At 72.1% G+C, this 57142-nt stretch carries 48 protein-coding genes and 1 pseudogene (1 of these 49 only partly in view); 28 read left to right on the forward strand and 21 right to left on the reverse strand.

Annotation, left to right across the window (positions count from 1 at the left end; translation table 11 throughout):
* The 3 genes in view from ACFVHO_RS16110 to ACFVHO_RS16120 are tightly spaced (at most 53 nt apart) and all read left to right on the forward strand, a layout consistent with a single transcriptional unit that may run on beyond the window.
* Window positions 1–598: the 3' portion of a decaprenyl-phosphate phosphoribosyltransferase gene (locus ACFVHO_RS16110; RefSeq protein ID WP_385714021.1), read on the forward strand. 389 nt of this gene lie to the left of the window's left edge; the window shows 598 of its 987 coding nt (coding positions 390–987); the start codon falls outside the window, past its left edge; it ends in the stop codon at window positions 596–598.
* A 53-nt stretch (window positions 599–651) separates the two neighbouring features.
* Window positions 652–1137: a GtrA family protein gene (locus tag ACFVHO_RS16115; protein ID WP_385714277.1), complete on the forward strand. Its 486-nt coding sequence runs from the start codon at window positions 652–654 to the stop codon at window positions 1135–1137.
* Window positions 1138–1152: 15 nt separating this feature from the next.
* Complete coding sequence (locus ACFVHO_RS16120; protein ID WP_385714024.1) at window positions 1153–2085, forward strand: YihY/virulence factor BrkB family protein; 933 nt, start codon at window positions 1153–1155, stop codon at window positions 2083–2085.
* On the opposite strand, the gene ACFVHO_RS16125 is transcribed toward ACFVHO_RS16120, so the two are convergent.
* Window positions 2036–3298 (reverse strand): D-alanyl-D-alanine carboxypeptidase family protein, encoded by a 1263-nt coding sequence (locus ACFVHO_RS16125; protein WP_385714026.1) that lies wholly within the window; start codon window positions 3296–3298, stop codon window positions 2036–2038. The genes ACFVHO_RS16120 and ACFVHO_RS16125 overlap by 50 nt on opposite strands.
* Before the next feature lie 130 nt (window positions 3299–3428).
* Here ACFVHO_RS16125 and ACFVHO_RS16130 point away from each other — a divergent pair, with 130 nt between their 5' ends.
* Window positions 3429–3671, forward strand: a complete 243-nt coding sequence (locus ACFVHO_RS16130) for an SCO4848 family membrane protein (RefSeq protein WP_385714028.1) — start codon at window positions 3429–3431, stop codon at window positions 3669–3671.
* Between the two features lie 2 nt (window positions 3672–3673).
* On the forward strand, window positions 3674–5050 hold the full coding sequence (locus ACFVHO_RS16135; RefSeq protein WP_385714031.1) for a metallophosphoesterase: 1377 nt from the start codon (window positions 3674–3676) through the stop codon (window positions 5048–5050).
* On the opposite strand, the gene ACFVHO_RS16140 is transcribed toward ACFVHO_RS16135, so the two are convergent.
* Complete coding sequence (locus tag ACFVHO_RS16140; RefSeq protein ID WP_385714279.1) at window positions 5016–6518, reverse strand: sensor histidine kinase; 1503 nt, start codon at window positions 6516–6518, stop codon at window positions 5016–5018. The two genes, ACFVHO_RS16135 and ACFVHO_RS16140, sit on opposite strands and share 35 nt — an antisense overlap.
* 137 nt (window positions 6519–6655) lie before the next feature.
* Window positions 6656–7405 (reverse strand): response regulator transcription factor, encoded by a 750-nt coding sequence (locus ACFVHO_RS16145; protein WP_385714034.1) that lies wholly within the window; start codon window positions 7403–7405, stop codon window positions 6656–6658.
* Window positions 7406–7606: 201 nt separating this feature from the next.
* Here ACFVHO_RS16145 and ACFVHO_RS16150 point away from each other — a divergent pair, with 201 nt between their 5' ends.
* Window positions 7607–10462, forward strand: coding sequence for an MMPL family transporter (locus tag ACFVHO_RS16150; protein ID WP_385714036.1), 2856 nt, complete (start codon window positions 7607–7609; stop codon window positions 10460–10462).
* A gap of 436 nt (window positions 10463–10898) precedes the next feature.
* Here ACFVHO_RS16150 and ACFVHO_RS16155 read toward each other — a convergent pair.
* Both ACFVHO_RS16155 and ACFVHO_RS16160 read right to left on the reverse strand, forming a co-directional pair.
* Window positions 10899–11438, reverse strand: a pseudogene (locus ACFVHO_RS16155) (RNA polymerase sigma factor); the annotation flags it as partial.
* Between the two features lie 90 nt (window positions 11439–11528).
* The gene (locus tag ACFVHO_RS16160) at window positions 11529–11945 is read right to left on the reverse strand and encodes a hypothetical protein (RefSeq protein WP_385714039.1); all 417 of its coding nucleotides are present in this window, start codon (window positions 11943–11945) and stop codon (window positions 11529–11531) included.
* Window positions 11946–12270: 325 nt separating this feature from the next.
* Here ACFVHO_RS16160 and ACFVHO_RS16165 point away from each other — a divergent pair, with 325 nt between their 5' ends.
* Window positions 12271–12450 (forward strand): hypothetical protein, encoded by a 180-nt coding sequence (locus ACFVHO_RS16165; RefSeq protein WP_385714042.1) that lies wholly within the window; start codon window positions 12271–12273, stop codon window positions 12448–12450.
* Here ACFVHO_RS16165 and ACFVHO_RS16170 read toward each other — a convergent pair.
* Together ACFVHO_RS16170 and ACFVHO_RS16175 are read right to left on the reverse strand one after the other, a co-directional pair.
* Window positions 12447–12866 (reverse strand): VOC family protein, encoded by a 420-nt coding sequence (locus ACFVHO_RS16170; protein WP_385714045.1) that lies wholly within the window; start codon window positions 12864–12866, stop codon window positions 12447–12449. The genes ACFVHO_RS16165 and ACFVHO_RS16170 overlap by 4 nt on opposite strands.
* Window positions 12867–13002: 136 nt before the next feature.
* Window positions 13003–14010, reverse strand: a complete 1008-nt coding sequence (locus ACFVHO_RS16175; RefSeq protein ID WP_385714048.1) for a tellurite resistance/C4-dicarboxylate transporter family protein — start codon at window positions 14008–14010, stop codon at window positions 13003–13005.
* Between the two features lie 88 nt (window positions 14011–14098).
* On the opposite strand from ACFVHO_RS16175, the gene ACFVHO_RS16180 reads away from it, so the two are divergent.
* Genes ACFVHO_RS16180 through narI form a run of 4 tightly spaced genes read left to right on the forward strand, consistent with a single transcriptional unit; the run spans window position 14099 to window position 20680 of the window.
* The gene (locus tag ACFVHO_RS16180; protein ID WP_385714051.1) at window positions 14099–17776 is read left to right on the forward strand and encodes a nitrate reductase subunit alpha; all 3678 of its coding nucleotides are present in this window, start codon (window positions 14099–14101) and stop codon (window positions 17774–17776) included.
* Window positions 17777–17778: 2 nt separating this feature from the next.
* The gene (gene narH, locus ACFVHO_RS16185; RefSeq protein ID WP_385714053.1) at window positions 17779–19410 is read left to right on the forward strand and encodes a nitrate reductase subunit beta; all 1632 of its coding nucleotides are present in this window, start codon (window positions 17779–17781) and stop codon (window positions 19408–19410) included.
* Window positions 19407–19955 carry a nitrate reductase molybdenum cofactor assembly chaperone gene (gene narJ / locus ACFVHO_RS16190; RefSeq protein WP_385714056.1) on the forward strand — a complete coding sequence of 183 codons (549 nt, stop codon included), beginning with the start codon at window positions 19407–19409 and terminating at the stop codon, window positions 19953–19955. Before narH ends, narJ begins: the two co-directional genes overlap by 4 nt.
* On the forward strand, window positions 19955–20680 hold the full coding sequence (gene narI, locus ACFVHO_RS16195; protein ID WP_385714059.1) for a respiratory nitrate reductase subunit gamma: 726 nt from the start codon (window positions 19955–19957) through the stop codon (window positions 20678–20680). The genes narJ and narI overlap by 1 nt, the downstream gene beginning before the upstream one ends.
* A 72-nt stretch (window positions 20681–20752) precedes the next feature.
* Here narI and ACFVHO_RS16200 read toward each other — a convergent pair whose 3' ends face one another.
* The 5 genes from ACFVHO_RS16200 to ACFVHO_RS16220 all read right to left on the reverse strand — a co-directional run bounded on the left by ACFVHO_RS16200 (window position 20753) and on the right by ACFVHO_RS16220 (window position 24914).
* Window positions 20753–21514, reverse strand: coding sequence for a succinate dehydrogenase iron-sulfur subunit (locus ACFVHO_RS16200; RefSeq protein WP_380844563.1), 762 nt, complete (start codon window positions 21512–21514; stop codon window positions 20753–20755).
* Window positions 21514–23277 carry a succinate dehydrogenase flavoprotein subunit gene (gene sdhA, locus ACFVHO_RS16205; protein WP_385714062.1) on the reverse strand — a complete coding sequence of 588 codons (1764 nt, stop codon included), beginning with the start codon at window positions 23275–23277 and terminating at the stop codon, window positions 21514–21516. Before sdhA ends, ACFVHO_RS16200 begins: the two co-directional genes overlap by 1 nt.
* Before the next feature lie 23 nt (window positions 23278–23300).
* Window positions 23301–23795 (reverse strand): succinate dehydrogenase hydrophobic membrane anchor subunit, encoded by a 495-nt coding sequence (locus ACFVHO_RS16210; RefSeq protein ID WP_087885611.1) that lies wholly within the window; start codon window positions 23793–23795, stop codon window positions 23301–23303.
* 8 nt (window positions 23796–23803) lie between these two features.
* Complete coding sequence (sdhC, locus tag ACFVHO_RS16215; protein ID WP_078619514.1) at window positions 23804–24184, reverse strand: succinate dehydrogenase, cytochrome b556 subunit; 381 nt, start codon at window positions 24182–24184, stop codon at window positions 23804–23806.
* A 148-nt stretch (window positions 24185–24332) separates the two neighbouring features.
* A complete protein-coding gene (locus tag ACFVHO_RS16220; RefSeq protein ID WP_385714282.1) occupies window positions 24333–24914 on the reverse strand; it encodes a 2-oxo-4-hydroxy-4-carboxy-5-ureidoimidazoline decarboxylase in 582 nt (193 codons plus the stop codon).
* 274 nt (window positions 24915–25188) lie between these two features.
* Between ACFVHO_RS16220 and ACFVHO_RS16225 the strand changes: the two genes are divergently transcribed.
* The 4 genes from ACFVHO_RS16225 (at window position 25189) to ACFVHO_RS16240 (ending at window position 29219) form a co-directional block, all read left to right on the forward strand.
* Entirely contained in the window at window positions 25189–26811 is a 1623-nt protein-coding gene (locus tag ACFVHO_RS16225; protein ID WP_385714065.1) for a glycoside hydrolase family 20 protein, read from the forward strand.
* 231 nt (window positions 26812–27042) lie between these two features.
* On the forward strand, window positions 27043–27759 hold the full coding sequence (locus ACFVHO_RS16230; RefSeq protein ID WP_385714067.1) for a DUF4328 domain-containing protein: 717 nt from the start codon (window positions 27043–27045) through the stop codon (window positions 27757–27759).
* Window positions 27760–27918: 159 nt separating this feature from the next.
* Complete coding sequence (locus tag ACFVHO_RS16235; protein WP_385714069.1) at window positions 27919–28422, forward strand: hypothetical protein; 504 nt, start codon at window positions 27919–27921, stop codon at window positions 28420–28422.
* A 116-nt stretch (window positions 28423–28538) separates the two neighbouring features.
* Entirely contained in the window at window positions 28539–29219 is a 681-nt protein-coding gene (locus tag ACFVHO_RS16240; protein ID WP_385714072.1) for a hypothetical protein, read from the forward strand.
* Between the two features lie 15 nt (window positions 29220–29234).
* Here the strand turns inward: ACFVHO_RS16240 and ACFVHO_RS16245 are convergent, their stop codons facing one another.
* Window positions 29235–30869, reverse strand: coding sequence for an FAD-dependent oxidoreductase (locus tag ACFVHO_RS16245; protein WP_385714075.1), 1635 nt, complete (start codon window positions 30867–30869; stop codon window positions 29235–29237).
* A 48-nt stretch (window positions 30870–30917) separates the two neighbouring features.
* Between ACFVHO_RS16245 and ACFVHO_RS16250 the strand changes: the two genes are divergently transcribed.
* Window positions 30918–31619 (forward strand): TetR/AcrR family transcriptional regulator, encoded by a 702-nt coding sequence (locus tag ACFVHO_RS16250; protein WP_385714078.1) that lies wholly within the window; start codon window positions 30918–30920, stop codon window positions 31617–31619.
* A 31-nt stretch (window positions 31620–31650) separates the two neighbouring features.
* Here the strand turns inward: ACFVHO_RS16250 and ACFVHO_RS16255 are convergent, their stop codons facing one another.
* Window positions 31651–33090, reverse strand: a complete 1440-nt coding sequence (locus tag ACFVHO_RS16255; RefSeq protein WP_385714081.1) for an FG-GAP-like repeat-containing protein — start codon at window positions 33088–33090, stop codon at window positions 31651–31653.
* 316 nt (window positions 33091–33406) lie between these two features.
* Between ACFVHO_RS16255 and ACFVHO_RS16260 the strand changes: the two genes are divergently transcribed.
* The 3 genes from ACFVHO_RS16260 to ACFVHO_RS16270 all read left to right on the forward strand — a co-directional run bounded on the left by ACFVHO_RS16260 (window position 33407) and on the right by ACFVHO_RS16270 (window position 36441).
* On the forward strand, window positions 33407–34225 hold the full coding sequence (locus ACFVHO_RS16260; RefSeq protein WP_385714084.1) for a hypothetical protein: 819 nt from the start codon (window positions 33407–33409) through the stop codon (window positions 34223–34225).
* Between the two features lie 327 nt (window positions 34226–34552).
* Window positions 34553–35224 (forward strand): RNA polymerase sigma factor, encoded by a 672-nt coding sequence (locus ACFVHO_RS16265; protein ID WP_385714087.1) that lies wholly within the window; start codon window positions 34553–34555, stop codon window positions 35222–35224.
* The gene (locus ACFVHO_RS16270) at window positions 35224–36441 is read left to right on the forward strand and encodes a hypothetical protein (RefSeq protein ID WP_385714090.1); all 1218 of its coding nucleotides are present in this window, start codon (window positions 35224–35226) and stop codon (window positions 36439–36441) included. Before ACFVHO_RS16265 ends, ACFVHO_RS16270 begins: the two co-directional genes overlap by 1 nt.
* Before the next feature lie 318 nt (window positions 36442–36759).
* Here the strand turns inward: ACFVHO_RS16270 and ACFVHO_RS16275 are convergent, their stop codons facing one another.
* From ACFVHO_RS16275 to ACFVHO_RS16285, 3 genes are all read right to left on the reverse strand, one after another.
* Window positions 36760–37704: a L,D-transpeptidase family protein gene (locus tag ACFVHO_RS16275; protein WP_385714092.1), complete on the reverse strand. Its 945-nt coding sequence runs from the start codon at window positions 37702–37704 to the stop codon at window positions 36760–36762.
* A gap of 75 nt (window positions 37705–37779) precedes the next feature.
* Complete coding sequence (locus ACFVHO_RS16280; RefSeq protein WP_385714095.1) at window positions 37780–38325, reverse strand: MarR family winged helix-turn-helix transcriptional regulator; 546 nt, start codon at window positions 38323–38325, stop codon at window positions 37780–37782.
* A complete protein-coding gene (locus tag ACFVHO_RS16285; protein WP_385714098.1) occupies window positions 38322–39791 on the reverse strand; it encodes an FAD-dependent monooxygenase in 1470 nt (489 codons plus the stop codon). Before ACFVHO_RS16285 ends, ACFVHO_RS16280 begins: the two co-directional genes overlap by 4 nt.
* Before the next feature lie 134 nt (window positions 39792–39925).
* Here ACFVHO_RS16285 and ACFVHO_RS16290 point away from each other — a divergent pair, with 134 nt between their 5' ends.
* Entirely contained in the window at window positions 39926–40594 is a 669-nt protein-coding gene (locus ACFVHO_RS16290) for a TetR/AcrR family transcriptional regulator C-terminal domain-containing protein (protein ID WP_385714100.1), read from the forward strand.
* Here the strand turns inward: ACFVHO_RS16290 and ACFVHO_RS16295 are convergent.
* The 3 genes from ACFVHO_RS16295 to ACFVHO_RS16305 form a co-directional block, all read right to left on the reverse strand.
* Window positions 40560–41474: a class I SAM-dependent methyltransferase gene (locus ACFVHO_RS16295; RefSeq protein ID WP_385714103.1), complete on the reverse strand. Its 915-nt coding sequence runs from the start codon at window positions 41472–41474 to the stop codon at window positions 40560–40562. The genes ACFVHO_RS16290 and ACFVHO_RS16295 overlap by 35 nt on opposite strands.
* A 254-nt stretch (window positions 41475–41728) precedes the next feature.
* Window positions 41729–43135 carry a polysialyltransferase family glycosyltransferase gene (locus tag ACFVHO_RS16300; RefSeq protein WP_385714285.1) on the reverse strand — a complete coding sequence of 469 codons (1407 nt, stop codon included), beginning with the start codon at window positions 43133–43135 and terminating at the stop codon, window positions 41729–41731.
* Between the two features lie 17 nt (window positions 43136–43152).
* A complete protein-coding gene (locus tag ACFVHO_RS16305; protein ID WP_385714106.1) occupies window positions 43153–44133 on the reverse strand; it encodes a glycosyltransferase family 2 protein in 981 nt (326 codons plus the stop codon).
* A 198-nt stretch (window positions 44134–44331) separates the two neighbouring features.
* On the opposite strand from ACFVHO_RS16305, the gene ACFVHO_RS16310 reads away from it, so the two are divergent.
* From ACFVHO_RS16310 to ACFVHO_RS16330, 5 genes are all read left to right on the forward strand, one after another.
* The gene (locus ACFVHO_RS16310; protein WP_385714109.1) at window positions 44332–45693 is read left to right on the forward strand and encodes a DUF6716 putative glycosyltransferase; all 1362 of its coding nucleotides are present in this window, start codon (window positions 44332–44334) and stop codon (window positions 45691–45693) included.
* A gap of 251 nt (window positions 45694–45944) precedes the next feature.
* On the forward strand, window positions 45945–47249 hold the full coding sequence (locus ACFVHO_RS16315; RefSeq protein ID WP_385714288.1) for a cytidylyltransferase domain-containing protein: 1305 nt from the start codon (window positions 45945–45947) through the stop codon (window positions 47247–47249).
* A 14-nt stretch (window positions 47250–47263) separates the two neighbouring features.
* Window positions 47264–48199 carry an N-acetylneuraminate synthase family protein gene (locus ACFVHO_RS16320; protein WP_385714112.1) on the forward strand — a complete coding sequence of 312 codons (936 nt, stop codon included), beginning with the start codon at window positions 47264–47266 and terminating at the stop codon, window positions 48197–48199.
* Between the two features lie 130 nt (window positions 48200–48329).
* Complete coding sequence (locus tag ACFVHO_RS16325) at window positions 48330–49685, forward strand: hypothetical protein (protein WP_385714115.1); 1356 nt, start codon at window positions 48330–48332, stop codon at window positions 49683–49685.
* Between the two features lie 481 nt (window positions 49686–50166).
* Window positions 50167–50670, forward strand: a complete 504-nt coding sequence (locus ACFVHO_RS16330) for an SUKH-3 domain-containing protein (protein ID WP_385714118.1) — start codon at window positions 50167–50169, stop codon at window positions 50668–50670.
* A 16-nt stretch (window positions 50671–50686) separates the two neighbouring features.
* On the opposite strand, the gene ACFVHO_RS16335 is transcribed toward ACFVHO_RS16330, so the two are convergent.
* On the reverse strand, window positions 50687–52873 hold the full coding sequence (locus ACFVHO_RS16335; protein ID WP_385714291.1) for a glycosyltransferase: 2187 nt from the start codon (window positions 52871–52873) through the stop codon (window positions 50687–50689).
* 525 nt (window positions 52874–53398) lie between these two features.
* Here ACFVHO_RS16335 and ACFVHO_RS16340 point away from each other — a divergent pair.
* The 3 genes from ACFVHO_RS16340 (at window position 53399) to ACFVHO_RS16350 (ending at window position 56995) form a co-directional block, all read left to right on the forward strand.
* Window positions 53399–54025 carry a hypothetical protein gene (locus tag ACFVHO_RS16340; RefSeq protein WP_385714121.1) on the forward strand — a complete coding sequence of 209 codons (627 nt, stop codon included), beginning with the start codon at window positions 53399–53401 and terminating at the stop codon, window positions 54023–54025.
* A gap of 395 nt (window positions 54026–54420) precedes the next feature.
* Window positions 54421–55665, forward strand: a complete 1245-nt coding sequence (locus ACFVHO_RS16345) for an amidohydrolase (RefSeq protein WP_385714294.1) — start codon at window positions 54421–54423, stop codon at window positions 55663–55665.
* Between the two features lie 247 nt (window positions 55666–55912).
* Window positions 55913–56995, forward strand: a complete 1083-nt coding sequence (locus ACFVHO_RS16350; protein ID WP_385714124.1) for a BMP family protein — start codon at window positions 55913–55915, stop codon at window positions 56993–56995.
* The last annotated feature ends 147 nt before the right edge of the window (window positions 56996–57142 follow it).

Raw genomic sequence — 57142 nt, forward strand, 5'->3', positions numbered from 1 at the left:
CACCCCGCTCACGGCGGCGCTCCTGGCCGCGTACGTCGTGATGCAGCTCGCGTACTGCGTCAGCCTCAAGCACGTCCTCGTCGTCGACCTGGCCGTCGTCACCACCGGATTCCTGATGCGGGCGATGATCGGCGGGGTCGCGCTCGACATCCCGCTGTCGCGCTGGTTCCTGATCACCACGGGCTTCGGGGCGCTGTTCATGGTGTCCGCCAAGCGCTACTCCGAGGCCGTGCAGATGGAGCGGGCCGCGGAGGCCGCCGCGGCCGCCGGGCGTACCCAACGGCTCGGCGCGACACGCGCGTTGCTCACCTCGTACACGACCGGCTATCTGCGGTTCGTGTGGCAGCTCGCGGCCGGGGTCGCAGTCCTCGCGTACTGCCTGTGGGCCATGGAGAGCGGCGGCACCGAGGGCACCGGGCTGCTGCCGTGGCGGCAGCTCTCGATGGTCGCGTTCATCCTCGCGATCCTGCGGTACGCCGTCTTCGCCGACCGGGGCACGGCCGGTGAGCCCGAGGACGTCGTCCTGCGCGACCGCGCCCTCGCCCTGATCGGCCTGGTGTGGCTCGCCATGTACGGGTTCGCGGTCGCGGACTGGTGAGCGCGGTGGGTGCGAGGGGCCGGGGCGGGCGGCCGCGTTCCGTGGTCCGGCGGCTGCGTGCCGCCGGGCCCGAACTGGCCGCGTTCGCCGCCGTCGGCCTGTGCGCGTACGCCGCCGACCTCGGGCTCTTCCTCTGGCTGCGCGGACCCGTCGGCCTGGACCCGCTGACCGCCAAGGCCCTCTCGTTCGTGGCCGGGTGCACGGTCGCGTACACCGGCAACGCCCTCGGCACCTACCGCCGGGACGCGGCCACCGGCAGCGGAGGGGACGGGGTCTCACGGCTGCGTCAGTACGGGATCTTCTTCGCCGTCAACGTCGCGGGCGCCCTCGTCCAGCTCCTCTGTCTGGCGGTGTCGCACTACGGCCTCGGCCTCACCTCGCGGCGCGCGGACACGGTCTCCGGAGCGGGAATCGGCATGGCACTGGCCACTGTCCTGCGATTCTGGGGTACCCGGACCCTGGTATTCCGTTCTCCGAGTGCCCCCGACGGGCAGGCCGGACAGATGGGACGGCCGGGACGGATGACGTGGACGGGGTGACATGAACGGGGTGACATGGACTGGCTGAAGAAGCTTCCGGGCATCGGGCCGCTCGTCGAGCGGCTCATGCGCACACACGCGTGGCACTCCTACGAACGCCTCGACCGCGTCCACTGGAGCAGGCTCGCGGCAGCGATGACGTTCATCAGCTTCATCGCGCTCTTCCCGCTGATCACCGTGGCCGCCGCGATCGCCGCCGCCACGCTCAGCGAGAGCCAGGTGAAGCGCATCGAGGACAAGATCTCCGAGCAGGTCCCCGGCATCTCCGACCAGCTCGACCTGGACGCCCTGATCGCCAACGCGGGCACCGTCGGCGTCGTCGCGGGCGCCCTGCTCCTCGTCACCGGCGTGGGCTGGATCGGCTCGATGCGGGAGTGCCTGCGCGCGGTCTGGGAGCTGGAGGACATCGAGGAGAACCCGGTCCTGCGCAAGCTCAAGGACCTCGGCGTGCTCGCCGGGCTCGGCGGCGCGGGCCTCGCCTCACTGCTCGCCTCCACCGTCGCCTCGACGGCGGTCGGCCGGACGGCCGACCTGTTCGGCGTCGACCGGGACGGAGCCGGTGGCGTACTGCTCCAGGTCCTCGCGTTCGCCATCGCCGTCCTCGCGGACTTCCTGCTCCTGCTGTACGTCCTGACGCTGCTGCCCGGCGTCGAGCCGCCCCGGCGCGCGCTCGTCGTCGCCGCGCTGATCGGCGCGGCCGGGTTCGAACTCCTGAAGGTGCTGCTCGGCAGCTATATGAAGGGCGTCGCCGCGAAGAGCATGTACGGCGCGTTCGGCGTGCCCGTCGCCCTGCTCCTGTGGATCAACTTCACCGCGAAGCTGCTGCTCTTCTGCGCCGCCTGGACGGCGACGAGCAAGGACGCGGGCCCCGCCTCGGCGGCGGAGCCCGCGAAGCCCGTCACGAGCGGCGACGACGCACCAGGTCGGGCAGCGGCCAGCGGCGGTTGAGCAGGAACAGACCGCCCGCGATCAGCGCGAGCACACCGGCCGTGACGCCCAGCGCCACACCCATGCCGCCGGACTTCCCGTCGGACTCCGCGGCCGTCTTGGCGCTGTCGGCGCCGCCCGCCTCGCCCGGGGCGCCCTTGCCGGAGCCGGTGCTCGCGCCCTTGGGCGCGACCAGCTCGCCGACCGGCGAGACCTTGCCGCTGGCGGCGAAGCCCCAGTCGAGCAGCCGGGCCGTCTCCTTGTAGACGGCGTGGCTCTCGCCGGAGTCGGGGTTCATGACGGTGACGAGCAGCACCTTGCCGTCGCGCTCGGCGACGCCCGTGAACGTGTTGCCCGCGTTGGTCGTGGAGCCGTTCTTGACGCCCGCGATGCCCTTGTACGGCTCGACGTCCAGATCGCCGGTCAGAAGCCGGTTGGTGTTCTGGATCTCGAAGGGCTCACGCTTCGTCTTGCCCTTGTCCTTGCCCTTCTTGATCTTCTCCGTCGCGCCGGGGAACTTCGCGGTGGCCGTCGAGCAGTACTCGCGGAAGTCCTTCTTCTGCAGGCCGGAGCGGGCGAACAGGGTCAGGTCGTACGCGGACGACACCTGGCCCTTCTCGTCGTAGCCGTCGGGCGTGACCACGTTGGTGTCGAGGGCCTGCAGCTCCTCGGCGTGCGCCTGCATGTCCTTGACGGTCTGCGAGACGCCGCCGTTCATCGACGAGAGGACGTGCACCGCGTCGTTGCCGGAGCGCAGGAACACCCCGAGCCACAGGTCGTGGACGGAGTACGACTCGTTCTCCTTGACGCCGACCAGGCTGCTGCCCGCGCCGATGCCCTCCAGGTCCTTCAGCGTGACCTTGTGCTTCTGGTTCTTCGGGAACTTCGGCAGCACCGTGTCCGCGAACAGCATCTTCAGGGTGGAGGCCGGGGCGAGGCGCCAGTGCGCGTTGTGCGCGGCCAGGACCTCGCCGGACTCGGCGTCCGACACCATCCAGGACCGGGCCGAGAGCTTCTTCGGCAGCACCGGGGCGCCGCCCTTCAGGTTCACCTGCGTCCCCGGCTTGCCGAGGCGCGCGCCGCCGACCGTCGACATCGACGCGGGCGGCTTCGGCTTGCCCGTCTCATCGGTTCCACCGCCCGGTTTGTCGTCGGCGAACGCGGTGGTGGCGGTCGACAGGGACAGCAGCGTCGCCGTGGCGAGCAGCACGGCGGTCTTTTTCGAGACAGGCACGGACGGAAGCGTACGGGGCCGCTCCGGGGCCGCCGCCGCCGAGGTCGGCCCGGCCCCCGCCGCCGCGCCGCCTGCTCCGGACGCCCCACCCCGAAGGCCACGCGTCAGGCCGGATCGTGATACTGAGCGTATGAAGCTCAGCCGCCCCGTCTCCTGGTTCCTGCTCGCCTTCGGCGTGTGGAGCTGGTTCATCTGGATCACTTTCGTCAAGAACCTGTGGAAGGACGGCAGCGGGCTCGCCTTCGACGACGCGGACAAGCCGACGGGGTACTTCTGGGTGCACCTGACGCTTGCCGTTGTCTCCTTTGCCTTGGGGACGGTGGTAGGGGTCATCGGGTTCCGTGGCGTGCGCGCACTGCGCCGAACGTCATAGCCATGGGGGTCCTCCTGGGTGTGCTCGTCGGGGCAGGAGTGATCGCCGCTTTCGGCGGCCTGCTCTGGTACGTCTGGCGCCGCGTCGTGCGCGACACGACACGCCCCCGTACGGCCTGGCGCCGGGCGGGCACGGTCCTCTTCTTCACGGGCCCGGTCCTGATGTTCGCGGCCCTCGCGGCCGAGCGCGGCGGCGCCCCCTTCCTCCTCCAGCAGCTCCTGGCCTGGCCGGGCTTCCTGTGGATGGCGTTCGCGCTGTATCTGCTGCTTGCGCTGGTGGTGGGGGAGGCGGTCCGTCCGCTTCTGAGCCGCTGGCTGGAGAGACGGTCAGGACGGGTGCCGGAGCCGGAGGCCGATCCAGCCCGTGAGCCGCAGGAGCCGGAGGCCGACTCAGCCCGTGAGGGGCAGGAGCCGGAGGCCGATTCAGCCCGTCCGGCGTTTGAGGACGAGGCCCGAAGGGCCGATGAAGCGGGGACAGGGGCGCAGCCCCATCAGCCCGAAGGGGCACAGCAGGAGGCACGGACGGACCCCCGAAGGGGCGAGCCCGCCGGGGCCCTGACCCGGCGCCTCTTCGTGTCCCGCACAGTCACAGGAACCGCAGCGGCCCTCGCGGCGGCAACGGTGGGCTACGGCACGTACAACGTACTCAGGGGCCCGCGGATCAAGCGCGTAACCGTCCCCCTGGCCAAACTCCCCCGCGCCGCCCACGGCTACCGCATCGCGGTGGTGAGCGACATCCACCTGGGCCCCGTCCTCGGCGAAGGCTTCGCGCGCAAGGTGGTCGACACCGTCAACTCCACGCAGCCGGACCTGATCGCCGTGGTCGGCGACCTGGTGGACGGCGACGTGGCGGACCTGGCGGGCGCGGCCCGCCCCCTCGCGGACCTGAGGGCGCGCCACGGGGCGTTCTTCGTCACCGGCAACCACGAGTACTTCTCCGGCGCCGAGCAGTGGGTCGAGCACGTACGGGAGCTCGGCCTGCGCCCCCTGGAGAACGCCCGCACCGAGCTGCCGTACTTCGACCTCGCCGGGGTCAACGACGTCCAGGGCGAGGGCGAGGGCGAAGGACCCGACTTCGGCAAGGCGCTCGGCGACCGCGACCGCTCCCGCACCTCCGTCCTCATGGCCCACCAGCCCGTCGTCATCCACGACGCCGTCGAGCACGGAGTGGACCTCCAGCTGTCCGGCCACACCCACGGCGGCCAGCTGTGGCCCAACAACTTCGTCGCCGACCTCGCCAACCCGACGCTCGCGGGCCTGGAGCGCTACGGCGACACCCAGCTGTACGTGACGCGCGGCGCCGGAGCCTGGGGCCCGCCCGTGCGGGTGGGAGCCCCGTCCGACATCACCGTCGTGGAACTGGCGTCGCCGAGGGCGTGAGCGCGTCGGGGCCGAAGGCCTCGGTGGGCCGCGGCGGCGCCGCCGGACGGGGCGGGGTGGGCGTGCGGTTCAGCGTGACCAGGACGGTCAGGCCCTCGCCGGGCGCCGTGCTCACCGACACCTCGCCGCCGTGGGCGCTCACCACCCCCTGCACGATGGCCATGCCGAGCCCGCTGCCCGCGCCCCGGCCCGACCGGAAGAAGCGGTCGAAGACCCGGGCCGCGTCCACCGCCGAGAGCCCCGGGCCCCGGTCGGCCACCGTCAGCCGGACCACGCCGTCGCACCGGTCGAGGGCGAGCCGCACGGGGGCGTCGGGGGGCGTGTGCGTGCGGACGTTGGCCAGCAGGTTCGCGAGGACCTTCCGCAGCCCCTGCTCGTCGGCCTGCACCAGGATCGCGCCGTCGGCGGACACCGTGAGCGGCCGGTCCGGCTCCTGCGCCCGCAGGTCGTCCGCCGCGTCCCGCACGAGCCGGCTCAGGTCGACCGAGCGGAACCGGAGTTCGGGCTGCTGGTCCAGGCGGGCCAGGGTGAGCAGCTCCTCCACGAGGTGGTTCATGCGGTCGGTCTCCGCGTTGACGCGGTCCCAGGCGCGGCCGCGGTCCTCGGGGGTGCTGAGCATCCCCCTGTCGTACAGCTGGAGGTAGCCGCGGATCGCGGACAGCGGGGTGCGCAGCTCGTGCGAGGCGTCCGCGACGAACTGGCGCAGCTGGGCCTCGCTGCGCTCACGGGTCGCGAACGCCGCCTCGACCTGCTGGAGCATGGAGTTGAGCGCGAGCCGCAGCTGCTCGGTCTCCATCACCGCGGCGCGGCTGGACGGCACGCGCCGTTTCAGGTCGCCGTCGGCGATCGCGGACGCCGTCTCCACCATGTCCTCCAGCGGGCGCAGCCGCTGGTGCGCGGAGACCATCGTGAGGACCGCGAGCAGCCCGAGCAGGAGCGCGCCGAAGGCGAGGTCGAGCTTGAGCGCCTTGGCGACGCCCGACTGCACGTTCTCCGTCGACGACGCCATGAGCAGCACCGAGTCGTCCTTCAGGCGCACCCCGATCGCGCGGTAGGAGTCGCCGCCGAGCGTCAGGTTCTGCGGCGAGGTGTGCCGCGCGAACGCGTGCGGGTCGCTGACTGCCCGCGCCAGCTCGTACTGGCGGGCGGTCGGCGGCAGCGGGCCGATGTCGACCGGCTTGCCCGCGGCGTCCACCGCGAGGAACGCCGACTCCGCGAGCGGCAGGCCGTTGGCCTTGCTGGAGCCTTCCGACAGGTGCTCCAGGGCGCCGAGTCCGGTGAGGCTCCGGATTTCCTCAAGAGTGATCTTGCTGTTGCGCAACGCCGAGCGGGACGCGCTCAGTTCGGTGTCCACGTTGTCGAGCAGGTAGTGCCGCATGCCCATCAGGCTCACGGCCGTCGCCGCCACGATGCCGAGGGCGAGCAGCGCCACGTTCACGAGCGTGAGCTTGGCGCGCAGCGAGCCCATGCCGAACCGCCGGCCGGAGCGCGGGGCGCGGCCGGGGGTGGTGCGGTCGGGCGAGGCGGCGCGTGGGCGCAGGAGGGCGCGCGGACGGAAGGCGGGGCGCGGACGCGGGGCGGGGCGCGGGCCGGGGGCGCGGAGCCTCATGCCAGCCCGTACCCGACGCCGCGCCGCGTCGTGATGAGCGGTGGCCCCACCTGGTCGAGCTTGCGCCGCAGATAGCTGATGTAGGTCTCCACGACGGTCGACTCGGCCGAGTGCTCGATGTTCCACACATGGCGCAGCAACTGTTCCTTGGGCACGACCCGGCCGCCGTTGCGGACCAGGAAGCGAAGGAGCGCGTACTCCGTCGGGGTCAGCTGCACCGAGCCGCCCTCGCGCCGCACCACGTACGTCGTCTCGTCCAGCTCCAGGTCGCCGTAGCGCAGCGGCGGCCGCTGCGGCAGTACGTCGTGGGGCCGCACCCGGCGCAGGACCGCGCCGATGCGGGCCACGACCTCGTCGATGTTGAACGGCTTGGTGATGTAGTCGTCGCCGAAGCCGAGCGCGCCCACGACCTCCGCGGGCGCGTCCCGCGCGGTGAGGAAGACCAGCGCCAGATCGGGCCGCCGCGCCCGCAGTTCCTGGCCCAGGGCCCGCCCGTCGCCGTCGGGCAGCATCACGTCGAGCAGCGCGCAGTCCGGGCGGGTGCGGTCGGAGGCGGCCAGGGCCTCGCGGACCGTGCCCGCGGTCATCACGTCGAAGTGGTGGTAGCGCAGGGCGATGGCGAGGACGTCGGCGATGGACGGCTCGTCCTCGACGACGAGGACCGTGGCGCGGCCCCGCGCGTCGGCGGGCCCGGCGGCCGAGGCGGCCGCGACATCAGTTCCCCGGTGACCTTCGGCGTGGCTCATGTCCCCAGTATCCGCACGCTCGTTGCACGAAGGGCGGGGTCGCCCTTTGGAGTTCCTTGAGAATCATGGCCGTAACGCGCCGTTGGCCGACCGGACCCCCGATGCTGGGCGCGGAACCCACGGACAGCGGTTGCGGCCCAGGGACGGCGGCGGCAGCCGCGTCAGCGGTGGCATCCACGCGGAGCGAAGGGAGAGTGCGTCGTGACGGCATGGGCGCGGTGGTGTTATCGGCACCGCCTGGTGGTCGTCGTGCTGTGGCTCGCCGCGCTCCTCGGACTCGGCGCCGCGGGCAACTCCGCGGGCACCGACTACGCCAACGTCTTCTCCCTGCCCGACACGGACTCCAAGCGCGCCCACGACCTGATGACGAAGGCGTTCCCTGAGCGCAGCGGCGACACCGACACGGTCGTGTGGAAGACCGACGCGGGCTCCTCGGTCCGCGACGCCGCCGTACGCGACCGGATCGAGCCCGCGCTCCGGCGGATCGCCGCCCTCGACGGCGTCGGCGAGGTCGCGGGCCCCTACGCCACCGGGCCGCGCGCCGCCGCGCAGGTCAGCGCGGACGGGCGGATCGCCTACGCGCAGGTCACGTTCGTCCGCCAGGCCAACGAGATCCCCAAGGAACTGATCGAGCGGGTCGTCGACACCGCCCACGCCGCCGCCCGCGAAGGGCTCCGGGTCGAGCTGGGCGGCCAGGCCGTCGCCCGCACCCTGGAGCCGCCCGCGGGCACCTCCGAGGCCGTCGGCGTCGCGGCCGCCGCCGTCGTGCTCTTCCTCGCCTTCGGCTCGCTCTTCGCGATGCTCCTGCCGATCGTCACCGCGGTGTTCGCCGTCGGCACCGGCGTGCTCGCCACGATGCTGCTCAGCCACGTCACGGACGTACCCGAAGTGGCGCCGCTGCTCGGCTCGTTGATCGGCCTCGGCGTCGGCATCGACTACGCCCTCTTCATCGTCACCCGGCACCGCAGGGGCATCCTGCGCGGCCTGGAACCGCAGGAGTCGGCGGTGCAGGCCCTCAACACCTCGGGCCGCGCGGTGCTCTTCGCGGGCGGCACGGTGTGCGTGGCGCTCGCCGGGATGCTCGTGATGAACCTGCGCTTCCTCGACGGCGTGGTGATCGCCGCCTCCCTGACGGTGGCCCTCGGCGTCCTCGCCGCGATCACGCTGCTCCCCGCGATGCTCGGCGTCCTCGGCGTCCGCGTGCTCAGCCGCCGCCAGCGCCGCGTCCTCGCCGCGTCCGGACCCGAGCCCGAGGAGCCCGGCGGCCTCACCGCGCGCTGGTCCGCCTTCGTGCAGCGCCGCCCGCGCCTGGTCGGCGTCCTCGCCGTCGCCGTCATGGCCGCGCTCGCCGTCCCGCTCCTCTCGCTGCGCCTCGGCGCCACCGACCAGGGCAACCACCAGGAGTCGACGACGACCCGGCAGGCCTACGACCTGCTCGCGGAGGGCTTCGGCCCCGGCTTCAACGGGCCCCTCCAGCTCGTCGTGGACAAGCCGGGACCCGACGCCGCCGCCGGGCTCGTCGAGCGCATCCGCGACACCGAGGGCGTCGCCCGGGTGCACGCGGCCCCGCCGTCCGCCGCGACCGACACCACCGTCATCGAGGTCGTGCCGACCGGCTCGCCCCAGTCCCAGGAGACCGACCGGCTCATCGACCGGCTGCGCGGCGACGTCCTGCCCGCGGCCGGTGCGGAGAACGCCCATGTGGGCGGCGTGACCGCCGTGTTCAAGGACTTCGCGGCGGTGACGTCCGACCGCCTTCCGTACTTCGTGGGTGCCGTCGTCGCCCTGGGTTTCCTGCTGCTCCTGGCCGCCTTCCGCTCCCTCGTGGTGCCCCTGACGGCGGCCCTGATGAACCTGATCGCGGCGGCCGCCTCGTTCGGGGTGCTCGTCGCGGTGTTCCAGTGGGGCTGGGGCGGCGAGCTGCTCGGCCTCGGCCAGGAGGGCCCCATCACGGCCTTCCTGCCCGTCATCATGCTGTCGCTGCTCTTCGGCCTGTCCATGGACTACCAGGTGTTCCTGGTCAGCCGCATGCACGAGGAGTGGACGCACACCCACGACAACGCCCGCGCGGTCCGCGTCGGCCTCGCCGAGACCGGCCGCGTCATCAACTGCGCGGCGCTCATTGTGATCTGCGTGTTCACTGTGTTCCCGGTATTCGTGCTCAGCGGCGACACGGAGGGCGCGATGGCCGGCATCGGCCTGGCCGCGGCCGTCGCCCTCGACGCCTTCATCCTGCGGACGGCCCTCGTGCCCGCCGCGATGCACCTCCTCGGCCGTGCCAACTGGTGGCTCCCGGCCTGGCTCGACCGCCGCCTGCCGCACCTGGCCGTCGAGCCCGAGGAGACGGAGCCGCCCGCCCCGGAGGACCTGGAGGTCCTGGTGGCGGCGGCCCTCGGCACCCCGCGCCCGCCGGTTTCCCCGGCAGTCACCCCCGGCCTCCGGGGCACGGCGGGCGCGGGTGGATCAACCGGAGTGAACCCGTACGGGGCCGCGCACGCGTACGAGGCCGGGGCCAAGGGCACCGCCCGCGACGCCTCCGGTGACGCGGCCAAGTCGCTGCCCCCGTACGACGGCCAGGGGTCCGCGACCCCGTACGGCCCCTACCGACCCGGGCGCCGGACTGCCCCCGGCGCCCGCACACCCGGCGTCCCCGGCCCGCGCACACCCGGAGCACCCGGGTCCCGCGGCGCGGCCGGAGGACATGGCGCACCCAGGGAGGACGACGCACCCATGGCAGGCCACACCCCCAGGGAAGGGGGCGCACCCGGCCCGTACGGCCCCGTCGTGCACGGCTTCATCATCACGCCGGACGGCGACCCCATCCACAGCGTGACCCTCACGCTGCTGTCCAAGGGCGGCAGCCAACTGGACCGGGTGTCGTCCCTGGCCGACGGCTCCTACATCCTCGGCGCCCCCGCCCCCGGCGTGTACCTGCTCGCGGCGACCGCGCCCGGATACGCCTCGAAGGCCCGCCACATCATGCTCGGCGACGGGCCGTTGACGTACGACCTGGAGCTGGTGGAGGCGGTGGGCGGCGGAGTGAACGCCGTGACCTGAACTGACCTGAACTTGCCTGACCCGGACAGAACCTGACCTGGACTCGGCCTGTGGGCGGAGCTGCACCCGCCCACCGGCCTCACCGCCGGGACACCCGCTCGCCGACGACCCGAGCCCACGGGACGGCGAGCGGGAGGACCGGCACAGCGGTGGGCCCCCAACCGGGGGGGCGGCCAACCCGGCACACCCCCGTCGGACCCCGGGGCCACAGGCCCCCGACGGGGGACGGCCCCCCGCCCCGCGGCCCCCCGCCCGAGCCCCCCCGCCGCCCCCGGGTGGGGGCGCGGGGGACCCCGCCACCGGGGGGGCCCCCCCCCCGGGGGGGGCCCCCACCGCTGCTCACGCCGTGCGGACCGCGGGGACACTGGCCCCGTCCGGGATCCGGCCCGCCGCCCGACGACCCCCGTCCCGAGCCGCCGCGCCGCCCCCGCCGCACCTCACCCGTCAACTGCGCCCGCAGCCGCCGCAGTCCGCGGTGCAGCGCCATCCGGACGGCACCGGGCCGCTTGCCGAGCACCCGGGCCGCGCTCGGCCCGTCCATGCCCATCACCACGCCGAGGTAGACGGCCCGGCCCTGGTCCGGCGGCAGCCCGGCGACCAGGTCCAGGGCGTCGTCGGTCGCGAGCGCCTCCAGGACCTCGTCCGCGGTGTCCCGGGCGGCCGGTACGTCGAGCGCGTCGCCGTCGGTGAGGCTGAGCCGGGGACGGCTCAGGCGGCGGCGGATGTGGTCGCGGGCGCGGTTGCGGGCGATGACGGCCGCCCAGCGGCGGAAGTCGCCGCCGTCGCCGGTGAACCGCCCGAGATCACGGGCGATCTGCAGCCATGCCTCGGAGGCCACGTCCTCCGCCTCGTCCCCGACGATGCCGCGCACATAGCCGAGCAGGCCCGGGTGCACCCACTGGTACATCGCCGCGAACGCGGCCTCGTCCCCCTCCTTCGCGGCGGCGAGGGCGCGCGTCAGCGCCGCGTCACCGATCCTCGTACGCCCGCCGGGTCCTGTGTCCTCGGATCCCCCGCCCTCGGGCCGCCGGTCCTCACGCTGTTGGTCCCCACCCCCGCCCACGCGCTACCGCCGTGCCGGTCCCGGCTCGGTCTCGGGCGCCGGGGTGGTCCGTCGCCCCGGCAGCGTCAGGTAGAAGGTCTGGAGGGACTCGGCGGCCCCCGCCTCGTACCGGTTGACGACCTTCCCCAGCGGGCTCCACACCCGCCCGTCCGGCATCCGCACGCCGACGGTCTGCCCGAAGAACTCCCGCTGGCTGTCGTCGAAGTCGATCCACGCCGCCCCCGCCCGGCGCACCAGGACCTCACCGACGTACGCCCCGAATCCGAACAGCGTCCCCGCGACCTCCGCCCGCTCGCGCCCGTCCTTGCGCAGTCCGTCCAGGACGAAGTCCACGACGCGCAGGCTCCGTACGGAGAAGTCCAAAGGCAATCGATTGCGCTCCGTCACATGCGCGACGAACCTGCGCGTGTACCCCCGCATCTCGTCCGCCTGCGGCGGTCTCTTCCCCTCACCGGCCACTCTTTCCCACCCCTCTGGCTCCGCCCCCGTGTGTGCGAGAGCACCGAACGCACTCTCCGCTTAACAAGCGCAACCAGGATCTCAGGCGTCACGGGTGCCGCCGGTGTCCCTTCTCACACGCCCAACTCGCCCTGTCCATACAACCTTTGCCTCTGATCGGCCGTCCGCGAAGCCCTGCGGAATGCCCGGTTTCGGCATGGCGTGGTGGCGGGGCGCCGTCGTGTTGTACAACCACCGCGCCCATCGGGTGAGGACCCGCCTGGGCGAGTGGGGAGGGGGCATCGGCATGGAGATTTCCGGGCTTTCGGAGGGCGTGGGGGAGATGGGCGAGGAGGTGGTGGTGGAGCTGAGCCAGGAGGAGGTGGCGGGGCTCGTGGGGGAAGTGCCGGACCGGCGGGTGGTGTTGGCCGGGGTGGTGGTGCTGCTCCTGGTCTGTGGGGCCTTCGTCGTCGGGGTGCTGTGCTAGGCGCGGGCGAGGGCCGGTCGCTTCGTGTAGTCCGTGAAGCCGACCACGTTCCCCCACGGGTCGGCGATCTCCACGGTCCAGCCCGTCGCCACCGAGGCCGGTTCGGAGAGCACCGTGACGCCGGCCTCGTCGAGTTCGCGGGCCTTCGCGCGGGCGTCCCGCACCTCCAGCCAGACGCGTGGCGCGGGCCACGGCGGGGGGCGGCGGTCGACGCCCTCCTCCACCCGGAGCAGCACCCCGGGGGTCTCCGCGCCCACCTTCAGGATGGCCAGCCCGGCCTCGTCCAGGCGGTACGTGAGCGGGAATCCGGCCCGCTCGTAGAAGCCGACCGCCTCGTCGAGGTCGCCCACGGGGAACAGTGCGTTGTCGAATCCGAGCAGGTCGGAGGCCGTCGACGGCTGGCTATTGTCTGACATGTCGTCAGAATACGGGTCGTTTCGGCTCAGGGGCCGCGTCGAGGCCGCACGGCGCGTGTCCCTGCCGGGAAGCCTGGCTGGGAGCTCCGCGCCTCGTCCTCAAACGCCGGACGGGCTGGGAATGTGCCGGTAATTTTCAGCCCCTCCGGCGTTTGAGGAGCGGGGTCTGGGGCGGAGCCCCAGTTTCGGAGAAGGGGTGGGACTGGGGCGCACCGCGAGGCCCCCCGGCCCGCGCCCAAGTGAACCCCACCCACACCAACCCCCACGCCGCCACCGCCACCCACAGCAGCACCCGCCCAAGGGCCCGCAGCCAGGGCACGTCCGTCACCACGCCGGTGGACAGCGCGGCCACCGCCGTCATCCCGAGCGGGAACACGGTGGCCCACCGCCGCACGTCGTAGTGGAACCGCGGCCAGACCACCTCCGCGGCGAGCAGCACCGCGTACCAGGCGAGCGCGAGCCCGAGCAGCACGAAGGCCAGGACGCGCAGCACGTCGTGGCCCGTGCCGGGCCACAGCGGTACGGCGGTCAGCCTGGAGGCGGCGAGCGCGGAGATGGCGAGGGCGCCGCCCGCCACCCAGTGGTCCCCGGCGCCCGTCGTGGTCTGCCGGAAGTCGAAGCGCGGCAGCGCGTAGGCGTACAGGAGCAGCCCGAGGGCGAAGCACGCGAGGGCCGCGTCGCCCAGCCAGTCGCCCTCGCCCGCGAGGCACAGCGTGGCCGCGAGGACGGCGAGGCCCTGGGTGGCCACGCACACCAGGAAGACACCGCCCGGCATGCCGTGCCGCCGCCAGTGCTGCACGACCGCGAGCAGCAGGCCCGGCCACACCAGGGCGGCGACGGCGAGCAGCGCGATCGCGAGTTCGGGCCAGCCGAGGAGGGCGAAGCGGGTGCCGACGACGGTCGTCGCCGCGACCGCGGTGAGGGCCGGCGGGGTGACGGCCGCCGCCGTCCACCGGGAGCGGTCGCGCACCAGGAGGTCCACGAAGTCCGCCGCCAGAATCAGCCACAGGACGCAGGAGACGGCGAGGAAGATCTCCGACAGGACATCGTGCCCCGTCAGGTACAGGCCCACCGAGATGATGCCGGTCGCCATCACGCAGGCACCGGCGGCCGGGGTCACCTCGTCCCGCCATTCCCGTCTCACAAGGCCATGACACCGCACACCGCGGACCGCCACCAGTCGGCCTACGCCAGGCTTGCGGGCCCTGCGGCCTACGCGTCGTATGGACGGTGTGAACGCCACCGAACCGGCAGCCCTCCTCCTGCGGACCGGCCGCTTCCTGCGCCGGGGCGAGGCCGCGCCCGACCTGCACAGCGTCCGGATCGAGGGCGGCCGCGAGGGCGACGTCTTCTACCGGGACCGATGGAGCCACGACAAGGTCGTGCACTCGACGCACGGGGTGAACTGCACCGGCTCCTGCCGCTGGAAGGTGTACGTCAAGGACGGCATCATCACCTGGGAGACACAGGCCACCGACTACCCGACGGCGGGCCCCGACCGCCCCGAGTACGAGCCCCGCGGCTGCCCGCGCGGCGCCGCCTTCTCCTGGTACACGTACTCGCCGACCCGGGTGCGCTATCCGTACGTCCGGGGCGTACTGCTCGACATGTACCGCGAGGCCAAGCAGCGCCTCGGCGACCCCGTCCTCGCCTGGGCCGACATCCAGGCGGACCCCGAGCGGCGCCGGACGTACCAGCGGGCGCGCGGCAAGGGCGGCCTGGTGCGGGCGAGTTGGGACGAGGCCGTGGAGATCGTCGCCGCGGCGCACGTGCACACCATCAGGACGTACGGCCCCGACCGGGTCGCGGGCTTCTCGCCCATCCCCGCCATGTCGATGGTGTCCCACGCGGCCGGTGCCCGCTTCATGTCGCTGATCGGCGCGCCCATGCTGTCGTTCTACGACTGGTACGCGGACCTGCCGGTGGCCTCGCCGCAGGTCTTCGGCGACCAGACGGACGTCCCGGAGTCCGGGGACTGGTGGGACGCGGCCTACCTGATCATGTGGGGCTCGAACGTCCCGGTGACACGGACGCCCGACGCGCACTGGATGGCCGAGGCGCGCTACCGGGGCCAGAAGGTCGTGGTCGTCGCCCCCGACTACGCCGACAACGCCAAGTTCGCCGACGAGTGGCTGCACCCGCACCCCGGCACGGACGGCGCGCTCGCCCTCGGCATGGGCCACGTCATCCTGCGCGAGTGCTTCGTCGAACGGCGCGTCCCGTTCTTCGACGACTACGTACGCCGCTTCACCGACCTGCCCTTCCTCGTCACCCTGACCGAGCGCGACGGGGCGTACGTACCGGGGAAGTTCGTGCGCGCCGCCGACCTCGGTGACGACGGCGAGGGCGCCGAGTGGAAGACGGTCGTGCTCGACGAGCTCACCGGGCGGCCGGTCGTCCCCGGCGGCTCGCTGGGCTTCCGCTGGACGGAGTCCGGGAAGGGGAAGTGGAACCTCGACCTGGGGGACGTACGGCCGCGGCTCTCGCTGTACGAGGAGGACCCGCGCGGCGTCGAGGTGCTCCTGCCGCGCTTCGACACCGAGGGCGGCGCGCACGGGCAGGGGCGGGGCGAGGTCGTACGGCGCGGGGTGCCCGCGATCCGGCTCGCCGGGCCCGGGAGTCCGCTGGTCACCACCGTCTTCGACCTGCTGCTCGCGCAGTACGGCGTGGGGCGCGATGGCCTCACCGGGCAGTGGCCGTCCGGCTACGACGACGCGTCCGCGCCCGGCACCCCCGCCTGGCAGGAGGCGCACACCTCCGTCCCCGCCGCCAAGTGCGCGCGGATCGCCCGGGAGTTCGCGCGGACAGCCGAGAAGTCCAAGGGCCGCTGCATGATCCTCATGGGCGCGGGCACCAACCACTGGTTCCACTCCGAGACCATCTACCGGTCCTTCCTCGCCCTGCTCCAGCTCACCGGCTGCCAGGGCCGCAACGGCGGCGGCTGGGCGCACTACGTCGGCCAGGAGAAGTGCCGCCCCGCGACCGGCTGGGCCACCCTCGCGGGCGCGGGCGACTGGTCCCGGCCGCCCCGGCAGATGATCGGCGCCGCGTACTGGTTCCTCAACACCGACCAGTGGCGCTACGACACCTTCGGCGCCGACGTGCTCGCCTCGCCGCTCGGCGAGGGCCGGTTCGCGGGGATGACGGCGGCGGACTGCCTGGCGCAGTCGACCCGGTCGGGCTGGATGCCGTCGTACCCGACGTTCGACCGCAACCCGCTCGACCTCGGCGAGGGCGACGACCCGGTGACGGCGGCCGTGGACCAACTGCGTTCGGGGAAGCTGAAGTTCGCCTGCGAGGACCCCGACGCGCCGGAGAACTGGCCGCGCGTCCTCACCCTGTGGCGGGCCAACCTCCTCGGCTCATCCGCCAAGGGCGCCGAGTACTTCACCAAGCACCTCCTCGGCACCCACTCCTCGCTGCGCGCCGAAGAGGCACCGCCCGAGGCCCGCCCCCGCGACGTGACCTGGCACGAGCGGGCCCCGGAGGGAAAGCTCGACCTGCTCCTCTCGCTGGACTTCCGCATGACGTCGTCGACGCTCCTGTCCGACATCACGCTCCCGGCCGCCACCTGGTACGAGAAGCACGACCTGTCGACCACCGACATGCACCCCTTCGTGCACGCCTTCACCCCGGCCGTCGACCCGCCCTGGCAGGCCCGCACCGACTTCGAGACGTTCCGCGCCATCGCCGACCGGCTCAGCGAACTGGCCGCCGACCACCTCGGCACCCGCAAGGACCTGGTCGCCACCGCCCTCCAGCACGACACCCCCGGAGAGATCGCGCAGCCCGGCGGCGTCGCCCTGGACTGGCGGCGCGGCGAGTGCGAGCCCCTGCCGGGCAGGACGATGCCCGCGCTGGCCGTCGTCGAGCGCGACTACACCGCGATCGGCGCCAAGTTCGCCGCGCTCGGCCCGCTGGTGGAGAAGCTCGGGCTGCCCGCGAAGGGCATCGCGCTGCACCCCGACGAGGAGGTGACGGCGCTCGGTGCGCTCAACGGCGTCGTACGCGAAGGGCCCGCCGCCGGACGCCCCCGCCTCGACACCGCAGTGAAGGCCGCCAACACCATCCTCGCCCTGTCCGGCACCACCAACGGCCGCCTCGCCACCCAGGGCTTCCGCACCCTTCAGGCCCGCACCGGCCAGGAGATGGCGCACCTCGCCGCCGAGCACGAGGGCAAGCGCATCTCGTACGCCGACACGCAGGCCGCGCCCGTCCCCGTGATCACCTCGCCCGAGTGGTCCGGCAGCGAGTCCGGCGGGCGCCGCTACACCGCCTTCACCCTCAACACCGAGCACCTCAAGCCCTGGCACACCCTCACCGGACGCCAGCACTTCTTCCTCGACCACGACTGGATCCACGAACTCGGCGAGGCTCTGCCCGTGTACCGGCCGCCCCTCGACATGCACCGCCTGTTCGGCGAACCCCGCCTCGGCGCCGACGGGGAACGGGAAGTGACGGTCCGCTACCTCACCCCGCACAACAAGTGGTCCATCCACTCCGAGTACCAGGACAACCTGTTCATGCTGTCCCTCTCCCGAGGCGGCCAGGTCATCTGGATGTCCCCGGACGACGCGGCGGCGATCGGCGTCCAGGACAACGACTGGATCGAGGCGGTCAACAGGAACGGCGTGGTGGCCGCCCGCGCCGTCGTCTCGCACCGCATGCCCGCAGGCACCGTCTACATGCACCACGCGCAGGAACGCACCGTCAACGTCCCCAAGGCGGAGACGACCGGGAAGCGCGGCGGCATCCACAACTCCCTGACCCGGCTGCTCCTCAAGCCCACCCACCTCATCGGCGGCTACGCCCAGCTCTCCTGGGCCTTCAACTACCTGGGCCCCACCGGCAACCAGCGCGACGAGGTCACCGTGATCCGCCGCAGGACCGAGCAGGAGGTGACGTACTAGCCATGCGGGTACTCGCACAGATCGCGATGGTCATGAACCTCGACAAGTGCATCGGCTGCCACACCTGCTCCGTCACCTGCAAACAGACCTGGACCAACCGCTCCGGCATGGAGTACGTCTGGTTCAACAACGTCGAGACCCGCCCGGGACAGGGCTATCCGCGCCGCTACGAGGACCAGGAGAAGTGGCGCGGCGGCTGGGAGCTGAACCGGCGCGGCGCCCTGAAGCTCAAGGCGGGCGGCCGCTTCCACGCCCTCGCCACGATCTTCTCCAACCCCGTCCTGCCCCAGATCAAGGACTACTACGAGCCCTGGAGCTACGAGTACAGGAATCTCACCGAAGCGCCCCTCGGCGAGGACTACCCGGTCGCCGAGCCCCGCTCCCTGCTCACCGGCAAGCCCATGAAGATCGAGTGGAGCTCGAACTGGGACGACAACCTGGGCGGCGGCGCACCCGGCCTCGACGCCGACCCGCTGGTCCAGCGGGCCCGCGACCAGGCCCGTGAGACCACGGAGCGGGTCTCCCAGCAGATCCGCGCCACCTTCGAAGAGACCTTCATGTTCTACCTGCCGCGCATCTGCGAGCACTGTCTGAACCCGGCGTGCGTGGCGTCCTGCCCGTCCGGCGCGATGTACAAGCGGACGGAGGACGGCATCGTCCTCGTCGACCAGGACGGCTGCCGGGGCTGGCGCAAGTGCGTCACGGGCTGCCCGTACAAGAAGGTCTACTTCAACCACCGCACCGGCAAGGCGGAGAAATGCACGCTCTGCTACCCGCGCCTCGAAGTGGGCCTGCCCACGGTCTGCTCCGAGACGTGCGTGGGCCGCCTGCGCTATCTCGGGGTGGTCCTCTACGACGCGGACAAGGTCACCGAGGCCGCGTCCACCCCTTCCGAACAGGACCTGTACGAGGCGCAGTTGGGCGTCTTCCTCGACCCCGACGACCCGGAGGTGCGGCGTGCCGCCGAGCGCGACGGCGTCCCGCACGACTGGATCGAGGCCGCCCGGCGCTCACCCGTGCACGCCCTGATCAGCACCTACCGGGTGGCGCTCCCGCTGCATCCGGAGTACCGCACCCTGCCCATGGTCTGGTACGTCCCGCCGCTGTCCCCGGTCGTGGAGGCCCTGGCCGGGACCGGACACGACGGGGAGGACGCGGACAACCTCTTCGGCGCCATCGACACCCTGCGGATCCCCCTCGAATACCTTGCGGAACTCTTCACCGCCGGGGACGTCGCGCCGGTGCGGGCCGCCCTCGAACGGCTCGCGGCGATGCGGTCGTACATGCGGAGCGTCAACCTGGGCGATCCGCCGGACGGTTCGGCCGCCGATGCGGTCGGCATGACGGGCGCCGGGATCGAGGACATGTACCGGCTCCTGGCCATCGCCAAGTACGACGAGCGGTACGTCATCCCGACGGCGGCCGTGGCGGACGCGCGGCGCCTGGAGGAGTCGGCGGTGCCGGACGGCTGCTCCCTGGACACGGCGGGCGGACCGGGGATGGGCGGCCCCGGCCCGTTCGGCGACGACTCGGGAACCCACAACGGCCTGCCCCTGGTCACGATCGAGAACTTCCACGCCTCCCGGGGCCGCCAGACCGCGGACACCCCGGAGCCGGGGAAGGAGGACCGATGACCGCGCACGCCGCGCTGTACCAGGGCGCCGCCCACTGCCTCTGCTACCCGGACGAGCGGACCCGATCCCACTTCCCGCTGATCCGCGCGGCCGTCCCGCAGCTGACCGCCTTCCTGGACCACGCCGAGGCCTCGGCCCCGACCGCCCTCGCCGAGGCCTACGTCCGCACCTTCGACTTCAAGAACCGCCACAGCCTGTACCTGAGCTGGTGGCTGGACGGCGACACCCGCCGCAGGGGCGAGTCCCTCGTCGCCTTCAAGGAGACGTACCGGGCCCACGGCTGGGAGCCCACCGGCGAGGAACTCCCCGACCACCTCCCCACGGTCCTCGAGTTCACGGCGGCGACCGGCTCCCCGGACCTGCTCCTGGCCCACCGCGCGGGCCTCGAACTCCTCCGCATCGCCCTCACCGAGAACGGCACCCCCTACGCCTCGGTCCTCGACGCCGTCTGCCGCACCCTCCCAGGACCCTCGCCCAAGGACCGCGCGGCGGCCCGCGCCCTGGCCCGCTCGGGCCCGCCCACCGAGACGGTCGGAGTCGACTGATGCACACCCTCCTCTGGGCGGTCCTGCCCTACGTCGCCCTGACCCTGCTGATCGCGGGCACCATCTGGCGCCACCGCTACGACAAGTTCGGCTGGACGACGCGTTCCTCACAGGTGTACGAGTCGAAGCTGCTGAACATCGCGTCCCCCGCCTTCCACTACGGCATCCTCTTCGTCCTCGTCGGCCACCTCATGGGCCTGTTCGTCCCGGAGTCCTGGACGGACGCGGTCGGCCTGAAGGAGCACGCGTACCACCTGCTCTCCCTCTTCGGCGGCACGGCGGCAGGCCTCCTCGCGGTGGCGGGCATCGCCCTGCTCCTCTACCGCCGCCGCACCAACACCCCCGTCTTCCGCGCGACGACCCGCAACGACAAGCTCATGTACGCGGTGCTCCTGGCCGCCATCGTGATGGGCATGTGGGCCAAGCTCACGAACTCGTCGGTCAGCGAGGGCTACGACTACCGCGAGACGATCGCCCCCTGGGCCCGCGGCATCTTCACCTTCCAGCCCGACGCCGACGCCATGGTGGGCGTCCCCCTGACCTTCCAGCTCCACGCCGTCATCGGCATGACCCTGATCGCCCTGGTCCCCTTCACCCGCCTGGTCCACATGTTCAGCGCCCCGGTGCAGTACCTGTTCCGGCCGTACGTGGTGTACCGGAGCCGGACGGCGGGGGAGCCTGGGCGACGGAAGGAGCGGCGGGGGTGGGAGAAGGTGGACTCGTAACCCTCCTCCCGGCACACGCGCGTGGGCCCCGCTCCCACCCGGGAACGGGGCCCACACCTGTGCGTACGAACGTCAGAAGCGGCGCGTGATCAGGGCGCGCTTCACTTCCTGGATCGCCTTCGTGACCTCGATGCCACGCGGGCAGGCGTCCGTGCAGTTGAACGTCGTGCGGCAGCGCCACACGCCGTCCTTGTCGTTCAGGATCTCCAGGCGCTGCTCGCCCGCCTCGTCACGGCTGTCGAAGATGAAGCGGTGCGCGTTGACGATCGCGGCCGGGCCGAAGTACTGGCCGTCGTTCCAGAAGACCGGGCAGGACGACGTGCACGCGGCGCAGAGGATGCACTTCGTGGTGTCGTCGAAGCGCTCGCGGTCCTCGGGGGACTGGAGGCGCTCGCGCGTCGGCTCGTTGCCCGTGGTGACCAGGAAGGGCATCACGTCGCGGTAGGCCTGGAAGAACGGCTCCATGTCCACGACGAGGTCCTTGAGGACCGTCAGGCCCTTGATGGGCTCGACCGTGATCGGCTTGGCCGGGTTGATGTCCTTGATCAGGGTCTTGCAGGCAAGACGGTTCTTGCCGTTGATCCGCATGGCGTCCGAGCCGCAGATGCCGTGCGCGCAGGAGCGGCGGAACGTCAGGGTGCCGTCCAGGTCCCACTTGATCTTGTGCAGACCGTCGAGGACCCGCTCCTTGGGGTCGATCTCCAGCTGGAAGTCTTCCCAGACCGCGTCCGCCGAGATCTCCGGGTTGAAGCGGCGGATCCGGAAGGTGACGGTGATGAGGTGGTCCGAGGCCGCGGCTTCCGCCTCGACCTTGTCCATCGTCGGAGTTGCCATCAGTACTTACGCTCCATCGGCTGGTAGCGGGTCTGGACGACCGGCTTGTAGTCGAGGCGGATCGAGTCAGTGGCTGAATCGCCCTCGCCGGTGACCTCGCGGTACGCCATGGTGTGGCGCATGAAGTTGACGTCGTCGCGGTTGGGGTAGTCCTCGCGGTAGTGGCCGCCGCGGGACTCCTTGCGGGCGAGGGCCGAGACCGCCATGACCTCGGCGAGGTCGAGCAGGTTGCCCAGCTCGATGGCCTCGAGGAGGTCGGTGTTGAAGCGCTTGCCCTTGTCCTGGACCGAGACGTTCTTGTAGCGCTCGCGCAGCTCGGCGATCTTCTCGACGGCCGTCTTGATGGTCTGCTCCGTACGGAACACCATCACGTTGGCGTCCATCGTCTCCTGGAGCTCCTTGCGGATGTCCGCGACGCGCTCCGTGCCGGTGGAGTCGCGCAGCTGCTCCACCAGGGAGACCACGAGCTCCGCCGGGTTCTCGGGAAGCTCCACGAAGTCGGCCTTCTCGGAGTACTCCGCGGCGGCGATGCCCGCGCGGCGGCCGAAGACGTTGATGTCCAGGAGGGAGTTCGTGCCCAGGCGGTTGGCGCCGTGCACGGACACACAGGCGACCTCGCCGGCCGCGTACAGGCCCGGGACGACGGTGGTGTTGTCCGAGAGGACCTCACCCTCGACGTTCGTCGGGATGCCGCCCATGGCGTAGTGCGCGGTCGGCTGGATCGGGATCGGGTCCGTGTAGGGCTCGATGCCGAGGTAGGTGCGCGCGAACTCGGTGATGTCCGGGAGCTTGGCGTCCAGCTGCTCCGGCGGCAGGTGCGTGAGGTCCAGGTAGACGTGGTCGCCCTCGGGACCACAGCCGCGGCCCTCACGGATCTCCGTGTAGATGGAGCGGGACACGACGTCACGGGACGCGAGGTCCTTCATGACCGGCGCGTACTTCTCCATGAAGCGCTCGCCGTCCTTGTTGCGGAGGATGCCGCCCTCACCGCGGGCGCCCTCCGTGAGCAGGATGCCCATGCGCCAGATGCCGGTCGGGTGGAACTGGAAGAACTCCATGTCCTCCAGCGGCAGCCCGCGCCGGTAGCAGGCGGCCTGCCCGTCACCGGTCAGGGTGTGCGCGTTCGACGTCACCTTGAAGAACTTGCCGGTGCCGCCCGAGGCGTAGATGACGGCCTTCGCCTGGAAGACGTGGATCTCGCCGGTGGCCAGCTCGTACGCGACGACGCCCGCCGACTTCTTGACGCCGTCCTCCTCCACGATGAGCTGGTCGAGGACGTAGAACTCGTTGAAGAACTCCACACCCTCCTTGATGCAGTTCTGATAGAGGGTCTGGAGGATCATGTGGCCGGTGCGGTCGCCCGAGTAGCAGGACCGGCGGACCGGGGCCTCGCCGTGGTTGCGGGAGTGACCGCCGAACCGGCGCTGGTCGATCTGGCCCTCGGGCGTGCGGCCGAACGGCAGGCCCATCTTCTCGAGGTCGAGGACCGCGTCGATGGCCTCCTTCGCCAGGATCTCGGCGGCGTCCTGGTCGACCAGGTAGTCGCCGCCCTTGATCGTGTCGAAGGTGTGCCACTCCCAGTTGTCCTCCTCCACGTTGGCGAGCGCGGCGGCCATGCCGCCCTGCGCCGCGCCCGTGTGGGACCGCGTGGGGTAGAGCTTGGTGAGCACGGCGGTGCGGCTGCGCTTCGTCGCCTCGATGGCGGCGCGCATGCCGGCGCCGCCCGCGCCGACGATGACGGTGTCGTACTTGTGGATCTTCATGGGTGGTTACCTCAGCCCCGTGCCTAGCGGATGTTCGGGTCGAAGGTGAAGATCACCAGCGTGCCCAGCAGGATGGTGAACACCGTGGCGGTGTACAGCAGGCCCTTCAGCCACAGGCGCGTGTTCGGGCGCTCCGCGTAGTCGTTGATGACCGTGCGCAGACCGTTCGCGCCGTGCAGCATCGCGAGCCACAGCATCAGCAGGTCCCAGACCTGCCAGAACGGCGAGGCCCAGCGCCCGGCGACGAACGCGAAGCCGATCTTGCTCACGCCGCCGTCGAGGACCAGCTGGATCAGCAGGTGCGTGATGACGAGGACGACGAGGACGACGCCGGACAGGCGCATGAACAGCCACGCGGCCATCTCGAAGTTGCCGCGCGTGGCGCGCGGGGTCTTCGAGGTGCGCTTGCGGGGGGCCTCGATGAGGGGGGCCGGGTGGTCGACGTCGTACAGCGAGACGTCCTCGACGGGGCCGACGCCGGAGCCGCCGGACTTCTCTACGGTCGTGTCAGTGGACATGTCTGGCCTCAGCTCCCGAATACTTCACGGACGGCGTGGCCGAGGACCGGGTAGAGCGCGCCGACCATCAGCACGACCCAGATGCCCACGACGGTCCAGAGCATCTGCTTCTGGTAGCGGGGGCCCTTCGACCAGAAGTCGACGGCGATGACACGCAGACCGTTGAGCGCGTGGAAGAGGATCGCGGCGACGAGGCCGTACTCCAGGAGCGCGACGAGGGGTGTCTTGTAGGTAGCCACGACTTCGTCGTACGCCTCCGGGGAGACGCGGACGAGAGCGGTGTCGAGGACATGCACGAACAGGAAGAAGAAGATGAGGACACCGGTGACTCGATGAGCCACCCATGACCACATGCCTTCCCGGCCGCGGTACAGCGTTCCAGCCGGCACGGAAGAACCCTCCGGGAGCGGGGATTGGGGCCGGCCGGCTTCTCGGTCGGACGAGCCCGGCCGGGTACGGTCCACCGGCCGCTCGACATCGTATCGACGAGTTGTCGGCTTCCCCGCCCGGGGTCCGCTGGTGTGATCAAACAGGCAATCAAACTGGTACGTACGGGCTATCGCGGTGGGGTTCCCCGCGGCGGGCCGGGGGTGCGACGGGGTGGTCCGCGGCGGTCGGCGCGGCCTGTGTGTGGACCAGACGGGTGAGGCGGCCGCGGGCCAGGCGGCGCAGCTCCTCGGCGGCCACGGCGCGCTCCTCCTCCTGGTCGTTGCCGAGCCGGGCGCGGATGGAGGCGAGGAGGTGGTCGAGGGCCTCGCTGGGGGCGACGGCGTCGAGGCAGACCACGAAGGCGTGGCCGAAGCGGCTCTCGTACGCGGCGGTGGCGGCGCGCAGGGCGGTGGCCGCGGCCTCGTAGCCCGGGCCCGGCGGGAGCGAGGGCTCCAGGGGTTCGGCGGCCAGGGCCTCGGCGAGGTCGTCGGGGGTCAGGTCGTAGGCCGCCTCGTCGGCGGCGGCGAGCAGCGCGTCCAGGTCGGGGTAGGGCCGGTGTGCGGCGACGCGATGGGCCCAGTGACCGCTTCCGCAGCAGGTCAGCAGGGTGCGCTCGGCGGCCTGGGGCTGTGCGGTGTTCAGGGCGTCCGGTATGGCGCGGTGCGGCGGCAGGGGAGCTCCTCGGCACAGAGCAACGGGCGACGGGTGGTCCCGGCGCGGAGTGGGATCCCGGCGCGGGGTCTGGGACCACGCTAACGGGGTGGGGAGAGAGGTGTCCGTGAGGCACCCGGATTTCATCCGAATGGGAGAGTTTGGGGTTGTTGGGTGGACGCGTGGTCCCTTCCGGGGTGGACGAGCGGGCGGTGTCCTGGCGGGCTTAGCGTGGGGGCATGGAGGCTCTCACTTCTGGTGCGGTGGGTCCCCGTGTTTTCGGGGCTGTGGGCGTGTCGGTGGGGGGCGGGTCGTGATCCGGGGGCGGCTCGCCGTCGGGACGGGGATCGTCGCGGCGGGGGCGGTGGCCCTCGCGGTCGGGTTCTGGCCCGACGGATCCGGCACGGGCGGCGGCTCCGGTGACGGGGGGCGCACCGCGGGGACGGCGACGGCGTCCGAGCCCGCCCCGCGCTCGCCCGCGCCCACGAAGTCGTACGCCCTCTCCGAGGCGCCCGCCACCATCCCCGCCGTCCGTGAGCACACCCCCGCCCGGGGCCCCGGCTGGCGGCCGGGCGACGGCGGCCGGGTCGTCGTCGGGGACCGGGTCCTCGCGGACGAGGCCCGGCTGCTCGCCGGGGAGCTGCGGCTGCGGTACGCGGGCGGGGCGAGGCCGCGCGCGGGCGACGTGCGCCTGGAGCTGTCCGGGGGCGAGGGGCGGGGCGGCGGTGGCGCCGAGTCGTACACCCTCACCGTCAAGGACCGCGTCGTGCGCGTCGCCGCGCCCGCCGAGGCCGGGGTGTTCTATGGCACCCGCACCCTCAAGCAGGAGGTCGCGGGCGGCCGGAGCGCCCCGGAGGGCGTCGTGCGGGACCGGCCCGCCAAGCCGCGCCGCGGCTTCATGGTCGACATCGCCCGCAAGCACTTCTCCGCCGGGTGGATAGAGGACCGGATCCGCGAGCTCGGCGACCTCAAGTACAACGAACTGGGGCTGCACTTCTCCGACGACCAGGCCTTCCGCATCGCCTCCGACTCGCACCCCGAGGTCGTCTCCGCCGACCACCTCACCAAGGCGCAGGTCCGCCGCATCGTCGACCTCGCGGCCGAGCGGCACATCACCGTCGTACCGGAGATCGACTCGCCCGGACACCTCGGTGCGGTCATAGCCGCCCACCCGGATCTGCAACTGCGCGACAGCCGGGGCGTGGCCACGCGCGGCGCGGTCGACATAGCGAAGCCGAAGGCCGCCGAGATCGTCGACGACCTGCTGCGCGAGTACGCCGAGCTGTTCCCCGGCGCCCGCTGGCACCTCGGCGCCGACGAGTACCAGGCGCTGACCCGGAGCGACCCCCAGGCGTCCTACCCGCAGCTCGCCGCCGCCGCGCGCGAGCGCCTCGGCCCGGACGCCCGCGTGCAGGACCTGGCGACGGCGTGGCTGAACGACCGCGCGAAGGCGGTGGGCCCGGGGCGGGAGGTGCGGGCCTGGAACGACGGGTTCTTCCGGGGCGGCGTCACCCGGGTCGAGGACCGGATCGAGGTCGCGTACTGGACCGGCAAGGAGATCGGCGCCCGCGAGCCCGTCGAGTACCTGCGCGAGGGCCGCGACGTCCTCAACTACAACGACGAGTACCTCTACTACGTCCTCGGCCAGCCCAACGACTTCCGCTACCCCACCGGGCAGCGCATCTACGAGCAGTGGACCCCGCTCGTCCTGCGCGGCACCCGGCCCGTCCCCGCCTCGTACGACCGGCGGATCCTCGGCGGCACCTTCGCCGTATGGTGCGACCTCGCCGGGTCGCAGACGCAGGAGCAGGTGGCGCGCGGGATCCGGATGCCGCTGCGGGCGACGGCGCAGAAGCTGTGGGACGAGCGGGGGCCGACGCGGCCGTGGGCCGGGTTCGTGCGCCTTGCGGGAGATCTGCAACGACCCGCGCGCTGAGCCCGCGCGCCGAGTCCGCACCCGGCTGCCGCGAAATGGCCCGTCAAGTCCCGAATGATCCACGGGTGGACACCCCTGTCGTTGACGCGTACATTGCGCCGGTCGTGTCGCGCCGACGCCCGGGGAGGGGTGTGGGCGGCGCCGACCTCGTTCTCGTGGCGCTCGTTCGACGCGCTCATTCGATCTCGACCCGTGGGGGACCGCTCCGTCATGTCGTACACGCCACCACTCATGCCCTCGGCACCGCCGCCGCCGTCCGCCCCCGGCCCCGGTGCCTGGCTGAAGTCGCCCATGGGCCTCGCGAACGCCACGGTGGCGCTGCTCGGGGCCGGCATCGCCGCCGACCTGTTCTCGCTGTGGGCGGGCGGCGGGGTCTTCGGCGTGGTGAGCGATGTGATCGACGGGGACTACGGCGCCGTCACCGAGGACCGTCTCGACCGGGCCGACACGCTGTACGGCGTCTCCGGGATCCTCCAGGGCGCGGTGTTCGTCGGCACCGTCGTCCTCTTCCTGTGCTGGTTCCACCGGGTGCGGGTGAACGCCGAGGTGTTCGCGCCGGACGCGCACAGCAAGTCGCGGGGCTGGGCGATCGGCGGCTGGTTCGTGCCGATCGCCAACCTGTGGTTCCCGCGCCGGGTCGCCGTCGACATCTGGGACGCCAGCTCCGGCGGTCGCTGGCTGCCGGGCGCGGGCCGGGAGAACAAGCGGCGCACGCTCCTCAACGCCTGGTGGACGCTGTGGCTCACGACCGGCATCTTCGGGCAGATCGCCTCGCGCCAGTACAGGGCCGCCGAGGAGCCCGAGAAGATCCAGCAGGCCGTCGTCTCCCTGATGGCCTCCGACCTCATCAACATCGCCGCCGCCGTCGTCGCGATGCTGTTCGTGCGGCGGCTCACCGCGATGCAGGACGAGCTGGCGCGCTCGGGCCCGGGGCGTCCCTTCGTCTAGCCCGGCCGCGGCCGGTCGCGTGGATCATCCGTGGCCGAACGCGTGGATCATCCGCGCGTGCTGTGTCCGATCCGTGCTTTTGGTGGCGCGGGCACGCGCCCTGTGGTGTATTCGGCCAGAAGCCGGAAACAACGGTTCGAGCACAGCGGGGGCACGGAGATGGGCTACTGGGGGTACTACGTCGTGGGCAGGAGCGCGCGGCCGCTCGGGGAGTTCGCCGCGGTGGCGGGCGTACGCGACCGGCTCACGCTCCTTGAGGAACGCCCCGACGGCTGGCAGGTCTGGGAGTGCCCGGGCGACGGTTCGGTGGACGTCGGCAACATGAACGCGCTCGCCCGGGAGACGGCGGCGCCCGCGCTCTTCGGGTACGTCCTGGACAGCGACTGCGTCGTGGTCGAGGCGGCGGCGCCGGAGAGCGGTGCGTGGACGACGTGTCTGGCCCGCGAGGCGATGGCCGGGTATCTCGGCGAGGACGAACTGACCGTCGAGGACTACTTCCTGGAGCCGCGCGACGCCGCCGAGCGCGCCGTCGCCTGGGCCGCCGAGTCGGGCCGCACCGCACGGCCCGCCGCGCTCCTCGACGTCCTCACCGCGGATCCCGAACCGTCCGCGGAGGAACTGTTCTTCCGATTCCTCGACCGGCTCGGGGTGTTCCCGCAGTAGCCTGTCGCGCGCAGCGTCGAATTCCGGCCGCTGTGACGTTACTGAGCCTCCGCACGCAGTAAGGGCAAGTGGGGCATGCGGAGGTGCCCAGTCCGCGACAGGAGACGGCGTACGTCATGAGTACGAGCCCTTTGCCCAGTTCAGACCCGCAGGCGTGGACGGGCGACGCATGGCCGGATAGCGCGCTCCGCGCCGCCGGACCGTCGGATACCGGCCAGCCGAGCCTGGTCGACCTCATCGCCCTCGCCGACGAGACCGCCCTGGCCGCCAGCGGACTCGGCTGCCTCGACCGCTGCCTCCCGCTGCTCGGCGACGACGACCAGGTCCTTCGCCCCCTGTGGGTGAGCCTCGCCGACGGCACGGCGTGGGAAGGGGCGTTGGGGGAGGTGCGGGGGGTGCTCGGGGCCGATGGGGCCAGTGGGTCCGGTGGGTCCGGTGGGTCTGACCGAGCTGGCGCGTCCGGCGCGTCCGGCGCGGACCCCGACGCCGTCGCCCTCGCCCGGCGCATGCTCGACGCCGCCCCCGGCGCCCGCTCGGCCGACTCCCTGCGCGTCTGGGCCGACGGCTGCTCGGCCGCCGCCCTCCAGGTCCACCGGCTCCTGGACGCCGGGAACGACGGCGTGTCACCGCTCGTCTCCGCCGAACTCCGGCGCCAGGTACGGGTCCTGGAACTGCTCGGCGGCCGCGCGGGCACCGGCGGCGGACTGCGCCAGGTGCTCGACGTGTCGACCGAGGGACGGCGGGTCCTTCGGGCGGTGGTGTCGCGGTCGCGGCGGTCGGGGGCGGGGACGGACTAGGGCCGGTCCGGCGGGTCAGCGCGCGGGCTCGCCCAGCCAGCGCGACAGCGCCGCCGTCAACGCGCCCAGCCCGTCCGGCGTGTCCGGATCATCCGATGTGTCCGGATCATTCGGCGTGTCCGGCCCATGTGGCTCGTCCGGCGCGGCCCCCGCGTCACCCCCGGCGTCCGCCGCCCACGCCACGTACCCGTCCGGACGGACGAGCGCGGCCGCCAGCTTCGGCCGGTCCGGGCACGCGGCCGTGTGCGTGCGCAGCCGGTCCCCGTACCCCTCGGCCCTGGCCCGCAGCGCCGCGTCGTCCGTGAGGTCCAGGAGCAGGGCGCGGCCGTCGTGGAGCAGGTCGGCGAGGCGGCTGCCGTCGGCGAACACGAGGTCGGGGGCGCTCGCCCCGGTGAGGGGGTGGGAGCCGCCGAGGTCGTACCGCTGCCGGACGCCCGAGATCTTCTTGACGAAGTACGTCGTGCCCGTCACCGTCCCCATCAGGTCGTCGACGATGCCCCGCAGGGCGCGCGCACGCGGGTCGGGGCGCATCAGGGCGATCTGGGCCCGCGTCCAGTCCAGGACCCAGGCGCCGAGGGGATGCCGCTCGGCGGTGTAGGTGTCGAGCAGGCCGTCGGGCGCGTCGCCGCGGACGGTGGCGGCGAGCTTCCACCCGAGGTTCAGCGCGTCGCCGATGCCGAGGTTCAGGCCCTGGCCGCCGAACGGCGAGTGGACGTGCGCGGCGTCGCCCGCGAGCAGCACCCGGCCCTTTCGGTACGTCGTCGCCTGCCGGGCGTTGTCGGTGAACCGGGTCGCCGTGCGCACGCGGGTGACGGTGACGTCCACGCCGGTCACGGCCCGGATGCTCGTCTGCATCTCCGCCGCCGTGACGGGCGCGTCCCGGTTCTGCGGCACGCCGTCGAACTCGACGGTCAGGACGCGGCCGGGTATCGGACCGTAGGAGTAGATCCCGGTGGGCGTGCTGTTCCAGCCGAGGCGCAGGCCGTCGGCGTGCTCCAGGTCGACCAGGGCCTGCCGCCCCGTGATCTCCGGGTCCGTGCCGGGGAAGCCGAAGCCCGCGGACTTGCGGACGAGGCTGCGGCCGCCGTCGCAGCCGACGAGCCAGCCCGCGCGGACCGTCCCGGCGGACGTCCGTACGGTCACGCCGTCCGCGCGCTCGTCGAAGCCCGTCACCTCCGTGCCCCGGCGCAGGTCCACGCCAAGCGCGTCGGCGCGGGCCGCGAGCACCTCCTCGACCGCGGCCTGCGGCACCAGGCCGACGTGGTCGGCGGGGCCGCGCCCGGCGAAGTCGGGGTCGTCCGCGTCCAGGAGGTCGGCGCTCAGCGGGATCCCCGCGAAGTGCCCGGCGAAGCGCGGCGCCACCTTGACCGGACCGGCCGGGGCGCCGGACGCCGCCGTGCGCTGCCGCGCGAACTCCCTGAACTCGCGGAGGGTGCGCTCCTGTTCGGCCGCGAGGGCGGGGAGTAGGCCGCGCCGGTGGAAGGCCTCGGCGCTGGGGGTGTTCACCGCCCCTGCCTTGATGGTCGTGTCGATCTCCGTCAGCCGTTCCAGGACGACCACGGAGGCGCCGCCGAGCCGGAGTTCGCAGGCCAGCATCAGGCCCACGGGGCCGCCGCCGACCACGACCACGTCGTATGAGTTCGTTGTCATGCATTTGACTGTAGTCACTAAAAGTTTATAGCGAGTATAGTGAAGGTCATGGAGAGGCATACAGGGCAGCCGCGGGACGAGGAACTCGGCCTGCGGGAGCGCAAGAAGCGCCGGACCCGGCAGCGCATCACCGACGAGGCGACGCTGTTGATCCTGCGGCGGGGCTTCGAGCAGGTGACCGTCGCGGAGGTGGCGGCCGCGGCCGAGGTCTCGACGATGACGGTCTTCAACCACTTCCCGCGCAAGGAGGACCTGTTCCTCGACCGCGTCCCGGAGGGCGTCGAGACGGTGACCCGGGCCGTCGCCGACCGCCGCCCGGGCGAGACGCCGCTCGCCGCCCTGCGCCGCCGCGTCCTCGAACTCCTCGACGAGCGGCACCCGTTCGGGGCCGTCGGCGAGTCCTTCCCGCGCTTCTGGCAGGTCGTCCTCGACTCGCCCGCGCTGCGCTCCCGCGCCCGCGAGGCCCTGGAGGAGCTGGAGGACGCCCTCGCGGCGGCCCTCGCGCGGGCCGCGGGCGAGGACCCCGCCGCGCCGGGGGACGACACCCGCCTCACCGCCGCCCTGACGCTGGCGGCGTACCGCACCGCGTACGCCACGACGGCCCGGCGCCAGCTCGCGGGCACCGGCGCCGACGAAGCCGCCGTAGGCCACCGCGAGTTGGTGCACCGGGCCTTCGACGCGCTGGAGCGGGCGGTGCCCCGGCCCCGGCCCCGGCCTTCCGAGGCCGCGTCGGCACCGCCCGCTCCGTGATCGCGCCGGCCGTCCGGCTGTGTCAGGGACGTCAGGGCGTAAGCGCCTCGCCCAGATGCGCCTTCGCGGCCGTACCGAGCTGCGTCCGCCCGTAGTAGACCCCGCTCCCCAGTACCGGCGCCCCCGAGGCGGCGGTGTCCAGTTGCAGGATCGTGCCGGTGGCCTCGTCCTCGCCGTCCGCGCCGATGGCGAGGTCCGCGCGGCCGTCGCCGTCGAAGTCGGCGAGGGTGACGGCCGAGCCGAGCCGGTCGCCGGTCTCGGTGGAGCCGGGCACGTCCGGCTCGTCCTGGCTGACGGCGAGCGAGCCCGCGCCCGTCAGGCCGGACGCGGTGCCCTTGAAGAGCAGTGACGTTCCCGCGTCCGTACGGGACTTGCCCGCGCGCGTGATGTCCTCGCCGGGCGCACCCGCGAGGACGTCCGCGTGCCCGTCCTTGTCGACGTCGCCCACCGCCACCGACCAGCCGAGCGCGTCGCCCGCCTCGGCCGCGCCCACCACTCCGGGGCTCGCCTGGTGGACCGTGGTCGCGCCCGCGGAGGACAGGCCCGACGACGTACCGGGCACCACCGTCACCTGGCCGCCCGCGTGCGCGCCGGACTCCGAGGTGTACGGCTGGCCGATGACGAGGTCGTCGCGGCCGTCGCCGGTCACGTCGCCCGCGGCCACCGAGCGGCCGCCCTTGGCCGTCAGCGTGCTCACCCGGCTCAGCCCGGAGCGGGTGCCCTTGAACCAGACGACCTTCCCCTGCCCGGCCGCGTCGCGGTAGGTGAGGGCCACGTCGGCGTACTTGTCGCCATTGAAGTCGCCGGAAGCGGCGTCGGCGTACGCGATGGCGCTGTCGCCGGACGTGACCGTGCCCGCCGTCTCGCGGCCCGCCGCGAACCGCGCCGACCAGCTGCCGCCCGTGCCGGTGGCGGCGGCGAACACGTCCGCCTTGCCGTCGGCGTCGAAGTCGCCGACGGCGACCGCCGAGCCGAACCGCGCGCCGCCGTAGGCGAAGTCCTCCGACAGCTGCATGTCCGTGCCGGACGTGAACTTCGGGCCGTACAGCATCGTCACGGCGCCGCGGTCCTTGTGGCCCGACATGTCGTCCTCGCCCGGCGCGCCGATCACGAGGTCCGCGTTGCCGTCCCCGTCGATGTCGCCCCAGGCCGTGGCCGCGCCCCACTCGTCGCCCGACTCGCTCACGCCGGGCACGCCCGTGCTCGACTGCGTGAGCGTCTTCTTCTTCCCCGCCGCCGGGCCGCCCGCGCCGCCCGGCACGACGGTCACCGACCCCTTCGACCCGGACGCGCGCGGCGTGGCCGCGACGAGGTCGACGGTGCCGTCGCGGTCGAAGTCGGCCGTGGGCGCGGCGGGCGTGGCGTCGGCCGCGTACGCCGTCGCCCCCGTGCCCGCCATGACTCCGGTGCCGCCGAGCACGACCGCCCCGACGGCCAGCCATGCCCCGCGGTGCGCCTTTCGCAGGCTCAAATGCCCCAACCCCTCTGGTGAGCTCCTGGTGAATCAGCGAGTTCGTACGACTACCCGCAGAACGGAAGGGTTGTACGGGGCGGGGCGAAGTGTCGCGTGACCTTTCCCTCACCGCACCGGTGTGACAACCGGACGGACCGCCACGCAGGGTTCATGGGACGGGTCGCATGAGAAAAGCGTGAGAACGCGGACGCGAACCGTGGGCGCCTGAGCGCGCGGTCGGGAACCGGAAAGGTCGGCGGGACGAGTGGGCACTGTGGGGCGGACAGCGGGACACGGGACGCGGGGCGGCCGACGCCGGAGCCGGTCCCGGGGCGTGGCCGCCGTCCTCGTGGCCGCCGCGACGGCGTCGGCGCTGACGGCCTGCGGCGCCGACGACGAGCCGGTGCGGCTGAGCGGGACCTTCGAGCAGCAGCTGTCGCCGGACCAGGCGCGCGGCACCCGGCTCGCGACGGAGGGCATGCGGCTGCTCGAGTCGGCGCGGTCGCTGCGCCTGAACGCCGCGATCACCAAGGGCTCGGCGACCGCGGGGACGGCCCAGCGCATCGAGGTGTCGCTGCGCGTCGACCGGCACTCCAACTGCACGGGCACGTTCGACGGCGGCCAGGGGCAGAGCGGCGAGCTGCTCGTGGTCAAGGGCGGCGCCACCCACATCCGGTTCACCGAGGCCTCCCTCGACGGCCTGGTCGCCCAGGCCGAGGCGGAGGAACCGGCCGCCGCCGCGGCCATCAGGCAGCGGGTCGCGCTGGTCCGCGGCAAGTACCTGCGGATGCCGCAGGACAAGGCCGCCTTCTCCAAGGGGATGTGCGACCTGGGCAGTCTGTCCCAGGCGATCGAAGGGCTCGGGGACGAGGACTTCGAGGGCACCGTCCGGGCCGAACGGCCGACGTACCGCTACGGCAGGCAGGTCATCCCGGTCGTCGACGTGGAGCGCGGGGACAAGAACGTCCTGTACGTCGCCGCCGAGGGCGAGCACCGCATCACGGCCTACGAGGCCGAGGAGGCCGGCGAGCGCCGGGTCCTCAAGCTGTCCGACTACAACGAGCCGTTCGAGGTGGAGACGCCGTCGGCGGACGAGGTCGTCGACGCGAGCGAGTTCGGGGGACCGGCGGGGGCCGACCTCTTCGAGGTCTGAGCCGCACCGCCGGCGAGTGAGCGGCCGGGGCCGCCACCCCCCACAGGAGAGGCCCCGGCCGTCACACGGCACGAACCGCGTGGCGGTCCGTACTCCCTTCTGCGTCCCGGGTGCGTTTTCTGTCACACCGCGATGCGTCACCCGCTAGTTGCATGTTGTACAAACATGGACGCGCACCGGTTTCACGCCGTAGCGTGCAGGTTCGCGCCGCGTTGAGAGCCACCTACGCGACCGCCGACCGGACCACCGTGAGCGGTGCAGCGGCGCACGACCGCGAGAAGACAGACCCGTGAGAGCGGCGCCTGACCAGGCGCAGAGGGGCACGCAGTGCAGGGGGAGGACGACGCTGAGCTGACCGCCGCCGTGCTTGCGGCACAGGACGGGGACGAGACCGCGTTCCGGACTGTGTACCGCTCCGTGCACCCGCGGCTGCTCGGCTACGTACGTACGCTCGTCGGCGACCTCGACGCGGAGGACGTCGCGTCCGAGGCGTGGCTCCAGATCGCCCGCGACCTCGACCGGTTCAGCGGCGACGCGGACCGGTTCCGTGGCTGGGCCGCGCGCATCGCCCGCAACCGCGCCCTGGACCACATCCGGATGCGCGGCCGCCGCCCCGCGATCGGCGGCGACGAGACGGAGCTCACCGGCAAGCCCGGCGCGGCGGACACCGCGGGGGAGGCGATCGAGTCCCTCTCCACCGGCGCCGCGCTCGCCCTCATAGCCCAGCTCCCGCAGGACCAGGCGGAGGCCGTCGTGCTGCGGGTCGTGGTCGGCCTCGACGCCAAGAGCGCCGCCGAGACGCTGGGCAAACGCCCCGGCGCGGTCCGCACCGCGGCCCACCGTGGCCTCAAGCGCCTCGCCGAGCTGATGGGCGCCGACGACCCCGCGCAGGGGCGCGGACTCGGCGCCGTACCCCCGCAGCCTGACCCGCACGGACGTGCGGTGCCACCGTCCCCGTGTGTGACGCATTCGCGTACGCGGACGCAGAAGGACATGTGATGGCCGACGAGCAGTACAAGTGGCTGGACCGCGATGCGGCGGAGCGATTGCTCCGCGGCGAGCGGCTCGACGGCATCGGCGATCACGAGCGCGAACAGGCGGAACGCCTCACCGAGGCCCTGATCGCCCTCCGCGCGCCCGCCCCCTCGACCCCCTCCGACCCCGCCCCCGCGTCCACCCCCGCCGTGAAGTCCGAACTGCCCGGCGAGGCGGGAGCGCTGGCGGCGTTCCGCGCTGCGCGTGGGGCCGGTGGTGTGGCTGGGGTATCCGGGGTTTCTGGGGTGGCTGGGACGTCTGGGGAGGTTTCTGCGGCCGCCAAGCCCGGCGCGTTCGGCGACACCCGCGCCCCCGGCGCACCCGGCGCCCCCACCGCCTTGGCGACGCACCCCGACCGATCCGACCAGTCCGACCGACCCGACCGGTCCGACCAGACCGTCCGCATCGGCCGCACCACCCCCCGCTCCACCCGCTGGGCGCGCCCCGTCCGCCTCGGCGTCGCCGCCGCGCTCGCCGCCTGCATGGCCGGTGGGGTCGCCGTCGCGGCCGGCACCGGGGTGATCCCGTCGCCGTTCACGCGGAGCGAGCAGGGGCCCGCGACCAGCGCGTCACCGGTGGCGACGCCGGAGCAGCCGCTCAGCACGCCCTCGGACGACGCCGTCGACCCGCCCGACGAGCTGCCCGACGACGTCAGCTCCGCCCCCGAGGACGACCCGTCCAAGCCCTCGCAGGGCAGCACGCCGTCCGAGGACGGGGACGACACCAAGACCCCGGGCGGCACGGAGGGCTCCGACGGCGACAAGGACGCCACCGAAAAGCCGGACAAGGGCCCGGGCCCCGGTACCGGCGAGGGCGAGCAGCGCGGCGACGCCAGGAAGTGGCGCAAGCGTGTGATCTCCGCCTGCCGCGACTACCGCAGCGGCGCGCTCCAGGGCGACAAGCGCCGCCGCCTGGAGGAGGCCGCGCGCGGCGCCGAGCGCGTGCAGCGGTTCTGCGAGCGCGTCCTCGACGGCAGCAAGGGCGGCGGCAAGGACGACGAAGGCCACGGCGGCGGCGACGGTGGACAGGGCGACGGAGACGGGAACAACGGCGGCGGCGGCCACCACGGCCCCGGCGACGGACACAACGGCGGCGGCTCCGGCGGCCACAACCCGCCCGTGGTGCTGCCCGCCCCGCTCCCCAAGCCTTCGGCCTCGTACAGCGCCCTGCCGGTCCTCTGACCGCGGTCCGTGCATCCGCCACGGGAGTGTGACCCAGGACGCACCGCCAGGGTGTGACGTTTTCCGAATCGACGGCGCAGTAAGAAGTGAGCCGACTGGTCATCGGCTGCGCACGAGCCGGGGTTCCCCCCGTACCTACGGCTCCGTGCCACTGGCGCGGGCGGGATACGTTCCCCCGATTCCGCCCGCGCCCCATCTTTGCGCCTAAACCGGCGCCGCTCTCGCGGACCCCTTCTTGCGCCTAAACTGGCGCCGCTCTCGCGGACCAAATTGATCGCCGTTGGGGTTGCTCAATGAGTGGTTGCGGCTCGTCTGGGCTTATTTGTAGATCACTACCTTGTCGCCCGTCCTGACCTGCTTGAAAAGCTTCGCGATGCCCTTCTTGTCGCGTACGTTCACGCAGCCGTGGGACGCGCCGTTGTAGCCCCTGGCCGCGAAGTCCGACGAGTAGTGCACGGCCTGGCCGCCGCTGAAGAACATGGCGTACGGCATCGGGGTGTCGTACAGCGTCGAGACGTGGTCGCGGTTCTTCCAGAACACCTGGAAGGCGCCCTCGCGCGTCGGCGTGTACTCCGAGCCGAAGCGCACGTCGACCGTCGTCACGGCCTTGCCGTCGATCATCCAGGTCAGCGTGCGGCTCTCCTTGCTGACGCACAGGACCCGGCCGGTCAGACAGCGCCGGTCCGGCTTGGCGGGCGGCATGCCGCCGTCGGGGTACAGCTCGGTCCGCGTCGGCTCGCGCGTCATGGCGAGCAGCCGGTCCCAGGTGCGGGTGTCGGTCGCGCCGGTGCGAAGGAGCCCGCGCTTGCCCTGGAAGCCCTCGACCGCGGTCGCCGTGACCGGTCCGTACGTCCCCGTCGGGTTCTGCCCGAACCAGCCGATCTGCCGCAGCCGCGCCTGGAGTTCACGCACCTTCTTGCCGTCCTGGCCGCGCGCCAGGACGACCGGACCCGGCTCCGGCGGGGCCGGGGGCGGCGGGGTGCTCGTGCGCGGCCGGGACGGCGGCGCGGACGGCGGGTCAGGGGTCTTCGACTGCGGCAACTCGGCCCGCGACACCGGGGACTTCATCTTCTTCAGGGGTGATTCGCTCGGCGTGGGCGAGGAAGGGCCCCGAGCGGAGTTGTCCGAAGACGACCGGGTGGCTGGCGACTTCTCGTCCTTGCCCGTCGTCTCCACGGCCTGCGCCGTGCACCCGCACGCCAGGGCCAGGGCGACGACGGCTCCCGCCGCCGCGCGTCCCCTGGCTATCGCGTCCCTGCTCATCGCATCCCCCACACCGTTCCACCGGACAACACACCCCGAAGTGTTTCCCATTGGCGAATGCTTGTGAAGCCTGCGTCAGTGGTGCCAGGCCTGCCCGTCCACGTTGTGGATCATGCGCTGGAGGACCTTCAGGGCCTGTATGTAGTCGGCGTCGTCGATGCCCTCGTGGATCTCCGCACGCGTCCGCTCCTGCAGCGCCGCGACCCGGTCGCGCAGCTCGGCGCCCGCGTCCGTGAGGCGCAGCGGGGCGTCCGCGACGTCCGGGTCCTGGGTGAGCAGCCCGCGGTCGAGCAGGGCGTCGATGTCGTGGTGCAGCGGCCCCTCGCCGAACTCCAGGTAGCCGCGCAGGACTTGGACGACATCCTTGCGGTCGCGGCCGTTCTCGTGGCCGACGACCTGGTTCAGGACCCACCACTGCGGCTGGGTCAGTCCGTTCTGGGCGAGCATGGCGCGGATGTGGTGGACGACGGCCTTGGCCGCCGCCGAACTCCAGTAGCCGATGGGCTGGTTGACGAGGTCGGCGTCGCTGTGGGACGGGGTGAAGGGGGGCTTCGGCCGGGTGGCGGTGGTCGTGGTGGTCGCCGTGGCGCTCGCGGTCGTGTTCGCATTCGTGTTCGTCATGCCCCCGAACTTAGGACCTCAAGTTTAGTTGAGGTCAAATACTTCCTGAGGCCTTCTTCGTCCTGCCCCGTCCAGGCGATGTAGCCGTCCGGACGGATCAGGTACAGCCCGGGTTCGTAGGGGGCGCGGTCGGCTGTGCGCTGTACGCGCGCCATGTCGCCGTCCAGCGGCGGGAGTTCGGTGTCCGTGGCCACCGCGAGCAGCGTGAAGTGCGGGCCGCGGAAGGCGTCGAAGAGGCGTCCGGCGCCCAGCGGGGCGTCGGGGGCGCGGTCGCCCGCCCGCGGGGTGGAGTCCGAGGCGGCCGTCGACGTGTCGAGGGAGAGGGAGGAGTCCCGGTAGCCCAGGCCGAGTTGGCGGGTGGCCGCGCCACGCCGTTCGGTGCCGTGGTGGATGCGCGTGGACAGGTCGAGCATCCGCGCGGCGACCGCCCGCCGCTCCTCCTCGTACGTGTCGAGGAGCCCCGCGTCCGCCCCGTGCCGCAGCACCGCGCCCAGCTTCCAGCCCAGGTTGTAGGCGTCCTGCACGCTGGTGTTCAGGCCCTGGCCGCCCGCGGGGGAGTGCACGTGCGCCGCGTCGCCCGCGAGCAGGACGCGGCCCGCGCGGAAGGCGTCCGCGAGGGCGGCGCGCGGCCGGAAGTCGGAGGCCCAGCGGACCTCGGTGACGTCGGCGGCGGTCAGATGCGTGCGCGCGGCCACGGCTTCGCGTACGCCGTCGGGGGACAGGTCGGGCTCGGCGCCGCCCGTGAACCGGGCGACCAGCTGGAAGTCCGCGATCCCCGGCAGCGGGCAGATCGCCGCGAAGTCGCCGCCGCTCGCGGCGCCTTCGGACGGGTGGGCGCCGGCCGGCGGGAACACGTGCCAGTTGTCCCGGTCGAGCGCGCCCTCGGCGATGCGGATGTCGGCGACCAGCATGGGCTGCGGATCCACTGTCTCGCCCGTCATGCCGATGCCGAGCGCGCGCCGCACGGCGGAGCGGCCGCCGTCGGCGGCGACCGCGTACGCCGCGCGGACCGTGCCGCCGCCCGCCAGGCTCGCCGTGACCCCGTCCGCGTCCTGCGCGATCCCGGTGACCTCCGTGCCGAACGCGACCGACCCGCCGAGCTCCGTCAGGCGGGCGTACAGGATCTCCTGCGTGCGCCACTGCGGCACGAGCACCGGGCCCGCGTACGGCGCCGAGTCCACCGGCTCCGGCTCGTCGAACATGCGGTACTCGCCCTGCCGGACGCCGTCCCGCCACACCATGCCGACCGGCGGCGCGCCGCCCGCCGCCAGGATCGCCCCCGCCACCCCGAGGTCGTCGAAGACCTCCAGCGTGCGCGGCTGCACGCCCTTGCCGCGCGAACCGGGGAAGAGGCCCGCCGCCCGCTCCACGACGAGGGCGCGCACGCCCCGGCGGGCCAGGTCGCAGGCGAGGGTCAGACCGGTGGGGCCCGCGCCGACGACCAGGACCTCGGTCGTCGCCGCCATCGGTGATGTCGCCGTCGATGATGCCGCGGTGGGTGAAGTCGCTATCGGCGATTCCGCAGGGTTTCCGCCCATTGCCTTAACGCTGTTAAGTGCCATGTCTCCGAGGATGCGCTTAACGGTGTTAAGTTGTCAAGGTGGCTACGACACGACTGGACCGGCGGCGGGTGGCGCGCGTCGCGCTCGACCTCCTGAACGAGACCGGCCTCGACGGCCTGACCCTGCGCGCCATCGCCAAGGAGCTGGACGTCAAGGCCCCCGCTCTGTACTGGCACTTCAAGGACAAGCAGGCGCTGCTCGACGAGATGGCGACGGAGATGGTGCGCGGCGCGGCGGCCGACCTCGCGGGCGCGCCGGACGCCGACTGGGAGACCTCCGTCACGACGGCGATGCGCGCCCTGCGCCGCATGCTGCTGCGCTACCGCGACGGCGCGAAGGTCTACAGCGGCACGTACTTCACCGACACGTCGTACGCCGCACCCGTGGAGGCCCAGCTGCGCCGCCTCACCGAGGCGGGCTTCACCCCGGGCGCGGCGGCACGTGCCCTGGTGACCGCGACGAGCTACACCATCGGGTACGTCATCGAGGAGCAGGCCACGGGGCCGCGCCCGGGTGCGGAGGGCGCGGCGGGCGCCGAGGGGTATGACCTGGTCGCGCGCGCCGAGCGCCTGAAGGACTACCCGCTGGCGGCGGCCGCGGGCGAGGAGATGTTCCGGGGCTACGAGGACGGCTTCGAGGCGGGCCTCGCGGCGGTGGTCGCCGGGGTCGGCGTCACCCTGCTCGGCCCCGGCGCACGGCCCGCGTGACGACCGGGGGCAGCAGGTCGGCGGCGAGGCGGCGGGCGCGGGCCCGGGCGGCGGGGCCCTTGGGGGCGGTGCGGGGGCCGCGCTCGGGGGTGGCGGCCGGAGTGGCCGCGGGGGCGCGGTAGTGCCGTGACGGGGGGAACGCGGGCGCCGCCATGCCCTTCTTGGACTTGACCCGCACGATCCGGTGCCCGGCGGCCTCCTGCACGCTCAGGTGGCAGTCGCCCCGCTCCCGCACCATGGCGAGCAGCTCCTCCTGCACGGGACCCGGGTCGTCCCAGGTGCCGTACAGCTTCTGGGTGCTCAGGCAGATCGGCTTCAGGCCCCGGTTGAGCACCGCCTCCCAGGCCGCGATGGACACGCCCGGAGTGTGTTCGGAGCGGAAGTCGTCGAGGACCACGACGCCCTCGGGCAGCAGCGTGTCCCTGGCCGCGCCGATGTCGCCGCGCACGTGCTCGTACAGGTGTGAGGCGTCCACGTGCACGAACCGGCAGGACTTCGGCGCCACCTCGTCCGGCACCACCGAGCTGGGCGCGCGCAGCACGCGCGGCAACGCGTCGTGGAACGACAGGTAGTTCCGCTCGAAGACCTGCTTCGTCAGCGTCGGGTAGGACTTGTCGGACTCCGCCTTGTTGGCGCCGTCCGGTGCCTCGTCCTCGAAAAGATCACAGACCGTGTAGTCCTCGCCGTCCCGCAGATGGTGGCCGAGGAATATCGCACTCTTGCCCATATAGACGCCGATCTCCAGAAGATCGCCGTGAACTCCCCGGCTTTCCTGCCGGGTCAGAAGCCAGTCGAACAGCACCTGATCAAGATTCGGAAACCAGCCGGGAACATCGCTGAGCTCTTGGGGAAGTGCGGAAGTGTCGTGCGCAGCAGGCATGAGGGAAAACCACTCTCTTGTTGCGGACGCAAGTTCCCGAGGACGCTAGGAGATACCCCGGGCACGGTCAAGGCGCTTGCCGCAATGCTGCTTTTGGACATCCGCGGGACGGCCGAGAAGCCCTGGGGAGATGAATTCCCCGTGAACGCGAGCGGATCATCACCTTACCCGCAGCGGGGGTGCGGGGCATTTCAGCGCCCCGCACCCCCGCCGCGCCCCGGAATACGGCCGGGACCGTCCGCTCGGCCGTCCGCTCAGCCCAGCGCCGCCCGCTTGATCGACCGGGCCCGCCGCGCCACCTTGCGCACCGCCGCGTTGCGCGGGATGAACGCGAGCTGCACCGGGATCCCGCCCGGCAGCGCGAGCGCCGTCAGCCTGCGCTTCTTGAAGTAGCGCCAGGTGCGTTCGTTCAGGTGCGTGGCGAGATAGCGCTCCGTGGTCGGGCGCAGGCCCGGGTAGATCTTGGGCTGCATGGCGAAGCCCACGGCGCGCACCAGACCGCTCAGCGCCGCCGCGTCCGGCTCCGCGCGCCGCCCGGAGACGGCCTCGCGGTCGCCGAGGTCGGGCAGCAGCGCGTCGACCAGCGTGACCGGGATGCGGTTGCTGTTCTCGTACGGCTTCAGGCGCTCCAGGAGCGTCTCCGTGCCGATGCGCGCCACCGGCAGGTCGTAGAACGCGGAGGCCGTGAGCAGCGCGGTGGAGAAGCAGCCGACGACGAGGGCGGGCCGTACCCGCTGGTAGAGCACCTCGGCGAGCACCGGCGTGTCCAGGACGGTCAGCTCCACGCCGAGCCGCTCGGCCTCCTGCTCCAGCTGCCGCGACCAGCGCGCGGGGGCCGTCGGATGGGGCTTGAACACCACCCGCTTGTGCCCGAGCGCCGCCGCGCCGCGCAGCATCCGCGCGTGCAGGTCCTCTTCCTCCTCGGTGGTGAGGATGTTGAGGGCGGAGAGGTACTGGCCGAGCAGCAGCGCCGGTTCCCCGATCCGCGAGAGTGCGTCCAGGGAGCCAGACTCCGCCTCACTGTCGGCGAGTTCGCCGAGGACCTTCAGAAAGGTGTCGGTCGGTACGAGCTCGGGTTCGACGCCGAACTCGGTGAGCAGCAGCGGCTTCAGGCCGGGCACCAGGTCGAGGTGGAGCAGCCGTCGCACCCGGGTGCCGACCAGCGGGTCGATCTTGTTGCGGGTGGGGCCGTAGCTCATCAGGCCGTCGGCGTAGACGTCGACGGGCGCGCCCGTGAAGATCTGCGTGAGCGCGAGCGCCGGCTGGACCTGGATGGACTCCACGGCCAGCTCGACGTTGTCGTCGCCGAGGTCCCAGGCGAGCCGCAGATAGCGCTGCCACAGCGGCAGGTCGTCGCCGCGCGGGGACCAACTGCCCGGGTGGAAGGGCGAGATGGCCTCGTTCCACGAGAGCACGTCGTCGAAGCGGCCGCGCAGCCGCTCGAAGCCGGGCATCGTGTCGACGGACGGCGTGGTCTCGGGCGTCGCCGCGTTGTTGGCGATCAGCAGGACGCGCCGGTCGGCCGGGCCGAAGCGGTCGGCGTCCAGGGCGGCGGCCAGGGTGGCGACGCCGTACAGCGTGGACGCGAAGAAGATCTGCGTGGTGCGGCGGCGGGCGTCGGGGCGCGCGGCGGCGAGGGCGGCGGCGTGCGGGTCGCGCACGGCCTGACCTGCGGGGTTCACGCGGCCACCTCCCCGGCGCCGACGGCACGGCGGCGCAGTCGGCGCAGCCGCGTCGCGCGCTGGACGTCCATGGAGTCCAGGGCCTCGTCGAGGACGCCCTGGGGCATGCGCTTGAGCGCGGCGGCGCTCAGCGACTTCAGTTTCCGGGCCACGGCCGGCTCGAACCTTTCGATGGATCCCAGGTGGTGGGAGATGATCGCGCAATACGTGCGCACGGCCTTCGGCAGCAGGATGTCCGCGTCGCGGTCCTCGGCCGTCTCCCGCACCACCTGGTCGAACGCCTTGATGAAGTCGAGCTGGCGGACGTCGCCGATCTGCGTGAGCGACGACGCGACACCGCGCCGGTAGAAGACACCGAGCAGCCCCACCGCGGCGAACGACTTCGCCTCCCGGTGCAGCCGCCAGATCCACGGCCGGTCCTCGGCCGTGCGCAGCCCGTGGGTGAAGTGCAGAAGCCCCTGGTCGAGCAGGCGGCGGTGGTACATCCCGGCCCAGGCGAAGGCGTAGTCCACGGACGTGGAGCGGTCGGCGGGCAGGATCACGTCGCGCGGCGACATCACCACGCCGCGCAGGCCGTGCGGCACCCGGTGCACGCTGCGGGCGCGCGCGGTGCACTGCACATGGTCGGTACGGACGAAGTCGCAGCCCAACTCCTCGATGGCGCCGAGCAGTTGCTCGTAGTAGCCGGGCGCGAGCCAGTCGTCGCCGTCGAGGAAGGTGATGTACTCGCCGCGGGCCGCGTCCAGACCCGTGTTGCGGGCCGTGGCCAGGCCCCCGTTCTGTTCATGTCTGAGGTGGACGGCGCCGGGGAGCTCGCGCGCGGCACGCTCGAGCACGTCCGGTGTTTCGTCCGTCGAACAGTCGTCGACGAAAATGAATTCGAAGTCTCCACGCACGTTCGCGTGCAGGGACTTCAAGGTGTCGGGCGCGTATTGCTGCACGTTGTAGAACGGCACGATGACGGAGAGCTTAACCACGTGCGAGACGTTAGGTGTCGGCCCGGCATTCGTCTTGTCCCGCAGTGGGATGTCAGGTGAACGAAGCGTGGCGGAATGGTTAACCGGGCGTCCCGTCACACGTTTGCCAGCCCCCTTCGCCATTCGTCGGCACGCTGTTAACCGTTTGTTGCACCTGAGTTGGGCCATCAATCGGAATGCCTTCCTAGCGTCTTCGCTGTGCCAGTAAGCAACAAGACGACGCGGGTCGCCGTGCTCGCCGACTCCGACACCCGGTGGAAATGGGGCTCGCTCACCGCGAAGCGCCTCACGGGAGCCGCCGAGGGCGAAGAGGCCGCACCGGACCTCCGCCTCGACGGTTATCTGCTCCGCGGCCGGGCCACCCCCACCCCCCGCCAGCTCGAAGAGGTCGGGGTGCGCGCGGACAGCATGCGCGAGGTCACCGCCATCGAGTTCCTGAACGCCGTGGGGTCCGGCCGTGACGAGGACGCGCCCGACGTCCCCGACGTCCCCGACGTCATCGTTCTCGCCCTCGTCGGCGGCGCCGTCCAGGCCGTCCTGCACGGCCTCGCCCGCGTCTTCGCCGGCGCGGCCCGGCGCCCCGTCGTCGTCACCGGCTACGTCGGCGTCGTCTACGAGAAGCTGGCCGACGGACTGCTCCTGCGGCACGGAGCGGACGTCGTCCTCGCCAACTCCCGCCAGGACGCGGAGCGGTTCCGCGCCGTGTACGAGGGCGTGGGCGCCGACGCGTCCGGCGTCGTGGAGGCCGCGCTGCCGTTCCTCGGCGGCGAGCCGTACGCCCCCCGCGACCCCTACACCGTCGTCTTCGCCGCCCAGCCCTCAGTGCCGGAGAAGCGGGCCGACCGGGCCTACCTGCTGTCCCGCCTCATCCAGCACGCCCGGCGCCACCCCGAGCGCGAGGTCCTGCTCAAGCTGCGCAGCAAGCCCGGCGAGCACACCACGCACATCGAGGAGCTGCCGTACCAGAAGCTGGTCCGCGGCGAGGAGCAGCCCGCCAACTTCCGCCTCGTCTACGGGCACATGGGCGAGGTCCTCGACCGCACCGACCTGCTCGTCACCGTCAGCTCCACCGCCGCCCTCGAAGCGCTGCACCGCCGCATCCCCACCGCCGTCCTCACCGACCTCGGCGTCCGCGAGGCCCTCGGCAACCACGCCTTCATCGGCTCCGGCTGCCTCGCCTCCTGGGACCAGCTCGACGCCGGACAGAGCCCCGAGCCCGACCCCGACTGGGTCGCGCGCCAGGGCGTCGCCGCCGACGGGGCGTACGAGACGGCGTTCGACGCGGCCCGCGAGCGGGTGGCGAAGCTGACCGGCCGCGCCCGCGACGGCTCGCTCCCGCCGATCCAGCCGTACTACACGCAGGTCACCGCCCCCGGATACCTCCCCGGCATCCTGGCCCGCCACCACCTGGGCCCCGACGCCACCCCGCTGCCCGGCGCCCCCGCCGCCGACCGCGACCCCGGCCCGGTCCGCCAGGCCGTCCGCAGCGCCGCACGCGGGGCGTACCGGCACGGCGTGCAGCGGGTCGCGCCGGTGATCCGGCGGATGGGGGAGCTGTGAGGGGGCCGGAGGCGGCGCGCGCCGAGGCCGCCGTGGTGCTGCCGCACCCGGCTGAGGGCGCCGAGCCCTCGTCGGACCCGGCCGAGGGCACCGTGCCCCCGTCGGCCCCGGCGAAGGCCGCCGAGATCCCGCCGCAGGGACCCGGCAGGCCCGCGCCGACCACCCCCGCCCGGACCACCCCGGAATCCGTCCCCCACACCAGGCCCGCCGCCCCGACCAGCCCCCCACCAGGCATCCCTGAAGGAGCCTCCATGTCCAAGCCCCACCCAGCGGGCCCGTCCCACCCGGAGGGCGAACCGGTGCGCCGCGTCCTCGCCGTCATCCCCGCGCGCGGCGGCTCCAAGGGCGTGCCCGCCAAGAACCTCGCGCCGGTCGGCGGCGTCCCCCTGGTGGCCCGCGCGATCCGCGCCTGTGTGGCCTCGCCGCTGGTCACCGACGTCGTCGTCTCCACCGACGACACGGTGATCGCCGAGACCGCCCGGTCCGCCGGGGCCGAGGTCGTGCTGCGCCCCGCCGCCATCGCCGGGGACACCGCGACCAGCGAGGCCGCGGTCCTGCACGCCATGGACGGCTACGAGGAGCGGCACGGCGTCACGGTCGACGTGGTCCTCCTCGTGCAGTGCACCAGCCCCTTCATCGTCCGCGAGGACGTCGACGGCGTGGTCGGCGCGATCACCCGCGGCGGCGCCGACACCGCGCACACCGTCGCGCCCTTCCACGGCTTCGTGTGGCGCGACGCGAGTGACGAGCCGCCCGCCATAGAGGGCGAGCGCACGGCCGCCGAGGGCGGTACGACCACCGTCGTCACCGACACCGCCACCTCCGGCGGCTACGGCGTCAACCACGACAAGTCCTTCCGGCCCCGCCGCCAGGACCGCCCCCAGGACCTCCTGGAGACCGGCGCCGTCTACGGCATGGCCGCCACCGGCTTCCGTACCCACAAGCACCGCTTCTTCGGGCACACGGAACTCGTCCGCACCGACCCCGCGCGGGTCCTGGAGATCGACGACCCGCACGACCTCGCCCGCGCCCGCGCCCTCGCCCCGCTCTTCGACGCGGACCGTGACGGCGCCCTCCCGACCCGCGCCGACATCGACGCGGTCGTACTCGACTTCGACGGCACCCAGACCGACGACAGGGTGCTGATCGACTCCGACGGACGGGAGTTCGTCACCGTGCACCGCGGTGACGGCCTCGGCATCGCCGCCCTGCGCAGGTCGGGCCTGACGATGCTGATCCTGTCCACGGAACAGAACCCGGTCGTCGCCGCCCGCGGACGGAAGCTCAAGATCCCCGTCCTGCACGGCATCGACCGCAAAGACCTCGCACTGAAGCAGTGGTGCGAGGAGCAGGGCATCGCTCCCGAGCGCGTGCTCTACGTCGGCAACGACGTCAATGACCTCCCGTGCTTCGGCCTTGTCGGCTGGCCCGTGGCGGTCGCGAGCGCCCACGACGTCGTACGCGGCGCCGCACGCGCGGTCACCTCCGTCCCCGGCGGTGACGGCGCGATCCGAGAGATCGCCGCCTGGATCCTCGGCCCCTCCCTCAACAGTTAAGGAAAGTTCCTGCCATGAGCAACACGGCCTCCAACGACCGCCTGCGCACCCTCGGTTCGAAGACCGCCGGCCCCGGCCACCCCGTCTACATCACCGGCGAGATCGGCATCAACCACAACGGCGACCTGGAGAACGCCTTCGCGCTCATCGACGTGGCCGCCGACGCCGGCTGCGACGCGGTGAAGTTCCAGAAGCGCACCCCGGAGATCTGCACGCCGCGCGACCAGTGGGACATCGAGCGCGACACCCCCTGGGGCCGGATGACGTACATCGACTACCGCCACCGCGTGGAGTTCGGCGAGTCCGAGTACCAGGCCATCAGCGAGCACTGCGCCAAGCGCGGCATCGACTGGTTCGCCTCCCCGTGGGACACCGAGGCCGTCGCCTTCCTGGAGAAGTTCGACGTTCCGGCCCACAAGGTCGCCTCCGCCTCCCTCACGGACGACGAGCTGCTCCGCTCCCTGCGCGCCACGGGCCGCACGATCATCCTCTCGACCGGCATGTCCACCCCGCGCCAGATCCGCCACGCCGTGGAGGTCCTCGGCTCGGACAACATCCTCCTCTGCCACGCCACGTCGACGTACCCGGCGAAGGCCGAGGAGCTGAACCTCCGCGTCATCAACACCCTCCAGGCGGAGTACCCGAACGTCCCGATCGGCTACTCCGGCCACGAGACGGGCCTGCAGACCACCCTCGCCGCGGTCGCCCTCGGCGCCACCTTCGTCGAGCGCCACATCACCCTTGACCGCGCGATGTGGGGCTCCGACCAGGCCGCCTCCGTCGAGCCGCAGGGCCTGTCCCGCCTCGTCCGCGACATCCGCACCATCGAGGCGTCGCTCGGCGACGGCGTCAAGAAGGTGTACGAGTCCGAGCTCGGCCCGATGAAGAAGCTCCGCCGCGTCGCGGGCGTCGTCGCCGAGGCGGGCGACCGCGAGCCGGTCGCCGTCTGACACCTGTCGGCCCACCGGCGCCCCCGCGAACACGGGGGCGCCGGTTCCGTCGGCTCCGGCCCCGGTCCGAGCGGCCGGGGCTCCGGCGGCTCCGCGAGAGACCGCCGCACCGCTGCACACGGGAGGACGCATGTCAGTACGAACCGGTCGGCGCGCCGCCGCCACCGCGACCGACGGCGGCACGCTGGCGTTCGTGGAGTCGCCGGTGCAGTTGCTGAATGTGCTGGAGTGGGCGCATACGGCGATGCGGGGCGAACTCCCGGAGCCGAACGAGCCGCCGAACCGGCCGCCAAACCAGTCGTCGAACCAGCCGCTGAACCAGCCGGAGGATCCGCCACAGGCCCTCCCGCAGCCCCTCTCACGGGCCCTCTCACAGCCCCTCCCGCAGGCCCTCCCACTGGACCCGCCCGAGGAACTGACCCTCGTCGTCCTCTCACCCACCGACCCCATGACCCGGGGCCAGCTGCGCCGCATGTGCGAACTGGCGCGCGGTGAGGGCTTCCATGTGCGCTGGGAGGAGGCGCGGGGCGGCACGACGGCGCCCTTCCACACGATCGGCGGCCTGGCGGGCCCGCTGCGCAGGGCCCGGCGGATAGTGATCGGCGACCCGTTCTCCCGCTACGTACAACTGCTCCTGTCCATCACGCGCGCCCGTGACCTGGTGGTCGTGGACGACGGCACGGCGACGATGGAGTTCATCTCCCAACTGGCGCGTGGCGAACGCCTGGTGCGCTGGCACCGCAGAGGGGGCCGCCCCGGCGCGCGGGACATGGTGTTCATGCCGGTGTCGTCCAAGGCGCGCCGCCGCCTGACGCCGAGCGGGGACCGCAAGGTCGAGGTCTTCTCGTCGATGCCGATCGAGTCGGCGCCGGAGGGCGTGACCGTCACGGCCAACGCCTTCGCCTGGACGAGGGCCCGCTTCGGCCCGCCGCGCATCACCAAGGGCGCGGACCTGGTGGGCACGTCCCTGGTGGAGACGGGCGTGGTGGACCTGGACCGCTATGTCGAGGCGGTGCGGGCGCTGGCCCGGACGCACGGCGCGGCCCGCTACTTCGCGCACCGCCGCGAGAGCGCGGAGAAACTCCACCGCCTGGCCGTCGACACGGGCCTCCAGGTCGTACGCCCCGACCTCCCCCTCGAACTCATCGCCCGCAGAGGCCCCATCGGCCGCACCATCCTCAGCTTCCCCTCCACCGTCGTCCACACCCTCCCCCTCGCCCTCGCGGGCACCGAGGTCAAGGTCGCGGTCATGGACATCGACCCGTCCTGGCTCACGGACTCGGCATCGCCCCGCGCCCAGGGGTTCTTGTCGGGGGTGACGGGGACGGCGCGGGATGTGCATCGCCTGGCTTCGGTAACGGACGAGGAAGAACAGGGCCCGCCCCAGGACCCGGCCCAGCCCTCGCCCCAGGGCCAGCCCTCGGCCCAGACGCAGGGCCAGAACCAGGGCCCCGGCAACGGAGTGAGGCAGACGGCACCGGCGTGACCGCTGGACACAGCAGGCGTTTGTGTACAACCTGACGGTGGCGGATCTGCATACGTGCTACCGCGATTGGACTCTTCGGTCAGGTGGCGCAATAAGGGAGAGGTTGTGGGCGTCGTGGTAGAAGCTCCAGATGTCCATGACCTCCCACTGTCGCGGTGGGGGCGGATCAGTCCTGCCCTGGTCGGGCGGGTAGTTGAAGTGCGGATATTGTGCGCCCATTCCTTCGGTATCGGCGTGGAACTGACTGCGCAAGGCTCCTACGGTAACGTCAATCCCCCTCGTGTTGCGGATGGCCGTTTCACGGTCGAGGGAATGGCAAGTCATATCGGTGAAGTCAGGAGGGCCGTCGTGCTGGCCGCGGACCCGGGGCGGCAGCCCACTCTGACACTTCGGCCGTCTGAAATTCCGGCTGCCTGATGTGTGGTCCAACGTCTGGCCGCTGCGGTCGGCTTCTGGAGGATCCGGGTGCTGGCTGGTGCCCATGATCCGATTTGATGCGCTCGGTCGCGAACTGCTCGGGGCGCTCGTCGCGTCGGGGTGGAGTGCTGAGCGGGCTGTTGACCATGGCCGATGGGTGAAGTCGCTGGAGCGCGAGGGGTATCGGGCTCACGCCTTGGCGCGGGAAGTGCTCTCGGCGATGGGGGGTCTTTCGGTTGAGCCGGTCAATCGGGTTGGGCCGAATTTCAGCAATGACGAACCTTGGAACTTTGATCCCATCGCGGGTGGGTCGGGTCAGCGTGAGCTGGCCGTGGAAGTCGAGGGTGTTCTCGGTGGGGAGTATTTCCCTGTCGGTGAATGGCTGAGCTATTCCAGCGTTTTCTTGGAGGCTGGGGGGAGAGTCGTCGCCGCTGGTATGGGGTGGATCTGGGAGTTGGGCTCGACCTTCGAGGAGTCCTTGGAACTGGCGGTTTGCGCCAATCGGCCGTTGGTCTGTCTCCATGCGGATCCGGGGCTCGATCCTTGGCCGCCGGTCTTTCGGCAGTGAGGGTGGCGTAGGCGGGTCAGGGCTGGTGCGGGACGTTGCGGGCGCTCAGGGACAGGGCGTTTGTGGCTGTGTAGTAAGGCCTTAGGCGGGTGGTGGTGTTGGGGTGGGCGTGGGGGAGTTCCGTCGCGGGGTAGGTGTTCGTCTTCTTGCGTTCGACCGTGTCTCCTGTGATGCGGCCCAGGGGGACCCGGCCCGCCGTGGTGTGCACGTGGAGGTCCCAGACCGTGTGGTCCGCCGTGCCGTGGTGGGTCTGCGCTTCCGCGTAGGGGATCGTGAAGTGGAAGTGGGTCGGGGTCAGGTTGTGTACCGGCACGGTGATGTCGGGGGTGGGTCGGGTGTGCGGGGGGCTTGTGGTGCGGGGGGTGAGCGTCACCGTCGTTCCCTCGGGTGGGAGTTGGGCGTTTCCCAGTAAGTGGGCCGTCACCGTGGCCGAGGTCTCGCCGACCACGACCTGGTCCACCTCCGCGTGCGCCGGACGCAGCCATGCGCGCATGGCCAGGTAGCCGTCGGACGTGGCGTACGGGATCCAGGAGGTCAGGCCCTCGGGGGTGAGGGTCGGCGGGAGGGTCGGGGGGAGGGTCAGGAGGCGGGCCGTTTCGATGAGGTGGGCTCGGAGGCGGGTACGGGCCCGGGCGCCGCCGGACGTGGCGTGGAGGGTGCTGCCGAAGGCGTCGTCGGGGGCGTCGTGCGGGGTTATGTAGCAGTCCCAGCGGCCCTCCTGGAGCGTGTGGAGCGTGCGGTCGACCGTCACGATCGACTCGACCACACCGGGCGCCACGGGCGTGAGGGGCGGCACCGGGACCCGTATCTCCCGGCCTTCGGGGTCCTTGCGTTTGCGGAGGAGGAGGTCGAGGGGGCCTCGGGGGAGGGTCGCGGGGGCGAGGACGACGGCCAGGTCCCCGGCAGGGGTGATGCGGGCGGAGGCGGTCGGGGGCGGGGCGGGGAGTGCCTGTGGGGGTGGTGTGGGGCGGTCGGGGCCCGTCAGGGCTCTGCGGATGCGGGTGGTGAGGCGGGGGCGGGACGGGGGCTCGGGGCGCAGGCTCTCGATGAGGTCGAGGTATCGGCGCGCGATCACCGAGGGGACGTACGTCGACGCCTTCGCGCGGGCCGCCGCGCCCAGGCGGGCGCGCAAGTCGGCGTCCTTCATCAGGGACTTCAGCGCGTCCGCGTACGCGTCCACCCCGCCGGACAGCGGCACGAGCAGCCCGTCCTCGCCGTCCGAGATGATCTCCGCCGGGCCGTGCGGGCAGTCCGTCGCGACGACCGGGACGCCGCAGTGCATGGCCTCGACGATGGTCATGCCGAAGGACTCCATGTCGGAGGAGACCGCCGCGACGGCGCCCTTCGCCCACTCCGTCTCGATGGGCGCGGCCGGGCCCATCATCAACACCTGGTTGTAGAGGCCGAGTTCGTCGATCTGGCGGCGCAGCCGGGCCCGGTCGGGGCCACGGCCGTAGAGGCGCAGGGTCCAGTCGGGGTACTCGGCGGACACCTTGGCGAAGGCCGCGACGAGGCGGTCGTACCGCTTCACCGCGACGAGTCGGCCCGCCGCCACGACGACCTTGGAGTCGAGCGGGGACGGGCGGACCGCGGGCGCGGTGACGCCGTTGGGGATGCAGAGGATCTTCGTACGTACGCCGGGAAGTCCCGCCCGGTACAGCGCCGCGTCCGCCTCGGAGACCGTGACGAACGCGTCCAGGCCCGCGGCGATCGCGGCGTTCTGGTCGCCGCGGAGCTGCTCGCTGTGCGCGTCGTAGGAGAGGTGCTCCTGGCCGATGCGGAGGTATCCGCGGCGGCCGGCTCTCTGCGGATTTCCGTGGCGTGCCAGGTAGCCGTTGAGGATCGGGCGCGTTCCTATGACGGCGTCCGCGTCGGTCTCCTTGAGGTGTTCGGCGATGGTTCGGTCGTGCAGCGCCGTGTAACGCAGGCGGCCGAAATCCACTCCCTTTTCCGGGAACATGCTGTTCGAGAGTCGGTTCAGTTCGTGATCGCCCTCGTACGCGGGGGAGTCCTCGCGCATCTCGATGAGGGAACGCAGGCGTACGCGTGGGTGGAACGGCAACTCCGGTCTCTCCGCGACCCGGTGCACGCTCGTGACCTGCACCTCGTGCCCGGCGGCCGCCAGCGCGCCGGAGAGGTTCGCGGTGGCGCGGATGGTGCCGCCGATTCCGTACGCGTTGTGGAGCAGAAATTCGATCTTCAATTCTTCGGGCCCCTCGATGGTCATCGCCGACGTCGTCGTCAGGGCAGGCTCCATCGCCACCGCGACATGGATCTCTTCCGGAGTTCGGCCTTTCCCCGCTTGCGGGGAAAGTGAATTCATGAGGGCGCCATCGGTGTCAACGCGGGGCATAAATGGGTGGGAATCCAAGGTTCCGCGGAGTCGGTCGGCGCCCCCCTCGCGGGGAGGCGGTGGGGGTGCCGACCGCTTCCGGGGACCGGGAGAGCCCCGGAAGGCCAGAGGGCCCGGGGCCGGGCCGTGACTCCCTATGTTCGGAGCGTCGGGCGGGGAGGATTGGGCATCGTTGCTGATTTGTCCTGGCGAATGGTTCGTCAGATAGCGGGTCGCGGTGGTTACTTCCGGACCATCTGTCTGAACTCGCCTTCTCTGTAGGTGTTTGCGTACGTCAAGTGAGAGGTCCGCCTCATAGGTAGGGGGCGCCTGGACTCCCTGCGTGGCGGGCTCCTACGCTGGCCGCTCACTCAGTTTCCGTACCAGGAGTCACCTTTGCTCTACCGAAAGAACATCCTCCGCTTCGGCGTGCCCGCAGCCGTGCTCGCCCTCACGCTCACCGCGTGCGGCGGGGACGACGGCGGTTCGAAGAAGTCGAACAGCAAATCCAAGGACGAGGCGCCGGTGGCGGACTCGAAGGAGAAGCCGGCCGGGCAGAAGCCGACCGGCGGCGGCGCCCTCGGCACCGGCAAGAGCGCCACCGGCAAGGTGAAGGAGGGGACCACCCCCGTCACGTACGAAGTCGTCGCACAGAAGGTCGACGTCGGCACCGAGGCCGACACGCAGAAGCTGGTGCGGGACCCCAAGAAGGCCAAGGGGCTCGTCCCGGCCGTCGCGCACCTGAAGTTCACGCACAAGGGCGGTGGCGTCGTGAAGGAGACTCCCGACGCCGCCGACACCACGGAGATCTGGGCCGACGGCCGGCGCGGGGGCCTCGTCATCGGCGCCTCCGAGGACGCGCCCGGCTGCGACGACCCGCTGGACATCGAGGGCTGGAAGCAGGGCGAGAGCCATGTGCTCTGCGAGACCTACCTCGTGCCCAAGGGCTCCAAGGGCCTTGAGGTCCACTGGGCCGAGAAGGAGGACGGGGACCCCTACGTCTGGAAGTTCGCCGGGCAGTAGGTCCGGTCAGTAGGACGGCCGGTAGGAGACGTACGCCCGCGTGCGGTCGGTGGGCGTACGCCGCGAACCGGTGAACGACGACGGCGGCGCCGCCCTCGGCAGGGGAGGGGCGGCGTCGTCGTCGGGCCCGTCAACCGCCCGTCGGCTGCCCGTCAGCCGCTTGGTGCGATCTTCAAGGTTCCTCCACCGCAAGGATGACCCCACACCCAGAGGTGGACCCCACTGGCCTGCGACGATCGCTCTCCGCCTAGCGGAGGTAACTGTTCTTCATACCCGCCGTACGAGCCGGACATGCGCACGCGGCCAGGTTTGTTACCTCAATCTGGCTGAACTTTTGTTGATCGAGCCTTAGTTGGACCGTCGATCGCCCTACCCTTCACAGGGTGAACCAATTGATGTCCCGCGAGTCCGAATCCGAGTCCGTGCCGCCCGGAGATCTGCCCGGCGCGCTGCCAGAGGAGCTGCGCGCCGAACTCGTGGCCTTCCGTCGCGACTTGCACATGCACCCGGAGCTGGGCCACCAGGAGTTCCGCACCACCGCGGCCCTCAAGGCCCGCCTGGAGGCAGCGGGGCTCAAACCCCGCGTCCTGCGCATCGGCACCGGACTCATCTGTGACATCGGAGGCACCCCGGACGGCGGCACCCGCCCCGTCCGCCCCGTCCTGGCCCTGCGCGCCGACATCGACGCCCTGCCCATCCCGGACACCAAGACGGGCGTGTCCTACCGCTCCACGGTCCCCGACCGCGCCCACGCCTGCGGCCACGACGTGCACACCACCGTCGTCCTCGGCGCCGGGCTCGTCCTCGCCGACCTCGCGAAGCAGGGGCTGCTGCCGCACCCGGTGCGGCTGATCTTCCAGCCCGCCGAGGAGGTGCTGCCCGGCGGCGCCACGGACGCCATCGAGTGCGGCGCGCTCGACGGCGTCGGCCGGATCATCGGCGTGCACTGCGACCCGCGGGTGGACGCCGGCCGCATCGGCCTGCGGCACGGACCCATCACCTCCGCCTGCGACCGCCTGGAGGTCTCGCTCGACGGCCCCGGCGGCCACACCGCCCGCCCGCACCTGACGACGGACCTCGTCACCGCGGCCGCCAAGGTCGTCACCGAGGTCCCGGCCCTGGTGGCCCGCCGCATCGACGCCCGCTCGGGCCTAGCCGTCACCTGGGGCCGCATCGAGGCGGGCCACGCCTGCAACGTCATCCCGCAGCACGCCGAGCTGTCCGGCACCATCCGCTGCCTCGACCTCGCGGCCTGGCGGCAGGCCCCCGACCTGGTGCACGGCGCGATCCAGGAGATCGCCGACCTCTACCGCGCCAAGTCCGAGATCAACTACGTCCGCGGCGTCCCGCCCGTCGTCAACGAACCGGAGGTCACGGACCTGCTGAGGGACGCCATGGCCGCCCGGCGCGGGCACGCGTCCGTCGAGGACACCGAGCAGAGCCTGGGCGGCGAGGACTTCTCCTGGTATCTGGAGCGGGTCCCGGGCGCCATGGCCCGGCTCGGCGTCCGCACCCCCGGCGAGCGCGGCATCCGCGATCTGCACCAGGGCGACTTCGACGCCGACGAACACGCGATCACGGTGGGCGTCGAACTCTTCACGGCCGCCGCCCTCATCGACGGCGCGACGCGTTCCGTCTGACGGCCGCCACCGGCTGCCACCGCCCGTTCCACCTGAGGGCCGCACCCCCCCCGATTAACGCCCGCGTAACTCCCCTTACGCGGGCGTAACCCGTACCCGCCCGACACACTCGCGCCGACCCCGCCACGAATCGATAACGGCCGCCGTCGAACCCGTTCCCCTCCCTTTCTACGCGCGTTAATGTGCGCCGAAATCAGCGCCGTCACCGGTGCTTTGGGGAACGTTCGAAACGTAAGGGGTGCGTCCTATGCGTCGGCGTCGAGTGTCGAGGATTTCCCAAGTGGCCGTGACGGTGGCGACGTTCGCCCTCGTGGCCTCCGCGTGCGGCGGCACCAGCAGTGAGGCCGCCAAGGACGACGACGGGGGGAAGAAGGGCGAAGGGAAGTACTCCGGCAAGGGCATCGGCCTCGCGTACGACATCGGCGGCCGGGGCGACCAGTCCTTCAACGACGCCGCGTACAGCGGGTACCAGCGGGCCCGCAAGGACCTGAAGATCGGCGGCATCGACATGGAGCCGGGCGACGGCGAGTCCAGCGCCGACAAGACGCAGCGCATCGAGACCCTGGCCCGGCAGGGCTACAACCCGGTGATCGGCGTCGGATTCGTGTACGCGCCCGCCGTTCAGGAAGTCGCGAAGAAGTATCCGAAGATCACTTTCGGGATCGTCGACGACGACACGGTCAAGGCCGACAACGTGGCCGATCTCGTATTCCACGAGGAACAGGGCTCGTATCTCGCCGGAGTCGCCGCGGCGAAGGCGACCAAGGTCAAACACGTCGGATTCATCGGGGGCGTGGACATCCCGATCATCCACAAATTCGAGGCCGGTTTCGTGCAGGGCGTGAAGTCGGTCGACCCGAAGATCAAAATAGAGCGGCGGTATCTGACGGAGAAGCCCGAGGAAGGCGGATTCGCCAGCCCCGACAAGGGCCAGGACGCGGCGAGCGGACAGCTCGAAGCCGGAGCCGACGTGCTGTACCACGCGGCCGGGCTCTCCGGGCAGGGCGTGATCCAGGAGGCCGGGTCGAAGAAGAAGTGGGCGATCGGCGTCGACTCCGACCAGTACGAGCAGAAGGCGCTCGCCAAGTACAAGAAGTACATCCTCGGCTCCGCCCTGAAGGACGTCGGCGGCGCCGTCTACGACCTCAGCAAGTCCGTCGTCGACGGCGAGCCGATGACCGGCACCCAGCGCTACGACCTCAAGTCGGGCCGCGTCGGCTTCTCCGACTCCAACCCGGCGTACCGGGACATGAAGGACGTCGTTGCCGCGGTCGAGAAGGCCAAGAAGGACATCGTCGACGGCAAGGTGACGGTCAAGACCCGGCCTTGATCCGGTTTTTGTGTGGTGTGTCCGACGTCGTACGTATAACGACGTCGGACCGCCGTCGATTGGTCGTACGTATAACCCGTTGGGCCCCAATGAATCCGTCGCAGATCAGGCCTCCGATGGCCGCCGCACCCGGCCGTCACCCTCCCG

The sequence above is a fragment of the Streptomyces sp. NPDC127108 genome (assembly GCF_042677545.1).
GTDB lineage: Bacteria > Actinomycetota > Actinomycetes > Streptomycetales > Streptomycetaceae > Streptomyces.

Excerpts from the sequence above, each read along its gene's own strand:
- ACFVHO_RS16275 (WP_385714092.1), bottom strand. The coding sequence starts at position 37,704 with ATGAGCAGGGACGCGATAGCCAGGGGACGCGCGGCGGCGGGAGCCGTC.
- narH (WP_385714053.1), top strand. The coding sequence starts at position 17,779 with ATGCGGGTACTCGCACAGATCGCGATGGTCATGAACCTCGACAAGTGC.
- ACFVHO_RS16270 (WP_385714090.1), top strand. The coding sequence starts at position 35,224 with ATGGCCGACGAGCAGTACAAGTGGCTGGACCGCGATGCGGCGGAGCGA.
- narI (WP_385714059.1), top strand. The coding sequence starts at position 19,955 with ATGCACACCCTCCTCTGGGCGGTCCTGCCCTACGTCGCCCTGACCCTG.
- ACFVHO_RS16280 (WP_385714095.1), bottom strand. The coding sequence starts at position 38,325 with ATGACGAACACGAATGCGAACACGACCGCGAGCGCCACGGCGACCACC.
- ACFVHO_RS16120 (WP_385714024.1), top strand. The coding sequence starts at position 1,153 with ATGGACTGGCTGAAGAAGCTTCCGGGCATCGGGCCGCTCGTCGAGCGG.
- ACFVHO_RS16130 (WP_385714028.1), top strand. The coding sequence starts at position 3,429 with ATGAAGCTCAGCCGCCCCGTCTCCTGGTTCCTGCTCGCCTTCGGCGTG.
- ACFVHO_RS16230 (WP_385714067.1), top strand. The coding sequence starts at position 27,043 with ATGCCCTCGGCACCGCCGCCGCCGTCCGCCCCCGGCCCCGGTGCCTGG.
- ACFVHO_RS16200 (WP_380844563.1), bottom strand. The coding sequence starts at position 21,514 with ATGGCAACTCCGACGATGGACAAGGTCGAGGCGGAAGCCGCGGCCTCG.
- sdhA (WP_385714062.1), bottom strand. The coding sequence starts at position 23,277 with ATGAAGATCCACAAGTACGACACCGTCATCGTCGGCGCGGGCGGCGCC.
- ACFVHO_RS16145 (WP_385714034.1), bottom strand. The coding sequence starts at position 7,405 with ATGAGCCACGCCGAAGGTCACCGGGGAACTGATGTCGCGGCCGCCTCG.
- ACFVHO_RS16160 (WP_385714039.1), bottom strand. The coding sequence starts at position 11,945 with ATGCGGGGGTACACGCGCAGGTTCGTCGCGCATGTGACGGAGCGCAAT.
- ACFVHO_RS16245 (WP_385714075.1), bottom strand. The coding sequence starts at position 30,869 with ATGACAACGAACTCATACGACGTGGTCGTGGTCGGCGGCGGCCCCGTG.
- ACFVHO_RS16295 (WP_385714103.1), bottom strand. The coding sequence starts at position 41,474 with ATGCCTGCTGCGCACGACACTTCCGCACTTCCCCAAGAGCTCAGCGAT.
- ACFVHO_RS16165 (WP_385714042.1), top strand. The coding sequence starts at position 12,271 with ATGGAGATTTCCGGGCTTTCGGAGGGCGTGGGGGAGATGGGCGAGGAG.
- ACFVHO_RS16345 (WP_385714294.1), top strand. The coding sequence starts at position 54,421 with ATGTCCCGCGAGTCCGAATCCGAGTCCGTGCCGCCCGGAGATCTGCCC.
- ACFVHO_RS16320 (WP_385714112.1), top strand. The coding sequence starts at position 47,264 with ATGAGCAACACGGCCTCCAACGACCGCCTGCGCACCCTCGGTTCGAAG.
- ACFVHO_RS16285 (WP_385714098.1), bottom strand. The coding sequence starts at position 39,791 with ATGGCGGCGACGACCGAGGTCCTGGTCGTCGGCGCGGGCCCCACCGGT.
- ACFVHO_RS16330 (WP_385714118.1), top strand. The coding sequence starts at position 50,167 with ATGATCCGATTTGATGCGCTCGGTCGCGAACTGCTCGGGGCGCTCGTC.
- ACFVHO_RS16325 (WP_385714115.1), top strand. The coding sequence starts at position 48,330 with ATGTCAGTACGAACCGGTCGGCGCGCCGCCGCCACCGCGACCGACGGC.
- ACFVHO_RS16315 (WP_385714288.1), top strand. The coding sequence starts at position 45,945 with ATGTCCAAGCCCCACCCAGCGGGCCCGTCCCACCCGGAGGGCGAACCG.
- ACFVHO_RS16170 (WP_385714045.1), bottom strand. The coding sequence starts at position 12,866 with ATGTCAGACAATAGCCAGCCGTCGACGGCCTCCGACCTGCTCGGATTC.
- ACFVHO_RS16350 (WP_385714124.1), top strand. The coding sequence starts at position 55,913 with ATGCGTCGGCGTCGAGTGTCGAGGATTTCCCAAGTGGCCGTGACGGTG.
- ACFVHO_RS16140 (WP_385714279.1), bottom strand. The coding sequence starts at position 6,518 with ATGGGCTCGCTGCGCGCCAAGCTCACGCTCGTGAACGTGGCGCTGCTC.
- ACFVHO_RS16210 (WP_087885611.1), bottom strand. The coding sequence starts at position 23,795 with ATGTCCACTGACACGACCGTAGAGAAGTCCGGCGGCTCCGGCGTCGGC.
- ACFVHO_RS16235 (WP_385714069.1), top strand. The coding sequence starts at position 27,919 with ATGGGCTACTGGGGGTACTACGTCGTGGGCAGGAGCGCGCGGCCGCTC.
- ACFVHO_RS16135 (WP_385714031.1), top strand. The coding sequence starts at position 3,674 with ATGGGGGTCCTCCTGGGTGTGCTCGTCGGGGCAGGAGTGATCGCCGCT.
- ACFVHO_RS16250 (WP_385714078.1), top strand. The coding sequence starts at position 30,918 with ATGGAGAGGCATACAGGGCAGCCGCGGGACGAGGAACTCGGCCTGCGG.
- narJ (WP_385714056.1), top strand. The coding sequence starts at position 19,407 with ATGACCGCGCACGCCGCGCTGTACCAGGGCGCCGCCCACTGCCTCTGC.
- ACFVHO_RS16240 (WP_385714072.1), top strand. The coding sequence starts at position 28,539 with ATGAGTACGAGCCCTTTGCCCAGTTCAGACCCGCAGGCGTGGACGGGC.